We start from the raw sequence: 57,671 nt of genomic DNA, 5'->3' as shown, positions 1-57,671 counted from the left end.
TTGTGCCTGCAAAGGCTTATCAATGATATGAGTCACTCCGGGCCAAGCCGTTGACTCTTCTGCAATCATGCAGATCCCTGGGAAGCTTTGATACAAGCGTTGATTAAGGTTTTGTAAAAAGCGAATCGCGGCTAAGTTCTCGCGGCCACCGTACGCATTGGGTAGCCACTGCCCCGCTTCTCGGCTGTAATCTAAGTAAAGCATCGACGACACTGCATCAAGCCTTAAGCCATCAAAATGGAACTCCTTTAACCAGTAGCAAGCGTTGCTCAACAGGTAACTTTGCACCTCACCGCGTTCATAGTTATAAATGAGAGTGTCCCAATCAGGGTGTTCACCTTGGCGAGGATCATCATGCTCATAAAGACTCGTACCGTCGAACTGCTTCAAACCATGTGGATCTTTAGGAAAGTGAGCTGGAACCCAATCAAGTAATACCGCAATTCCAGCTTGATGGCAGGCATCAATAAAGGCTTTTAATCCGTTAGCATCGCCAAAACGGTAGGTAGGAGCATAAAGCCCTACAGGCTGATACCCCCAGGAACCATCAAATGGATATTCGCTTAACGGCATAAGCTGTAGATGGGTAAAGCCCATTTCTAGCACATAGGGAATAAGCTGCTTGATGAGCTCGGAATAATCTAAATAATCAGCACCATCTTCACCTTGTCGACGCCAAGAACCTAAGTGCACTTCGTAGGTTGACATAGCCGCCTGATGCCAAACTTTGTCACACCGCTGTTTGAGCCACAGCTTATCTTGCCAATCATATGGGGTTTGTTCAGCCACTATAGAGGCATTTCCAGGTGCACTCTGCATCGCTTTGGCGTAAGGGTCAGCTCGCTCGATACATTGTCCATTAGCGTCAACTATCTCAAACTTGTAATGATCACCAGCACTCACTTGGGGAATAAAAATCTCCCACAATCCACTAGCAAGGTGTTGGCGCATCACGTTCACTGCGCCGTCCCAGTGATTAAAGTCTCCAATGAGTGATACTCGCTGAGCATTCGGCGCCCAGACACAAAACAGCACACCTGTAACGCCTTGATTGACCCGCCAGTTAGCCCCTAAAAATTGATAACTTTGCTGTTGATGGCCTTCACCAAAAAGATAAAGGTCATCGGCTTCAAGAAGGCTCGAGAATTGATACGGATCGATAACTTCTTGTATATCTAACGGATACCTCACCCGCAATCTATAAAGAAATGGTTTTACCCTGCGGCCCATTTTCCCACTAAAAAGCCCTTGATCATTACGCTTGTCTAAACTGGCAACTTTGCGCGATGTTTTCATACAGATAACATCGACGCCCAAAGCTCCGCGCAAAAAGCAACGCACAACCAGCGACTTTCCGTCATCACCGCTGTGCATGCCTAAAAGCGCAAACACATCGACATATTGACCGTTAAGCAGGGCGACATCGATACCATGTTGAAACTCGAGAGCATTGTTAGTCATAGCGGTAATCCATTTGGTTGTAGTGACGAAGTTGCATGAGCTGGTGTTGAAGTCGTGCGATTGGGATGAGTACTGGTAGTGGTAGTGGTATTGGCTTTTGTGCAGGCGTGTGTTCTTGCATATGCATCGGTTTCCCGCTCACTCTGCACACCTTGCTGACGAGAAGTTTGTAACTGCAGTAGCAATCCTTGCACTTGTTTATCTGCTGCTAACTCGGTTAAAGATAGTGCTAATCGGCGCTGCCAATTAGGATATTGCAGCCAGGTACCGGGGATATTAATAGGTTGGTTATCACAGACCAAATCGAAAAGTTGCACGCTGAAAAGATGCGCGTTACCAGCAGCAGTGACCGCCAACCAAGCCTTAAGTAGTTCAGGGTAATGAATGCTATTTACATCGCTGCCGTCAAACTGACCTTGCGCCTGCAGTAATTTCAATAACTGCTGTTTATCGAACTCACGCTGTGATATCAGCGATTGCAGCAACTCATCATTATCAATAAGACCGATACTACGTCTGAGCTGCAGATCATCTGCTTGCCACCACGCTAATAACGGAGGAACATCGTGATTGGCTAACATCATTAAACTGTCTGCTGGATAGTTTGCTGGCAAGGTGAAACCATCACCCTCTTTGCTAAAGTAAAACAGATCGTTAGATAACACGCCCGCAGCCGCAAGTTTACTAACAATTTCAGGAGGAATTAGGCCTAAGTCTTCACCGATAATTAAACATTGAGCGCGCTGACTTTCAATACACACAATAGCCAACAACACATCAAGTGGATAATAAACATAGGCGCCGTTACCTAATTCTTTTGATCTTGGCCACCACCACAAACGCAGTAGCGACATAACATGGTCAATTCTCAGTGCACCGCATGATTGCATATTACTGCGCAATAACTGGATAAAATGCTGATAGCCGTCGTGCTTTAGCGCAATAGGGTCAAAGGGTGTTAAGCCCCAGTTTTGCCCTTGGGGAGCAAATGGATCTGGCGGCGCACCAATACTGGCATCTTGGCAAAAAGGGCTGTTATCTGCTCGAACTTCAACACTATTGGAAGCCACCCCAACCGCCATGTCGCGAACCAGTCCAATCGCCATCCCCAATCGTTTTGCTTGGGCTTGGCATTGGCTTAATTGCTGCTCAGCGACAAACTGCAGGTAAGCAAAAAAGCGACTATCTAGCCCAGAAAATTCACTCAAGCCGACGGTATCACTAAGCTGCTGCTCACAAAACTGCCGCAAACTATCGCCATTATCAGTAATAAACAGACTAAATTGCTGCCCTCTTGCACTATTAGTTTCAACATGAGCCACTATAAATTGCTGATAAAGCAGTTTAAAAATCCGGTATTTATGTAGACTTACCAGTTGATAATCGAGCCAATCGGCACGATTGACCTGCCGCTTTATTGCTTTAAATTTAATGGCTAGCTCAGATGATGTTGCACCTGCAGCATTAGGCTCCACATCGCAAAATAACTGTGAATACTCAGGCACCATTTCAAAGTTAATATAAAGCGGGTTAAGCCTGCGCCTATCAGATGGACTATAAGGGCTACATGCTTGAGGGTTGGCAATATCCAGAGCATGTAACGGATTGAGTTGAATAAAGCTGCCGCCCTCGTTAGCCACCAGCTCAATAAGCGCTGCTAAATCGGCAAAATCACCAATGCCCCATTGCGTCTCACTGCGAAGGCTAAATAGTTGAATACTGAGCCCCCATAAACGGCTATTGCTAGGTGAACGAGTATTGCCGCTTTGGTAACTCATTACGGGAGCGACTAACCACTGACCTTCAACAAACTCAGCTTGATCACGAATGCGCACCCGATGATAGCCCAGACCTATATCTGGCAAAACTGACATTTGTAATGAACCGCCGCAGTAGATATCAGACGCCAACAATGCTTGAGTGATCAACAGTCGATAGTGCAAATAGTCGCAATCATCGACATGGTAATGGCCTGTAACCTTGGCAATATGAGGGTTTGCAGCAAACTTAGCTGTATCGATACCTAACTGAAACGGCTCACCGCCCTCTAACTGCAGCTCAATCGTCAATCGAGAGTCACTGTCACTAGGGAGGAACACACTCAACTCGGGATTATCTATCCTTGTATGTTGAAACAAAGGCAACCGTTGAGTCCACGGCTCCGCATCAAGTTGGTAGATTTTTTCGTCTATCTGCTCCGCCGACATCACAGGTTCGCATCGCTCTTGTGCAGCGCTAGCCAGCATACAGCGCAAAATACCAATACGATCTTGCTCTGGGGTTACGATGTTATCGCCACTACAGCTGACAAACTCAGCACCAACGCCTTGCAAATACAGTAACTTTTTTAACCCCATGCTTCTCATCCTTGAATTTAGCAATGCACTCTCTAGATGGAGCAGTAACCATGCCAATAACAAGTAACAGCTTGAAGACAGTTTTATTTCATTAGGGTGACAGTTAGCAGTTGATGAAAATCAGCGGCTTAAATATAAATATGGATTCTCCCCTTGCCGTCATAAACTAACAAACAGCTTTAAACCACGCTCTAATTGCACAATAAACGCGCAAAGCCTGCATCAATAAGGCACTTAACCTAGCCGCAATAGCACCAGTATCTGCAACCTAAGCTCGCGGATGTCGTAAAATTACAGAATTAGCTACCCAGATCTAGTTTTGAAGTCATTTACACTAGATTTGAGGTTAATTTAGAGCCAGATCACACCTTTACCGCACAAGTGTTGGTACTTTAATTACCAGAAAAGATAACAAACTTTAACATTAAGCTTATAGGTGGATTTTATGGCTGCTAAATTTTTCATCCCTTCTGTCAATGTCTTAGGTAAAGATGCCGTTACTGAAGCGATTGGTGATATCAAAACTCTGGGCTTTAAAAATGCTCTAATTGTTACAGACAAGCCGTTAGTTGAAATTGGGTTAGTAGCTCAAGTGACTGACAAGCTTGCAAGCAACGATATTGCTTCAGTTGTGTTCGACGGGGTTCAACCAAACCCAACTACAGGTAATGTTGTTGCCGGTCTTGAATTGCTAAAAGAAAACAGCTGTGACTTTGTTATCTCTCTTGGCGGTGGCTCTCCCCATGATTGTGCTAAAGGCATTGCATTAGTTGCAACCAACGGCGGCAGCATTAAAGATTACGAAGGCCTAGATGTGTCTACTAAGCCACAGCTACCACTTGTTGCTATCAACACCACCGCCGGTACTGCGAGTGAAATGACTCGTTTCTGTATTATCACCGATGAAGAACGCCACATAAAAATGGCCATCGTTGACAAAAACACCACACCACTACTTTCAGTTAATGACCCTGAGCTCATGCTTCTTAAGCCTGCCGGCTTAACAGCTGCAACTGGTATGGATGCACTGACTCACGCAATTGAAGCTTATGTTTCAATCGCTGCGAACCCAATTACAGATGCCTGTGCAATCAAAGCGATAGAGCTCATCAAGGGTAACCTAGTTGAAGCGGTAGAAAACGGCCAGAGCATCGAAGCACGCGACCAAATGGCATATGCACAGTTCCTAGCAGGTATGGCATTTAATAATGCTAGCTTAGGGTATGTACATGCTATGGCGCATCAGTTAGGTGGATTCTACGACCTACCTCACGGTGTATGTAATGCACTGCTGCTACCACACGTACAAGCTTACAACGCACAAGTGGTACCAGAGCGCTTAAAAGATGTTGCTAAGGCAATGGGTGTAGAAGTGAGCGCAATGAGTGATGCCGAAGGTGCAAGCGCAGCACTAGAAGCAATTAAAGCACTTTCAGTCGCGGTGAAGATCCCAGAGAACCTCACTAAACTGGGTGTTAAAGCTGAAGATATTCCAACTCTTGCAGATAACGCACTTAAAGATGCTTGTGGATTTACTAACCCTAAACAAGCGACTCATGAAGAGATCTGCCAGATCTTTACTAACGCTTTGTAATCAGACAGCGATAAGGCCTGTTTAGTAAAAGGTGAACAGATAGCAAGCGTGTCATCGCTCCCTTGATGTAGCTTGCTATCTTTCATTGCTAAAGACTACTTTGTGCAATTAGAAGGCCCGAATAGCGACAGTTTTACCGAGGCATTTGATCCTAAGCGCATTAAAGCTTGAACAGATTGATACATTTGCGTGATAAATCTTCAAAAATATCAGTCATAAGCCCATAAACAGGCAGTTTCTGGTAGTAATACTGGATACAAATTACTGCAATTGCGATATAATTAAAGTGTTCGCTTTTTCCCTGCAAAAGTTAAAGCAAGCTTTAAAGCCCACTCTTCGGAGTGGGTTTTTCCTTTCTACTAGTCCCTCTGATTACGCCCTACCATTCAGCTTAAGCCGCGTCACTCAACAAAGTTTCGGCTTATTGATAAAGCTTTAACCATTACTTTAACTATTGCTTTAATACAGCAATTCAACTGCCTTTAGCTTTTGTAAGTTGCCGTGAATATATCCCCATAGGCTCAGCTAAATCACCCATGATTTAGAAGCTTACACAGCCTAACTAAGATGAATAGCTAGCAAGCACACTTTAGCCACTAACTCGTTTTTGGACAGGTGTTAGGTAGGCTGAGCAGCCGAAAGATCAGTATCGAGGTTAAGCGGAAATATAGCAGTTAAGCACCATTCAGCTGCATTTAGCTTTTGCAAGCCGCCGTGAATATATCCCTATAGGCTCTGCTAAATCATCCATGATTTTGAAGCTTGCACAGCTCAACTCAGATGAATAACTAGCAAGTCCACTTTAGTCGCTAACTCATTATCGGACAACAGCTTGTTAGAGTTAAAGCTTTTGGGATGATGAGGAGCTGTTTACTAAACAGGGGGAAGAGCACCATATAACGCCCAGCTCAACTGCGTAGCGAACTTGCGTTTTTTGTGTTTTTTTTGCACAAAAATAAACAGTTTGCGGAGTCAGATTGCAGCTGCTGATTAGGCATCAGAGCTCAGAGGAGCGGACCATGCTTCGCGCGCAGCGGCCTTAGCATCACTCTCAATAAGGTCACCATGGGACAGGATAATACGCTCAAAGTCCCACGCAAGCATCCGCTCTAATGAATGCTTTGCAGCCTTCTTGTCTTTCCACCCAATCTGATACTCGGGAGCAGGCCGAGGCTTGTTCCACATGTGAAATACCGCTTTCCACCAAAGTTTAATCCCGAGCCCCACTTCTTCAGTTTTATCCCCAATATTTTCAATTAAGTCCACAAGAAGTAATGTTTTACTTGGTTTGTGAAAGAACGCAACTTCCGACATAAAACGGGAACCACGCACTAACACCTGCTCCATATCCTTTTCCCAAGCAGTCGGTGATTTATCGCCCAGAATCCAGTCGAATTTCATCTGGGGCTGTTTAGTTTCTATGCCCGGACAAATATATGTCTCGGCTTTGGGGAATGCAGCTTGTGCAGAAGGCACATGTAAATAATGATATGAACCAGGGCCAACAATACTTCGTACAGTACCGAGAGCAGAAATGGCTTCGTAATTCTTCGGTAATGTTGCAAGGGGAATGCAACATCAAACTTCCATCTAACAAACGAACTATTGACATACGGGAGTTGAAATTGATTCCCGAGTAATAAACGGGATACTGGCAAAGCCATATCGAGTCAGGAACAAACTCTATAATATCGTTATTCATCTATTTGAGACCCCATTTATAATAGCAGCCTAACGCCCGCATAATGGACGAATTAAGCTTGGTTAAATTAGCGAAGAATGAGCGCCAGCCAAGCTTTAGGCGTTCATTCATTAATGCGCTTGTTATACATCAAGATTGCACTACTGCATCAACTTCTATTTCGATCAGCCACTCTGGGTTAATAAATTTACTAACTTCCATTACTGTATCGACAGGAAGAATATCTTTAAAATATTCACCTCTCACCTCAGCAACTTCTTTCCAGTGGTCAATATTAGTAAGAAGCATACGAGTTCGCACAACATCATTTAGTGTGGCACCAGCCTCTTTAAGCGCATTCTCAATAGTTTTGATACATTGCCTTGTTTGAAGTGCTGGGTCGTTAATACCTACAGTTTTTCCGTTATCATCAATAGGAGCTGTTCCCCCAACGGAGATAAAATTGCCAACTTTAACTGCACGAGAAAAACCCAGTTTAGAAGCATAGGGACTTGTACTCGGAACTAGAATACGACTCATAACGACTCCTTGATGTATAACGCCCACATTAAGGGGCTTTTTAATAGTTTGCTAAAATGTGAAGCGAAGCGGAACCGAGCAAGCTGCTAGCAGTCCCGTTACTGTAATGGCTTGTTATGTGTATTGAACACCCAAGTATCCATTTTCCTTTTTGGCCTTATTAAACTGCTCTATATTTAAAAACGGCCATAGTTCAACATTTCCATATATTTTCCATTTATCCAAGGTTCTTTGGCCAAAAATACCCAAAGAAATACATTTTAAGAACTCTTCTTTAAATGTTGCAGAAGGCCAAATGTATTCAATGTCAGTTTTAAGGAAAAGTACCCACCTAGCAACGATTGTCCGATCATCTCTAGACAGAACATCTTTACCTTTAAGTTTGTATTCTTTCATGTCGCTATAAAGACACCATGCCCCATGAGAAAATACTTGCCTGATGGCATCATCATTTGATTCTGGAATAGAATCTTCAAATTCATCGTTAGATATTTGTCCTGAACTTAAACTACGTATAAGCTCAGCAAGTCTATTTCGTGATGCTCGATCAATCATAAATACACCTAACGCCCGCATAAAATGCGGATAATGCTTGGCTAAAATTAGCGAAGAATGAGCGTTAGCCAAGCGTTGAACGTCACTCTTTATGCTCTTGTTATATGCCGCTACCTTTAAAAATGCTCACAAAAACCGTAAAACACCCAAGAATTACTGAGGTATACAAATGGTTTTCTAGATGATTCCGCATACTCTTCTATAACCAAGGTATAAACATTAGAAGTAGTTTCATTTTGCATAATACTTATCACTTTGTATGAGTTTTCTTTTGAACCATGGTCTATTACCTTTGGTGTAGATAGGTAATTATTTTTTATTGGTCCTGACATATCTCCAGTCTTACGATTGACGGTAAATAACTTACCTATAACCGATTTGTCACCAATTACCTCTAACTCACCATTTTCACTTGGGGCAGATGCATTCGTAATTGTGCATTTATAATCCTGCCCAGCAAGAGTATTAAAAGAGAACAAAATCAGAATTGAAAAAATATACTTCATAGTTTCCTAGGCATATGCCAAATGATATGGACTCCCCTTACCAATTGGCCACTATGTGCCATATTGAAAGTGCAAACATTCAATCAAGGAGAGTCCATATGTCCTTAATTAAAGCAATTGGCATCGATTTAGCCCAATTAGTTTTTAGTATTCATGCTGTTGACGAATACGGTAAAACTAAACTAAAGCAAACAGTTAAAAGAAACAAGCTGTTAGAGACAATCGCTAATATTCCACCCTCTATTATCGGTATGGATAATCGTAAAGAAGCTCCAATAGATAGTATCGACGTCCACGATTAAGTATAAAGCTCAACTCGTTAGTTGAGCTTTAAATAATCAAGGTTTAGGGGTCATGGTCCTGATTGTAATAGCCAATTGATAATCGCAACTGATAACTATACATTGGCTGACAATACATGATTGATTAATGGTTCGAACTTGAGCAAACAAAGCCTCTCTTATACCGAATCTGCAACCTATGATCAGGAAGCTGACATGGCAGCGCTCGCGACCGCTATGTCAGACCCTTCTCGAATGAAGATTTTATGTGCATTAATGAACGGCAAAGCTTGGACAGCGACTGAGTTAAGTGTAATTGCAGAGATTGCCGCATCAACAACCAGCTCTCACTTATCTCGCCTGCTAAAAGCAAATTTAGTGACATGTTTATCTCAGGGGCGGCACAAATATTTTCGTCTTTATAGCAACAGCATTGCTTTATTACTTGAGAATATGATGGGAGTGACTTTTCAAGTCAGTCAGCAGCCTCACTCTAAAGTACCTCAAGAACTATTAAAAGCACGAACCTGTTATGACCATTTAGCGGGTGAAATAGCGGTTAAATTGTATGACTCTCTAGTCACAAATGGTTGGATTAATAGTGATGGCAACGATGTTACAGCACTAGGGAAAGAAAAGTTCTTACAGTTAGGTATTGAGCTAGATATCAAAACTAATCGAAAAAAGTGTTGTCCGTGCTTGGATTGGAGTGAAAGGAAATTCCATGCTGGTGGTTACTTAGGCGCCTGCTTGCTCACCTTTTTTGAAAGTAATCATTGGATTGAAAGAGTGCATGGATACCGAGAAGTCACAATAACAAAAAAAGGTTACCAGCAACTTCATCGTCACTTTCTGATTAATCAATAACACTACCCCGTGAATCAGGGCCCTTCATCCAGTTAACGGCATTAGCGTATGTTTAGAGAATTAATATTCAAAACAACCCTAGATAGCTATAAGCGACTCAGGCGCAACAGCCTTTGTTCCCCTCAAGAGTAATAAAAAGGCCTACAATTTTGCAGGCCTTAATGTTAGCTAATTTGAAATGCCCTCTGTTAAGGCTAGCTTTCTACCTTAGCCTCACCTTTGAACTTCTCACGTAGGGTTTGCATCATCACGTAGAAAACCGGTACTAACAGTGTTCCTACTATTGTTGCAGCTAACATACCGCCAAATACCGAGTAACCCAGTGCTCGGCGACTACCTGCCCCCGCACCTGTGGCTACCACCAGCGGTAATACCCCGAGTAGGAATGAGAAGGCGGTCATTAATACCGCACGGAAACGTAATCTTGCAGCCGTCTCACCCGCATCAAGAATACTTTTGCCCTCTTCCCTTAATTGCTTAGCAAACTCTACAATCAAGATTGCATTCTTACAGGCGAGTCCTATCAATAGCACCAATCCAATCTGCGCGTATAGGTTTAGCTCTGCGCCCACCAGCCAGATATTGAGGAACGCCCCCAGTATCGCAATCGGAACCGCCAACATAACCGCAAACGGAATGGTCCAACTCTCGTATTGTGCCACCAAGAATAGGTAGGTAAATACCAATGCTAACGCGAAGATTAATGGCGCTAAGTTACCCGCTTTAATCTCTTGGTAAGTTTGCCCTGTCCACTCGTAACTGTAACCCGTTGGCAATGTTTGCGCTGCAGCACGTTCCATCGCCTTAATAGCGTCACCAGAGCTAAAACCTGGCGCAGGGAAGCCGTTAATCGTGGTAGAGCTAAACATGTTGTATGAGTTCATCACGTCAGGCCCGAGGATCGGTGTCACGGTCACCAAGGTACTCAGTGGTACCATCTCCCCCGTCGAGGAGCGCACGTAGAAACGGGCAATATCCATATCGGAGTTACGGAAATCAGCTTCAGCTTGCAAGATGACTCTGAAGACCTTACCAAAGCGGTTGAAGTCATTGACATACATCGAACCCAGCATGGTCTGCATAGTGGTGAAGATCTCGTTCAGTGGTATGCCCAGTGCCTTCGCTTTGTCACGGTCAACATCTACAAACATCTGCGGTACATCGGCGCGGAAATTACTAAAGGACATGGCAATTTCTGGCTGCTCATTGGCTTTCATAATGAGCGCGCGCATCACAGATGCTAACTCCTGCGGACTACGCCCCTGGGTGTCTTGTAATACAAATTCAAAGCCACCCACACTACCGACGCCAGGAATAGGCGGCAACGAGAATGCCATCGCTTTCACAGACGGATTAGCAGCGTATTTGGCCTGCAGCTTTGCCACAATCGCATGTTCTGCCATATCTGGCGTATCACGTTCAGACCAAGTCGACAGGGTCACAATCATTAAACCTCCGTTTGATGCAACTGAGCCTGTTAGGATACTAAAGCCACTGGCATGAATGACATTTTCAACGCCCGGTTCAGCTAAAGTTAGCTCAACCAAATCACGCATCACATCTTCCGTACGGTTTAATGACGCGCCATCAGGAAGTTGAATATCCACCATAAAGGCCTTTTTATCTTCCATAGGCACAAAACCCGATGGCAAGATTTTAGCTAAGCCTCCCGTTGCTGCTAGCAGGGCAATAAATACCACCAGCACTAGCGTTAACTTGCGAGTAAGCACATGGACTAACTTGGTGTATTTGCCAGTAAAGACATTAAAGTGCTTGTTGAATTTGGCATGAAAACCTTGAGTATGCTCTTTAGGTGGTCGCAATACTGAGGCGCATAATGCTGGGCTTAAGGTTAATGCATTAACCGATGAGATAAGCACTGAGATACAGATGGTCACAGAGAACTGCGCATACATCTGGCCAGTGATCCCAGGCATCACAGCTGTAGGGGCAAATACAGCAAGCAACACCAATGTGGTCGCAATAATCGGCCCGGTAACCTCTTGCATCGCTTTAGAGGTCGCTTCTTTAGGTGATAAACCCTCATCTTGCATTAGACGTGTAACGTTCTCGACCACCACAATGGCATCATCAACCACAATACCAATGGCTAAGATAAGTGCGAATAGCGAGACTGTATTGATGCTCATCCCTGACAGCAGCAAGAAGGCAAAGGTACCAATCAAAGAGACCGGAATCGCGATGCCGGGAATAAGGGTAGAGCGCACATCTTGCAGGAAGATAAACACTACAAAAATCACCAAGGCAACGGAGATAAACAGCGTTTGCACCACTTCTTTAATGGAGGTTTCAACAAATTCAGTGGTGTCGTAGAGCACTTCATATTCTAAATCTTTGGGGAAGTTTGCCGACAAGGCTTCCATCTGCGCACGAATACCTTTTGCCACGTCTAGCGCATTGGCATCAGGTGATTGATAGATAGAGATAATCGCCGAAGGCTTGTTATTGAGCTTACCTTGAGCGTCATAGGTTTGCGAGCCAAGCTCTACCCGTGCCACATCGCCAACAATGACTTTCGAACCATCGTCATTAGCTCTTACAACAACGTTTGCAAACTCTTTCGGGTTCTTCAAACGCCCTTTTGTTTGCAAGGTGTATTGAAATTGCTGATCAGGGTCAACCGGTGCGGCTCCGATTCGGCCTGCTGCCACTTGAATATTTTGCTCTTGTAGCGCGCCGATTACATCGGTTGCCGTAATCGAAAAGCTGGCCATTTTATCAGGATCAAGCCAGATCCGCATGGCGTAATCTAACGCACCAATAATCTGTACTTTTGACACACCGTTTTGGCGTGCTAACGCATCTTTAACGTTGAGTCCGGCGTAGTTGGTTATAAACAGTGAGTCAAAGGTTTCGTTAGGAGAAACGAGGTTGACCACCATCAATATATTTGGGCTTTGCTTTTCAACTTTTACGCCCTGCCTTTTTACCTCTTCAGGTAGCCTTGGCATTGCTTGTTGCACCCGGTTCTGCACTTTGACCTGCGCCATGTCAGGGTCTGTACCCACCTCAAAAGTCACGTTGAGCGAATAACTGCCGTCATTGGCGCTCTTTGACTCCATGTACAGCATGCCTTCAACGCCGTTCACTTCCGCTTCTAAAGGTTGGCCAATGGTGTCTTTTACAATATCGGCACTCGCACCTGAATAGCTGGTCGACACACTGACTTGTGGCGGCGCGATTTCAGGGAACTCAGCCACCGACAAGATAGGGATAGAGATAAGCCCAACCAAGGTCAGTACGGTAGAGATCACAAAGGCAAATTTAGGCCTATTGATGAAGAATTGACTAATCATAGCAATCCCCTACTTAGTTTGGTTAGCTTCTTGAAAAGGAACAATTTCTTGCTCCACAGCGTTCACTTCAATACCTGGTCTGATCTTTTGCAGGCCGTCGACCACAATGCGATCGCCTCCTGCTAGACCACTTAGTACTCGCCATTCAATGCCGAAACGCTCACCCAGTTCAACAATACGTTTTTCAACTTGATTTTTATCATTCAACACCATTACAAAGCGACCTTGCTGGTCCTCTTGTACCGATGCTTGTGGGATCAATAACGCTTGCTCTTTTACTGGCGACTCAATGATTAGTGTCACAAACATGCCCGGTAGCATAAAGTTATCGGCATTTTTAAAGGTTGCTCGAAGCGGCAAAGTACCGGTTGAAGGGTCAACTTTGTTGCTAATAAAATCAATATAACCAGTCTCCTTATGCATTGTGGCATTCGGCAGACGTAAATTGATCACGATATCTTGGATTTTAATATCCCGCGATAGCGCTTTAGAGAAATTTTGCTGAGCAGTAATTAACGATCTTTCAGCAACTTGAAAGTTAACCCACATAGGCTGTAACTGCACTAAATTGGCCATATCTGATTGTGGACTGATGATGTCACCAGTACTCACTTTAGAGTTACTAATTCGTCCTGAGATTGGCGCATAAATCTTGGTATAGCTAAGTTGTAACTCTGCTGCACTCACCGCTGCTTCAGCTTGCACAACCCCAGCTGCGGTAGTAAGTTTGCGTGAGGTTAACTCATCCATGTCTTTGGCACTAATCATGCCATCGGGTAAAAGGCGGCGGCCACGCTCCCAGTTCATCACGGCGACATCGCGAGAAGCAATCGCTTGCTTTAATACCGCTTTTTGCTGAGCAAGTTCAGCCACGTAAGTAGCGGGGTCGATTTCAAACAGTAAATCCCCTTGATTTACATCATCACCTTCAACAAAGGTACGCTTAAGTAACTGTCCCTGGATTTGCGATTTAATCATTACATCTTCCGATGCCCGTGTTCGACCAACAATCTCACTTTTTGATTGGATCTCTTGCAGATGAGCGGTACTCACAATCACACTCGGTAACATGGGAGCTTGAGGTGCAGGAGCGTCACCGCAACCAGTAGCAATCACACTAATACACACCATGGCGAGCAGTTTTAATTTAGAAACTGTAGAACAGGCCATTAAAGCCTCCTGAGGGGATTAATAAGAGATTATTTTTATCTTGAAATTATAAGCACATACTCATCATTATATAAACCTTTTTACATGTTTGTTTCATTATACTTACAATAACAACTGCAAGGCACTGTTATTGACTCCTGCTAGGGTTAAAGCCTGTTACAAAATCGTTGAGTTAAATTAACTGATGCTTTATTAGCCAAAGTAGCCCTATGTCGAGGTTGCTGAAGTAAAAGTGAGATCTAGGGCAAGTTTATTAGCGTCTATGTCATGGTAAAAAATACTCAGAGCAACTAAGTTTTAACTAGGCTTCCAAGTTAGCAGGCTTGTTAGTTTCAATCATTAGCCAATAGTGTTACAAATGAAATAGCTCTTTTCGTTATTTATATAACTGCATGACAAAGCAGCTGTTATTTGTGTAGATAACCAAAGTTAAAACTTAATTGTTAATGTTAGACACATACAGTACGCACAGGCCAACATAATGATGTTGACCATAATAAAAAACGGTGCCTGATACGGCATCAGTTACAGCGAACAGGTAGGTAATTTATGACAGCAATTTCTCACGTTTATAACTATACAGTCCGATGCCCTCATATAAAGGATCCATCTCACCCAACCAGCTGGCTAAACCATATTGAAATTAACCGTTCATGTGAAATCGCTCTAGACAGAATCACTAAATGGCATGGCCACTCAGGCACTCGACTGTTTGAACATGAGGGCTGTGTCGTACGAGAGGCTGAACAAGAGCAAGCTTATTTTTCAATGAAAAATGACCGCCTAAGAGATGATATTCATGTACTGGTAACCTTCAAAGTCTTTATGGACAACAAAACCAAAGACACCTCAGTACAAGAGATCATGGAACATGTCATTGATGATTATAAGTCGCGCTTGAGCAAACTTTAGTCATTAGCAGGCATGTTCTACTTTGGAGCATGCCGCTAACCACCTCTGATGCAAACTACTATCCAGTTCACACTTCTAAACATTCATTTAGCCTCAAGTTCACAGTTTTCTCCCTCAAAAATCAGCTGATTACGCCTATAAATCCCCATAATAGTTTAATAAAATCAATATTAATCAATAGAATAAAAACTTTAACACCACTTTTAGCCGCAATTCAGCTAGAGAAAGAGCAAATTGCTGATTTCATTACTCACTGCTACAATAACCTTATAAAATGCGTTGTTACTTTTTTATTTTAAGAATAATTTAAGATAAAAGTAAAATAACTAAAACAATAAGTTACAACCACCACCGATTCAAAAATCTATTTTTCTATTATCACTATATTTAATTAAGGATTGTACACTTATGCATGAAATGGCAAATATTGTCATCGTCGGTGGTGGCGCTGGTGGAATGGAGATTGCCACCAAACTGGGCCATAAACTCGGTCGTAAAGGTAAGGCCAGAGTAACACTGGTCGATTGTGCTGAAAGCCATGTTTGGAAGCCTTTATTGCATGAAGTAGCGACTGGCGCACTTGATATCGGCATTGACGCGATCAGCTATCGTGGTCATGCCGCTGCCCATGGTTACCACTTCCAACAAGGCGCAATGACAGATATCGATAGAGAAACTAAGCAGGTTATTCTGGCCCCCATTACTGATGATAGTGGTGAAGAGCTGCTGCCAGCACGACGTATTGATTACGATTACCTTGTCGTTGCCATTGGTAGTATTGCCAATGACTTTAATATTGATGGTGTACGTGACAACTGCGTCTTTTTAGACAGCACTGAACAAGCAATGGAGATCCGCACCATTTTGCTAAATAAGTTCATGCGCTATGCAAGTCATCATCAATTGGATGAAAAAATTAAAATTGCAGTCGTGGGCGCTGGCGCAACGGGCGTTGAAATGTCAGCAGAGATGCACCACGCCGTTGACCAACTGCGAGGCTTTGGTTACAAGATTGATAGCACTCTACTTGAGATCACCTTAATTGAAGCAGATAAACGTATTCTGCCAAAAGTAGAAAAAGCTGAGATATCAGAATCTGTCGCTAAAGAGTTATCCGCAATCGGGGTTAAGGTGATGACTGATACTCGGATTAATCAAGTGACCAGTGAAGGCTTACACACCTCTGAAGATGAATTCATTCCATCAGACATGGTAATTTGGTCTACTGGGGTAAAAGCACCTGACTTTTTAAAAGAGATTGGTGGACTAGAGAGTAACCATATCAATCAAGTGATGGTGCAGCAGAATATGCAGACCACTCGCGATCCAGCTATTTTTGCTATTGGTGATTGTGCAGCCTGTCCGCAGGAAGATGGTAGCTGGGTGCCGCCAAGAGGCCAATCCGCTAGACAAATGGCATTGATGACCGCAGACAACATCATGTTGTTGCTTAATGGTAAAACGGCATCAAATAACTATGTCTATAAAGACTTAGGCGCACTAGTAAACCTATCTAAATTCCACACTGTTGGAAACTTAATGTCATTTATTGGTGGTGGCGTGATGGTAGAGGGCAAGATTGCTCGCTTCGTTTACACCTCACTTTATAGAAGACACTTAATAGAGCTGCATGGGCCAGTGAAAGGGACACTTTTAATGTTTGCTAAAGGCATTAGCCGTATCATCCACCCGCACCTAAAGCTGCACTAATCCGCTGTGGCACACTAGATCCAATTGATAATTGCTGGCATAGTGCCAGCAATTATTTTTCAAGATGGTATTATACTAATCGTAGTAAATAACAGCTCACCTTAGCTTGTTATAACACTCGATAACGTCGTTAGAGATTTCACCTGTATAATAACTACTTATCGAAAATTACCGGCTTGTTCTCAAGCGTTTTTCCTGCGCTATCTCTGAACACTTACTTACTCAGATTGGTATTAAGCTATGAAACTATCAACGCTTGCAATGACGATTATTGCACTTAGCACACTAAGCGCATGTGCAGAACTCAAAGACGCTGGCCGTCAAATCGGTGCAACCACCAAAGAGGTCACTACCGACATTGGTCACGCAAGTCGTGATGCCACCCGCGCAATTGGTCATGCATCCCGCGATGCGGTTAATTCAGTAAAAAATGACCTTAGCGAAGACGATACGCTATAAGTCCCCCTAAGTTTAAGCTGCATGAACGCAGCCCCTGTGTGACGGCCCCCTTGCTCATTAACATGAACGAATACCATTTTTTCGATACGGACTTGGGAGCATGGGAGAGTTTATTACCCACTTTGCAAGATACTGTGATTACGCCTGAAGCGTAAATTAATACAGATAAAGCAAACTAGATAACATCCCCTGACTTACTGCCGTCATAAAATTCACCTCAGAAATCAACTTAGTCACAGGACTTTGGCTCTGCATTTGGCCACCGGCAAAAATAGCGCCCTCTTCATCAATCCAAATCAAAAGCTGACCACCAATTAGTGAAGGAGCAGGATTAATACCAAGTGCACTAAAAGTTTGACCATTCAGCGGGAATTCAAAACGCTTTAGGCAAGTAGTGGGATTTGAGCTAATCGTTATTCTCGGCTCTACCATCCTGCTTCGCACTCGATAATTGCTCCTGCATTATTCTACCTTCGACCATCCTTAGTCTCGTACCTGCTAAATCTGACCGCCAAGGAGGGCTGGAATGTCATATTTTGTACAGAACAAAATAGACCATTTAGTCGTATATCCAAATCCTATAACGAAGCATACAACGTTTTGCCCATTTTTTACCTCAGCTTTTGCAACGCAAAGCACCTACAAAGTAGTAACTAGCAGGCCAAACATTAACCTCCTTAATTTCAAAAGCTAAGCGGAAGAAGAGACGTCCCCATAAGTTGGTTTGCACACTGTTGATGCAGCAGTGCGGCAAGGTAGGTGAAAGGTATTAGCCAGCATCGGATTTAATCAGCAATAAAACTGACACAAAATCATCGCGATATCGTCATGCTTGTGCCCGACAATCACTGCGCCACAAACAAACCTCCTTTAAATAATACAAATTGACGGTGATGATAGTGATTAATATCAAAAAGATAGCGGCTATAGCCTCTTGCAGTCTGGTTACAATCGCAGCCAATGCAGCTGTACTGCCGAGCAATCAAACTGATAGCCAATGGTTTAAAGATAGCGCGAAGCTAGTTAGCGATAAAACTCAACAAACAACAGCTAAAAAAGCTAAAAACGTGATTTTATTTGTCGGTGACGGCATGGGTGTTTCAACCTTAACCGCTGCACGCATTTTTGAAGGGCAGCAACAAACAGGCAACCAAGGTGGCGAAGAAAACTTTTTAAGTTTTGAGCAGTTTCCAAAAACAGCATTGGTTAAAACCTACAACACTAACCAACAAACCCCAGACTCTGCTGGCACCATGACAGCGATTGTCACTGGCGTTAAATCTAAAGCGGGCGTGTTATCAGTATCCGACAATAGCCTGCGTGCGAACTGCCTATCGTCTAAAGGTAACGAGCTTATTACTTTAATTGATCTGGCTAATGCCAAAGGCCTATCAACAGGGGTTGTCAGCACTGCCCGGATCACCCATGCAACGCCTGCCGCTGCTTACGCGGCGTCTCCTGAGCGCAACTGGGAAGCAGATTCCAATCTTCCAGCTGAAGCTATCGCAAATGAGTGTAAAGACATCGCCTATCAGCTCGTTATGCGCGATGAAGCGGATGCTTTAAGTGTGGCACTGGGCGGTGGTCGTCGTAACTTCATTCCAAATGATGTCACCGATGGTGAAAACAAAAGTGGTCGCCGCTCTGATGGTGTCGATTTAACGGCTGCTTGGACTGAAAACTTAAGCAACTCAGCCTACGTTTGGGATAAAGCGGGTTTTGACGCCATTGACGTGAGCACTACTGATCACCTGTTGGGTTTATTTAACTCCTCTCATATGGAGTATGAGGCTGATAGAGCTGATGATACCGCTGGTGAACCCTCTCTGACAGAGATGACCAGTAAATCGATTGAGCTACTCAATAAGAACGAAGATGGCTATCTGCTTATCGTTGAGTCAGGTCGCATCGATCATGCACACCATTCAGGCAATGCTTACCGCGCCATGATGGACACGGTTGAGCTATCAAATGCGGTAAGAGCCGCAGTTGAAGCAACCGACCCTGATGAAACACTCATTATGGTTACCGCCGATCATAGCCATGTATTTACTATCGCAGGCTACCCAAAGCGCGGTAATCCAATACTTGGTTTGGTCCACAATGTTGGTGGCGACTTGGCTATCGCTCAAGATGGAAAGCCATACACCACAGTAGGTTACACCAACGGTCCTGGCGCCGTAGTTGGCACGCGTGATGATTTGAGCTCTATCGATACCCAAGATAAAGACTTCATGCAGCAATCACTGGTACCTATGAGCAGTGAAACCCATGCAGGTGAAGATATCACGCTTCATGCAACGGGCCCGGGCTCAGATCTTATCCAAGGTGTTATTGAGCAGAACGTTATCTTCCACATCATCAACCAAGCACAAACGCTAGGCGGTACTAAGTATTAATACCTAAAAGGTCATTAATCAATTTCTGTTGACGCATTAAGTATGTCAGCGATAGTACCCAACAATTGGAGTTAAAAATGAACAAGAAATTACTCGTACTTTCGATTGCAGCAATGCTTGGTTTAGCAGCTTGTGGCAGCGATGGTGATAACGGCGCTGATGGTAGCAACGGAAATGATGGCAGCAATGGTGGAAATGGTAGCAACGGCCAAGACTGGACCGCAGCTAACCAGTGGTTTATTGACGGACAAGCAAGAGTCGCAAAAGCCGATGGCTTAACCGTTGAAAACCAAGCTGGAGCAGCCAAGAATATTATTCTATTTGTAGGCGATGGTATGGGCGTATCAACCGTCACTGCAGCACGCATTTTAGAAGGGCAATTGAAAGGACAAACCGGTGAAGAAAACTCACTATCGTTTGAAACCTTGCCTTACTTAGGGCTAGCCAAGACCTATAATGTTGATGGTCAAACACCGGATTCGGCGGGCACTATGACTGCAATGGTTACAGGTGTAAAAACTGATGTAGGTGTGCTGTCGCAAGCGGAAGGCGTCAGCCGTGGCAACTGCGCTTCAACCGCCGGGCAAAACCTTGTCACCTCACTTGAACTTGCGGCAATGGCAGGGTTGTCAACTGGTGTAGTCTCTACAGCGCGCATCACTCATGCAACCCCTGCAGCAACTTATGCCCACGCTCCTGAGCGCAACTGGGAGAGCGATGCAGATCTGCCAGCTGAGGCAGTAACAAATGGCTGTAAGGACATCGCATCACAACTGCTCGACTTTGACTTTGGTAACGGGCTCAATGTGGTCATGGGTGGAGGTCGACGCGCGTTTATTCCGAACACAATGACAGATCCCGAAGGAAAATCAGGTAAACGCCTCGATAATCGAAACCTAACTGATGAATGGTTAGCAAAGTACAACAACGCGGCTTATGTGACCGACAGAGACAGCTTTCTAACACTTGATCCAAGCAGCACAGATCACGCCTTAGGGTTATTCAACTCCTCTCACATGGAATATGACTTTGATCGCACCACTACCGGCGTGACAGGTGAACCATCTCTTGCTGAAATGACCGCGAAATCAATTGATATTCTGCAAAAGAATGACAAAGGATTTGTGCTTATCATTGAAGCGGGTCGTATCGACCACGCCCACCATGCAGGTAATGCTGCCCGTGCTTTACATGACACTATCGCGCTGTCTGAAGCGGTACGCATTGCGATGGAAAAAACCTCAGAGAAAGATACGTTACTAATGGTCACCGCTGACCACAGCCACGTATTTACCATTGCAGGTTACCCTACCCGCGGCAACCCAATTCTAGGTCTGGTAAAAGGTAACGGTTCAGATGGTCTACCTGCCATCACGAATGCTACAGACTCTAACGGCTTGCCATACACAACTGTTGGCTACGCTAACGGCTTAGGCTATGCCAGCTTAGCAACTGGTGGCGATGAGCGATACGGCTACGCTGCTGCGCCAGGTCGCTTCGATCTGAATTACGTAGACACCCAACATGCAGGTTTCCATCAAGAGGCACTCGTGCCACTGGGCAGCGAAACTCATGCTGGTGAAGATGTTGGTATATTCGCCAGCGGTCCTGGTTCACACCTTGTTCAAGGCACGGTTGAGCAAAACCACATCTTCCACGTAATGAACCACGCTGCAAGCTTAGTAGAAAAAGCTGCAGCGATGCAGCCGTAACTAAGCGTTCTATAACAGAGGTGATGTTGACAGCCACTGAACTCAGTTAGTAGTCAGTGGCTATAACTAGCATTATCTAGCTTCGAGTATTAGAGGCCTTAGGCACAAGTAAAACACAAAAACCAAATCAAGATTCAGCCCTTTTAAGGAGTGAGCATGCAGTACCCATTAGGCTCTATAGCATTATCGACGCGCACTGTACTACTATTAGCTGGTGGCTTAATCAGTCAATTCTTCAGCTCAGCAGTTTATGCAACGCAATGCCAATCAACAGAAAGTACAATCGATGCCTCACATCTCAGTGCGCGCTATGTCGTCAGCAACAGTAATGGCGGTAACCGTGAAATTACCTTGCTGCGTAATAAACAGCAGCTTATCTATCAGCATAATCCGCAGAGCTTTGAATTATGGGATCGCCGTGGAGAGTATGTCCGTTATTTTCCTAATGAGCGTCGCTCAGTGAGTTACCGAAAAGGCGATCTCCTCTCGCTTAATATGCACTTCAATTTCGAGCAGCTGAACCACCTTATCTCTCCAGCAACGATTAAAGGCTTGCAGCAACGACCTATCAGCAAGACAAACCTGCTAGATACCTGTATCACGCAGCAATACAGTGGAGATCAATCAGGTCACAAGCTTGTTGTTAGCTGGATTGATAAATTAGCGCTACCGCACTCTTTTGTCGTTAGTAATGCTAACGGCAGCATGCAGTATCAACTAGTTGAGTTAACACCTTTTTCCAACGATGAGTTTAGCGCGCTGATCTCAGGCTACCAAGATATTGATTTCGCCGATGTCGGCGACAATGAGTCAGATCCCTTCATCGCTAAAATGATCCATCAGGGTTTTATCCAACATGGTAGTAGTGGTTTTTACGACAGCGAAGGCAATAAACTTTCAGGCGGAGAAAGTGGCCATAAGCATTAATCTTTCGGGAAGCTACGAGGTAATCGACAAACAAAAAGCCCCTCGCTATTAGGGGCTTTTAATTATTTGAGCTGCACGTTAAGCAACGGGCATTATCTATCGCTGTAAGATCACTTTAAGCTCACGAATAAAGCTATCGATATCAGTACGAGATATATCTGCATGAGTGACTAAACGTAACGTATTCCCGGCACTAATGAGTATCCCTTTTTGCTTAAGCTCTTTAGCGACAACATTAATATCTATCTCGCCAACAACAGTGGCAAATACCATATTGGTCTGCACTAAAGACATATCAACATCGAAACAGCTAATGGCTGACAATTGTGACGCTAAGTAGCTGGCGTTATCATGATCTTCTGCCAATCGTTCAACTTGATCGGTCAATGCTAACTGCGCAGCCGCGGCCAAAATTCCCGCTTGGCGCATCCCCCCACCTAATACTTTTCGCCAGCGACGGGCTTTTTTGATCAAGCGCTCATCGGCTAACAATATTGAGCCGACAGGTGCGCATAGCCCCTTTGATAAACAGATAGAAACAGAGTCGAAATATTGGGTGATTTCAGTAATGGGTAAGTTCTGTGCAACTGCAGCATTAGCCACGCGAGCGCCATCAAGATGGATTTTTAGCCCCTTCTCAAACGCCAAACTCTGTGCTTGGGCTAAATAGCCTTGTGGCACAACTTTACCGCCAATAGTGTTTTCCAAACTCAATAATCGAGTACGGGCAAAATGGATGTCATCTGGCTTAATTGCCGCTTCAATATCGGTGAGTAAAATACTGCCATCAGCTTGGTTAGTTAATGGCTGCGGTTGAATACTGCCTAATACAGCTGCGCCACCACCTTCAAACTTATAGTTGTGCGCTTGTTGGCCACACAGGTATTCGTCGCCGCGCTCACAATGACCCATTAAGGCAAGTAAATTGGCTTGCGTGCCTGATGAGGTAAATAATGCACCATCAAAACCGAACATTTCTGCCGCCATATCTTCAAGGTAATTTACGCTTGGATCATCACCATATACATCGTCTCCGACCTCTGCAACGCCAAAAGCCGCGCGCATTGCCGCGGTAGGTTTAGTGACGGTATCACTGCGAAAATCTATCATTACTGACCTCATTATCGATATTGTGTTTCGTACTCAATGGCCAATACTACTGTGCCTATGGCGCTAGCACCAGCACCAAATTAATAGATAGCTCAACAAATAAACAGCCCTTAACCTACACCCACTAAAAAACACCTTGCAAATGAATATAACCAACCATCATTAATATCACTCAACAAGTAAAACCAGGGTGAAACTTATCACACCTCTTATCATAGCTAGCCATACTGACAACCAACAACACAACAAGCATTAGTTTTTTTAATGGTAAAAATAAATTTAATCACTATCTTTATTGACAAAACGAGGGCAAAATTCGCTTCCTTTTAGTTAGCTAGTGCATTTTATGTTGGAAGTAAAAGTAATTAGTGCTTTGTGGCTCATCGGTATCTTAGCGGAAGCAATGACTGGTGCCCTAGCCGCAGGAAAAAAACAGATGGATCTATTTGGGGTGGTGATCATTGGTTGCGTTACTGCAATTGGCGGTGGCACCCTTCGCGATATGCTCTTGGGTAACTATCCAATTATATGGATTGAAAATGCCCACTATCTGCTCGCAATTGCGGCGGCATCCCTGCTGACCGTGATGATCGCACCTTTAATGCGTTATCTATCGCGATTATTTCTGGCGATCGATGCTGTTGGGCTGGCAGTATTTTCAATCGTTGGTGCGCAAAAAACCTTAATGCTAGGTTACAGCGCAGAAATCGCGATTGTCATGGGCGTTGTTACTGGTGTTTTTGGCGGCGTTATTCGCGACATATTATGTAATCAAGTACCACTTATTTTTAAGAAAGAGCTGTATGCATTGGTAGCACTACTCACGGCAACCCTCTATGTGCTAATGAAGTTCAATGGCGTCGTTGAGTGGTTAAGCCTTTCGACTGCAGTCTTGTTTGGTTTTTGTTTTAGAATGCTAGCGATCCGTTACCAATGGTCAATGCCAAAATTTGACTATCAATATCAGTCTGACAGCTCTCACTAGGGGCAGTTGATCTTTCACGGTTGTTTTTGCCGTAGTTTATTGGCTATTTTGACAAGGCGGAGGCTATGCCGTTTAGTTATTCTCCACAAATAGTCTACAACACAGTAAAAATAGCCAAGAAACGCTGCCCTTTGGGTTCGATTCAATGCTTCTATTACGCTGTTATGAGCTTTTCACTTAGCCAGCTAAGCTTTATCGCTCAAGCTTTGTACTAGAAGCATTATTCCTTACGGTAAAGAACCGAACAAAAACTAAGCTCGAAAGATCTACAGCCCCTAGTCAATCCGCCATAAAAAAGGCCAGCAACTGCCGGCCTTCCTTAACGTAAATCACGGTTAGCAGGCAGGTGTCTCTTTCACATACAGGTCCATCTGTGGGTATGGAATGCCAATTCCCGCTTCATCAAGTGCCACTTTAATTTGCTCAAGGATTTCAAAATGAGCAGGCCAGTAGTCACTACCTTTAACCCATGGGCGAACGACAAAGTTGACCGATGAATCAGCAAGCTCAGCAACAGCTACTGTATAAGCCGGATCTTTAAGCACATATTGGCTGTTATCTAATATAGAGGTCAGCACCTTCTTAGTTTCGGCAAGGTTAGCGTCATACGACACACCAATCACCAAATCTAAACGGCGAGTTTCCATTGCCGAATAGTTAACAATAGTGCCATCCATCATTGCCGAGTTTGGTGCAATGATAACTTTATTATCTGGGGTAAGCAGTTTGGTCGAGAAGATCGTAATTTCGCTTACTGTGCCTGCAATTCCTGCAGCCTCAACATAATCACCCACTCTGCAAGGACGGAACAATACCATCAACACGCCGGCAGCAAAGTTAGATAGCGAACCTTGTAGCGCTAAACCAACCGCTAAGCCTGCGGCACCAATAACAGCGACAAGAGATGCGGTTTGCACACCAATCTGCCCTAGCGTAGCAACGATGGTGAATACCAATACCAGCGACCAAGCAATATTGCTAACAAACGATGTTACTGTTTCATCAACTTTGCGTTTTTTAAGCAATTTGGTGGTGAGTTTTTTTGCAACACCAGCTAAGAACTTACCAATCACAAAAATGATTATCGCGAATAATATTTTCATGCCATAGGTGACTATCAGCTCTGGTGCTTGATCCATCAGACCTTGCAAGTTATCCATGTATATACTCCCTTAACTTTTAATTTATGTTTTAAAAAACAACGTAAAATTCAACTCTTCTATTTAATGCCCGGCCACTACCTGTACGGTTATTTGCAATAGGAGCTTGGCTTCCAACACCCTTTATGTCAAAACGTTCAGGTTCGAAATTAAACTCAGTAATTAAAGCTTGCTTAACACTTTTTGCCCGCAATAATGACAATCTATGATTAAAGGCTTCACCTCCAATAGAGTCAGTGTAACCAACAAGTAATAACCGAGCAGGAACCTGAGTTAACCATGCGGATATACGCTCAAGCACAGCTCTTTGACTCGATAATATTTCAGATTTTGCAAACTCAAATTTAACAATATTAGATGACAATTGCGTGCAACTGGCCGGGTAAAAAACTCCGGTTATGGTTCTCAGACAAAGGGTTGTAGTTCGCGCCTTGTAAGCACAGCCACTAGCATTTACTCTTTGATCTACTTGCGACTGTACACAGGCATCTTTTTTATCAGGGACTCCATCAGCATCACTATCATGCCAATCACGAGCATATGCACTCCCCGCCGCCAAGATATAAACTCCAAGAACCAATATTAACCATCGCATATCGATAACCCATCGCTATAGTCAAACAACTCTCAGCGCCAAGACATGTTTGCTATGTTAACTAACAAAATACAAAAAGGCAGTTAAATAATTAACTTAACCATTACAATAATAGTCATATTTGGAGGTTTGTCCCAATACAACGCGCTATTCGACTCGATTTGATCGCAGAAGCAAACAGCCAAAAAACACAGTAAGTCAATTTTGAAGGGGACCCTATCGAGCAAGAGAATGTTGTAACAAAAGCGACTGGCTGTTGATTATGAAATTAACAGCCAAATTTGATGGAATAATACCAATTGCATTAAGTATTTGACCATTTCAGAGCCCCTCAGCCTTTTCAATTCAAAGCGCATTGGTAAAGAAATGGTTATTCCCTTTTAAGCCAATGCAAAGCAGAAGTGGAAAGACTGAAGGGCTCACGTAGTGCGGGTTTCAAAACGCTGTATGCTTCGCTATGGGATTTGGATATAGAATAACTATTAGCTCAAATCCCACTACTTGCCTACAACGTTTTGAATTCCCGCTGAATGGTCAAACTTTTAATGCAATTGGTATAAGGCGGTCACGCTGCAGAAATGAGATTGGAACAAAAAATCAACGCTATTTTTTTTGCTGCTTAAATTTAGTGATAAGGCGATCTAATTGATTAGCAAAGGCTTGTCTTTCACTTTGACTCATCGCAGCAGGCCCTCCTGTTTGCACACCGCTCGCGCGCATGGTATCCATAAAATCACGCATATTTAAAATCGACTTAATATTTTGCTCAGTGTAAAGCTCACCTCGCGGGTTTAGCGCTAATCCGCCCTTCTCGATCACTTCAGCCGCCAGCGGTATATCTGCTGTAATGACCAAATCTCCAGCTGTGAGTCGCTTAACAATCTCATCATCAGCGACATCGAAACCTGATGAAACAGTCACCATTTTTATAAACCGTGAAGGCGGGATCCTCACGCTATGATTGGCGATCAATATAGTTTCAATCTCTGCTCTGTCAGCTGCTCGAAATAGTGTTTCTTTAGTTACACCTGGACAGGCATCAGCATCAACCCAAACTTTCATAACATTCCTTTATATATCTAGCCACAACGGACAAAAGTACAGTATCAATAAGGGAAAACCCGGATCTCTAGGCTGCACCAAATACTGAGTATTATAGCGCTAAACGACCCACTACCAATAGTGTCTTTCTCAATCAAGTGAGCCAATAGTGCATGTCATCATGTCACTATTTTGCTATGTTAATCAGTAATTAAATCACTTTGAGAACTGAATCATGTTTTCACCAGCAAGTTTTGATTTCCTAAATGAACTGTCAGTTAACAATGATCGTGAATGGTTTAAAGCAAACCAAACACGGTATGAACAGCAAGTACGCACGCCAGCATTGCAGTTTATTAAAGCGATGCAGCCATCGGTATTAGCGCTTTCGCCTAGGTTGACCGCTGTGCCTAAAAAGGTTGGCGGCAGTATGATGCGCCCCCAACGCGACAGCCGCTTCAGCAAGGACAAAACACCTTATAAAACTAATGTCGGCATTCAATTTCGTCATTTTCAAGGCAAGGATGTGCATGCCCCAGGTCTTTATTTACATATAGCCAACGACGGCTGCTTTCTTGGTGCCGGGATTTGGCATCCAGAATCAAAGGCATTAAACGCGATACGCAGCTGTATTGACGAAAATCCCAATGGCTATAAAAAGGCCTTGAAAGCTCTAACTCAGGCTGGGTTTAATATGGAAGGCAGTCAGCTTATAAGGCCGCCAAAAGGCTACGACAAAAGCCATCCAATGTTAGAAGAGCTTAAGCGCAAGGATTTTATTGCTATCAAAGCTATCTCAATCGAGCAAGTCTGCGCCGCAGACTTTGGCGACTTTTGTTCCACTGAATTTGAGCATTGTCAGCAGCTAATGCGTTACCTTTGTTTTGCACTGGATTTAGATTACTAACCGCCAAAGCCAGTATGAAAATGGGCTAACGAAAATTTAAACACAATAATGGACTTAACCATGTTTAAAGAAAAAAACAGTCGACGTAAAACAGCTTTAAAATGGATCTTTCCGCCGCTTTTAGCCATCGCCTTTTTAAGCGGCTGCTCCAACCCAAACACACCTGCTGGAGAGGAGGGATACGTTTATGAGAAACCAAGAGTGTTCGGTGAAGGTGGATACAGAGGATCGCTGACTGGCCCATCGAATTACGGCGTTTCCTTATGGCGTAATCAGGTGATTAATATTGATATGCGCCCAAATACTTACACTGAAAACTTCAAAATCCTAGCCAATGATGATTTGAATATCATACCAATTGCATTAAGTATTTGACCAATTCAGAGCCCCTCAGTCTTTTCAATTCAAAGCGCTTTGGTAAAGAAATGGTCATTCCCTTTTAAGACAATGCAAAGCAGAAGTGGAAAGACTGAGGTGCTCACGAAGTGCGGGTTTCAAAACGTTGTATGCTTCATTATAGGATTTGGATATAGAATAACTATTAGCTCAAATCCCACTATTTGCCTACAGCGTTTTGAATTCCCGCTGAATGGTCAAACTTTTAATGCAATTGGTATTAGCTTTGATTTTCATGCGGTAATCGGGATCCGTGCAAATACAGTAAAAGATGTAGTCGAAGACTTTGGCGCTGAAAACTGGTACCCAAGGTTCGTTCGAGAAACCTTTAGAACTTACGTTCGTGACGAGGTCCAAAAGTACGATAGTCGAGCCTTAAAAGAGAATCGCTCACGCATTGCAGATTCCGTTGCAAATAAACTAACCGCTTACCTTGAGCCAACCCCTTTTGAGATAACCAACATCGTAGTCGGTAACATCAACTATCCAGCGATTGTCGCAACTGCAGTAGAAAAGAAGCTGGCAGCGCAACAATTACTGTCAGAAAAAGCGACACAGAAAGAGATCGCTCAAAAGGATGCTGAGATTAGAATTGAAGAGGCCAAAGGCATTGCTGAGGCGCAGAAAATTATCAATACCACTTTGACAGCTAACTATCTACAGCATGAGGCTATTAACGCTCAAAGGCATATGGCTGACTCACCTAACCATACCACCGTATACATTCCTGTCGGGACCAATGGTATTCCGCTCATTAAGCAAAGCAACTAGTGGAATAACAAAGTTAATGACACTAAGTGTTGATCTTGTATATTTAAATCGATAAACAAATAGGCGCCCTATGTTGATAGAGGCGCTTAAGCTTAGACTCTGCTACAATTGCGCCACTTTTTCTTTGAGCCCTTTGAGGCTTCTGCGTCAGGCACATCTACATGGTCGAATCATCCACATCTTCAGCGAATGTATTTCAAGCACAGAGTAGTGCTCAGAAACGCGCATTGAGTTATAGCAATACAATTCATCAGCTATTTAATAGTGTTTTTGAGCAAGAAATGCCTGCTGATCGGATTGTTGGCGAATACTTTCGAGCTAATAAAAAACATGGTTCTAAAGATCGACGTGTAATTAGAGAGAGCTTATTTGCGCTATTTCGCTGGTGGGGTTGGCTTAAAAAAGTGCATACCAGTACCGAGCAAGATGAAAGTTGGTTTGCCGCGCTTGCCATGGTTGCTGAGTTAGAGCAACACAACTGGGATCAATTCAGTGAAGCTTGGCGAGAGTTTGCTAACCAATCTAACCAGTACAGTATTGTTAGTAGCACAAAAACCATGCCGACAGTGGTGGATAAATGCCAATATGTGCAACAATCATTTACTGACATTGAATTTAACCCGCGGGATCTGCTGCCAATATGGTTTTGGGACATTACCGATATTAATGCTATCGATGAACTAGCACTGATTGAAGCGATGAGCTCACGCCCTCCAATTTGGGGACGCGCACAGAAATGCACCGCTCAGCAACTGTGTGCACAACTACAAAGCGAGAGCATCGACGCTTCAACCAGTGAGTTTTTTAGTGATACGGTGAATCTCGGGCATAAAAGTATTAATCTTAATGGAATAAAAGCTTATCTAAATGGGCAGCTTGAGATCCAAGATCTAGGCTCGCAAGTGATTGGACAGATCTGTGCACCGCTGTCAGATGATAATTGGTGGGACACCTGTAGTGGTGCAGGCGGTAAATCGCTACAGCTACGTTCACTCATGCTTACTCAAGACGATAAAGGCTTAGGCTCTATAACGGCTTCAGATATTCGAAGAAAGCCATTAGCAGAGCTAGCAAAGCGAGCAAAGCGTGCGGGCTTTAAAGGCATATCAACCTCACCTTGGAAAGATGAATCTCTACCAGTTGCAGCTGAAAGCTTTGATGGTGTACTTGTTGATGCGCCTTGCAGTTGCACTGGAACTTGGCGACGCAACCCTGATATGCGCTGGCTTGATGATGTATCCGTGGTTAACGATAAACAAGCATTACAGCTCGACATTCTCAGCCGTAGCGCAAAAGCTGTCAAACTCGATGGTCAATTGGTGTATGCCACTTGCTCGCTCTCACCAGTCGAAAACGAACAGGTCGTTAAGCAGTTTCTTTGCCTGCACCCGCACTTTACGCTCCAGCAGCTGAGTCATCCCTTTACCGGACGAGCTGCAACAATGCTAACTGTTTGGCCACAAGATGCTGATACAGACGGTATGTTTGTTGCCAAAATGCGCCGAGTAAGCTAACGCATGGCTCAATAATAGCAATCAGCATAGGAAGTTGATCTACTCAGAGTGTTTTTTGCGAACTAATTCAAGGCGGATAAGTGACATAATGGTTATTCCCTTATGAATTTATTCGTTGCCGAAGTAGGCAGCCAAAACCACTCCTTACGGGCGACTTTTAGCGGTTCTGATACTGGGTTAACGAGTGAATAACGATGCCCTTCACTCATTAACTTTCCTCAAAATCGTTAAGCTCTCGCAGAGCGATCTAATCTTTATACTGATTGGTATAAGTCACACTAATACCAATTGCATTAAAAGTTTGACCATTCAGCGGGAATTCAAAACGCTGTAGGAAAGTAGCGGAATTTGAGCTAATAGTCATTCTCGGCTCTGGCATCCTGCTTCGCTCTCGATAATTGCTCCTGCATTATTCTACCTTCGACCATCCTTGGTCTCGTACCTCCTAAATCTGACCGCCAAGGAGGGCCGGAATGTCTTATACCAATTGCATTAAAAGTTTGACCATTCAGCGGGAATTCAAAACGCTGTAGGCAAGTAGTGGGATTTGAGCTAATAGTTATTCTCGGCTCTGGCATCCTGCTTCGCTCTACCTCCTAAATCCATTTAGTCGTATATCCAAATCCCATAGCGAATCATACAGCGTTTTGAAACCCGCACTACGTGAGTTCCTCAGTCTTTCCACTTCTGCTTTGCATTGGCTTAAAAGGGAACAACCATTTCTTTACCAATGCGCTTTGAATTGAAAAGACTGAGGGGCTCTGAACTGGTCAAATACTTAATGCAATTGGTATTATTTTGTATGGAACAAAATAGACCATTTAGTCGTATATCCAAATCCCATAGCGAAGCATACAGCGTTTGCCAATTTGTTTAACCTCAGCCGCACTACGTGAGCCCCTCAGTCTTTCCACTTCTGCTTTGCATTGGCTTAAAAGGGAATAACCATTTCTTTACCGGTGCGCTTTGAATTGAAAAGACTGAGGGGTTCTGAACTGGCCAAATACTTAATGCAATTGGTATAACAAAGCCGTGCAAAAAGCACGGCTTTTTATATCCCCATCCAATAGCGCTACGTTTTGTCATTGCAGTGTCATATTCACTTTTTAATATCTAGGCTAATTAGTGCATAAATAATAGTAAACATTAGGGTTAAGTCGATGAGAAACACCTATGAGTTTGACCAGCAAGCGGAGTGGCACAATGACTTCGATGATAGCTTTAACGATGACAGTAAAAGCAAACGCTTAAAGCAGCGTAAAAAAGAGCAACGTAGTAATAATAAACGATCGCCAATAGAAGCCTTTTCTGAAGAGCACTTCATTAGCGAAAGTAGGCGCCGTTAACAACCCCATTTTGAGGCTGAACCTAGTCAGCCTCAAGTTGATCTTACATATCCATATCAAGGGTGCTGCTTAGGCGCTTCGCATATAACTGGCGCCGCTTGATACTCTTGTTGGCATACAGGTTCTGATCTGCATTACGTAACCATTCATGATTATTAACCACTTCGGTATTCAAGCAGCGGCCAACATGTAAGCTCGCATCATTAAAGCCTTCAGCATTAAAGTGCGATTCCATCCTGGCTGTGGCCTGCTCAACCTCAGCAAAATCCTCTTTATCAATGAACAACACAAAATCATTCACACCAACCCTATAAATATACTCTTGGCGGCGGCTTTTAATCTGACTTTCCAACTGTTTAGCCACAAAGCAGATCAACTTATCGCCCTCGCCCAGCCCTAATCTTTTATTCACCAATGACAAGCCTTCAATGGTGATAAGGACTAAATAACACTCAGTATTAGCTGATGGACCTATTGATTGTTCCTGTCTCATAAACTCATCGAAGGCAAATCGATTTGCTGTTTTTGTAAGTTCATCAATACGAGCCTCTTTCCAAGCGATGTCTAGCGTTTCAATATAGCGCTCTTTTTCATCAGACAACATGCGGATTTTGTGAGCCAATGCCAGTGATAACAGCAACGCGTCAGCCGTGCCACCAATAAGAGTCGCTAACTCAGCATTATCAAAAAAGTCTGGGGTGATCCCCATATTCCCGGGCAAAATAAGTACCGCGGGCAGCAATAAACAGGTAAACGCGAATATGAAATATCGAGCAGGGTAAAAGCCTTTTAACAGACAAACATTGCCACAGGTTATCGCCAAAGCGATCCATAACATGATCAGTATCGAAGCAATAATAGCCGTGTATGAGATTAAATAAATACTCGTTGGTAAGGCAATGATACAGGCCCACATTAAGTATTTGCTCAACTTCCATAGCCTTGGGGAGTGCTCTGGCAATTGCAAAAAGTGTTTATAAAAAAGAATGTTAAAAATCGGCAAACCAATAAAAAATAGATGGTGTAACTGCAAAGCGTGCAAATCAAAAAGATGAGCCGGGATATGAAAGGTTAATGCCCAACCAGTGAAATAAGTTAAAACATAAAAACCGTAATATAAAAATGCTTTATCTCTAATTGATGCATAGATAAGTAAGTTATAAAAAGCGATTGAAGCTAATGCCCCTAAACAGAGTACGATGAACATCGCACTTAAATCAGACTTGAGTCGATGCTGTTGGTAAGGCTCGAGTTGCAGTTTAGGTTGTGATGAATAGTAGCGGCTACTAACTCGAGTCACCAGCCAATAATTAGTCTCCCTTTTTAATTCAACATTACGTGCATAATCAAATAGAAACTCATAAGGAGCATAATACCCGCTGTGAAAATATTGCTTGGAGCCATCTTCACCAATAATCCAATAGTCCACAGACTCAATAATGGCATTTTTGACATTGACGCTCCACTTCCCTTCGTTACCGACAATAACAAAGGCACTGGCCATCCAGTAATCACCGCCTGCCAATGAGACCTTACTCTGCAACGAGTGCGACTTAATCCAAGGCATTATCGCCATAAAATCTTGTGGGTTGCTACCTCCTTCTACCGCTTCAAATAGGTATTTTTGATCGAAAACGGCACTAGCATGCGCACTTTCATTGCCGCCCATAATGGACAGCATAAGCAAAATGAATGTTATTATTTTTATGTGCATGGAAGAACAATCCGTTTTTAAAGGCCGCACTATATTGAAACTAGCGTGACAAAAGTCACGTATATGACAATAATTTGACTTAAGTTTACATGAAACGAACATTTATCAAAATGTAAAAAGCACTTTGTTGTTGAAGCCAACGATTAAATATTGAAGATGTTTAGCTGTGGGAGGAGAGGCTGATCTTAGCAGTGGGTCATTTAGGTAAAACAGAATTAAACTCAAACAGGAATATAACAACCAATAGCCATCACCGGGCTATTGGCTGCATAACTTAGACTATACTAGAAAGTCGCTCTGCCACCTAAATAGAAGCCTGAGTCAAATGTAGTATTGGCTGCATCATCATATTGGAAACGAATATTTCTATAACCGACAAAAAGCGCTAATGAAGGATTTAGTTGGTATTGAACCTTGCCATCAACCTGCCAAGAACCATCAACATCACCAAACGACAATACTGAAGGCGAGTAGTAACCTGAGCCGTGCACAGAAACGTTTGAACCTAAGTGCAAAGCGTAGCGCCCGCCTATGCCGACTACATTACCATTTTGACTATTCTTAGACCAAAGCTGAGAAAACTTCGCCCCAATCTCAATATGATGCGCTCCAGCATCATGAGCTATATGCATAGCACCAGATAGCATCTGACCGCCATTATCAGAGTAGATATACTCTACAGATGCATTAACATCTTTATTTAAATCGACCTGTATATCAGTTAGCAAGGTGTCATCATTAAGCCCCAAGGTAAAATCGGTTGCTTGAGCTGAAACACTCGCCAAACTCATTGCTGCTGCACTTACTAAAAGTCTTATTTTCATTGTTAACCTGACACACGTTTTAATTTTGTCAGGAGCATACACAAAACTAATCTCAATTTTTATCTAAACCACTGAACCGAGTTCGCATTTTAATAAAGCTCAACCTAAAACCCATCAATAGACAACATATTCAACATTAACAAAACACTAGTCTCAATTGGAATTCAAACATGATCTCTCCACTTAAATAATTAAAGCGTTGATTTAAATTAGGAACAATCTGCTGCACTCCATTTTGTTAAATTTGCCATAACTGTTCAGCAGATCTTTATCTCAAACTCCCCTATAGTACCGCTGGGGTATTGGTCGACAAAGCCAGTGTTCATCAAGGATTACGGCTTTGGTTTCCCCCTATTTGGCATAAGCAAAAGTACTTATAACTACTATAATGATTATCCTGAGTGATATGATTTGGAGCAATGATGAAAAATATAAAACTCACATCTTTGAGTATCGCGATAGCAACCAGCATCGTGTTATCTGGCTGTGGTTCTGATTCAGATTCCAGTCCAGAACAAGAGTTCGGCAAATTCTCCCTTGGGGTGTCAGATAATCCTGCTGATGCAAATATTGTTAATGTCGCCTTTAAGCAAGTGGTATTAAAAAACAGTGAAGGCTCTGTCTCATTCGACGTTTCAGTTGGAGAGGACGGGCTACAACACGTGGACCTACTAAGCGTGCAAGGGCAAAATGTCGAAACACTTGTCAGTGGCTAATCTGTTGCTGTCGGCGAATACCAAATGTGTATCTATATGCAAAACAACGAAATATCAGATACAGATAGCTCTTATGTACTTTCTGGCGCCTCTAAAGATGATAGCGGAGAATATGTTGGTGGCGTTGTTGAAGGGTTAGTGACAAACAGTAATGGTTCTTGTGGTGGCGAAGGCGCTGATGAAGACAATACTGGACGTTTATTTTTCAACAAGGCATTTACTATCGCCGCTGGTAATAACGCTTTCGTCGCTGAATTTAACCTATCTAAAGGCCTTCAAGCTCCTCACGGGAATAAGGAGTACTGGACGCTAAAGCCAACTTCAGTGCAATTGGTCAATAACGCTGAGGTGGGTGCAATCGCAGGACAAATAAGTCCTGAAACCATGGCAACTTGCGAAACCAATGCCGGTGGCTCAGAGTTTTCTCCAGCTGTTTATCTCTATCCAAGCGATACGGTACTTGATGACATGGCAGATTTTAGAAGCGGTGCAAATGTACTCACTCAGGTTGCTCCTATTACTTCAGCTAGAGTAAACCCAATTGAAGACGCAGAAGGCAATAACTTAGGTTATGGCTATGAATTTGGTTTTGTGGTTGCTGACACATATAGCCTAGGTTACACCTGTCTAGCGCAAAATGACGACCCGGAGATAGCTAATATTCGTGAGCCAGAAGATGACACGCTTCCTTTCTTTATAGACTCTGCTGAGCAAGATGTTACGGTCATTATTGATGAAACAACCACCCGTCATTTTCCGGAATCATTTGTACCGAGCGACTCATAGAGCAAGCAAGACTTTGTAGCCCAGTTACATTGGTTGCTTAACAAAGAGGTACTCACTCATAAGTGAGTACCTCTTTTAATTTAGTTTAATTTACCTAAAGAAATTATCAATCTGCGGCAATCTGCATCAATGTAAGTTGCGCGCAACAATATTGCCCACAAACCCTTTTGCTAGTATGATTTATCAAAAAGGAGCGCACTATGCCATCATCAATTTACGATTTTTCAGTTGCAAATATTCAAGGTCAATCTACCCCTTTAAAAGACTACCAAGGAAAAGTAATCCTTATTGTCAATACAGCGAGTGAGTGTGGCTTTACTCCGCAATATAAAGAGCTTGAAGCTCTCTATAAAAAATACCAATCTCGAGGCTTTGTCGTACTTGGGTTTCCTTGCAACCAGTTTGGTGCTCAAGAAAAAGGCGATAGTGCAGCCATCAGCTCATTTTGCGAACTCAACTTTGGGGTTACTTTTCCACTTTTTGAAAAAATAGAGGTAAACGGCGCAGCAACAACGCCGCTTTACCAATATTTAAAAACAGAAGCAAAAGGTTTGCTAGGCTCAGAAAGGATTAAGTGGAACTTCACCAAGTTTCTAGTTAACAAGCAGGGAAAAGTAGAGAAACGCTTTGCGCCGACAACGAAACCTATGGCTATAGAGAAAAATATCTTAGAATTATTGTAATTTTTATAGATGTAAAACAATAAATTAGAAATTCAATTAAAAAAAACACAATTAATTAGTCTATTTTTTGAACTTTAACTAATTTTGCCTCTCTAACTTTTTGAGCATTGAATATTTACTTCATGTTCATCATTCTCCCTGGGACTTCTAGCGCGGTCCCCTTGATCTCTAAGTAGGTCAGTCAGGCAACCCATTGGGTTGCCCTTTTTTTTCCCTCAATGACCCTCATAAAGCTGAAGCAAGTAGAAAAAATACTCTTTCAGGGAACTAAAACAAATTACAGCACTCTGACTATATGAACCGATTCTGGTTAAGTGAATTTCATCAATTGGCTTAACACTTTTACTCTTTGCTCATCACTGAGAGTTGATAGTTTCATTGTTCATCATCATTCCCTTGGGCACTCCTGTTGAGGTTTGCCATTGGAGTTAACCGTTACGCTAGCGCACTAACCGTGTTAACTCTTGAAAACTTATGTTTATGGCAACCTATTTCGGTTGCCATTTTTTTACCTGCCATTCATCAAAATACGGCTTGGAACGCACTTTACGCTAATAGTTAAACTCAAAACCCTAACTCGCAGCTAAACGACTTTAAGTGAGCTAAAAATCAAACCAAATGAAATAAAAACGAAAAAGTGAAGAATAATTGGAACTAAAACTAAACTTGGCACTCTGATTATATGAACCGATTCTGGTTAAGTGAATTTCATCAATTGGCTTAACGATTTTGCTCTTTGCTCATCACTGAGAGTTGATAGTTTCATTGTTCATCATCATTCCCTTGGGCACTCCTGTTGAGGTTTGCCATTGGAGTTAACCGTTACGCTAGCGCACTAACTGTGTTAACTCTTGAAAACTTATGTTTATGGCAACCTATTTAGGTTGCCATTTTTTTTACCTGCCATTCATCAAAATACGGCTTGGAACGCACTTTACGCTAATAGTTAAACTCAAAACCCTAACTCGCAGCTAAACGACTTTAAGCGAGCTAAAATCAAACCAAATGAAATAAAAACGAAAAAGTGAAGAATAATTGGAACTAAAACTAAACTTGGCACTCTGACTATATGAACCGATTCTGGTTAAGTGAATTTCATCAATTGGCTTAACACTTTTACTCTTTGCTCATCACTGAGAGTTGATAGTTTCATTGTTCATCATCATTCCCTTGGGCACTCCTGTTGAGGTTTGCCATTGGAGTTAACCGTTACGCTAGCGCACTAACCGTGTTAACTCTTGAAAACTTATGTTTATGGCAACCTATTTAGGTTGCCATTTTTTTTGGCTACGAATCACCGATAAATAGCCTAAAACAAAACTAGTTTTAATAGCGAAAACTCAATACGTTAGCACGTAGTTAACTATCAAGATGTTTGTGGTAGAAATTCTAAATAAAATAAAAACTAAAAAAATGGGGAATAAATGGAACTAAAGCTAAATTTGGCACTCTGATTATATGAACCGATTCTGGTTAAGTGAATTTCATCAATTGGCTTAACACTTTTACTCTTTGCTCATCACTGAGAGTTGATAGTTTCATTGTTCATCATCATTCCCTTAGGCACTCCTGTTGAGGTTTGCTAATAGAGTTAACCGTTACGCTAGCGCACTAACCGTTAATTCTTGAAAACTTATGTTTATGGCAACCTATTTAGGTTGCCATTTTTTTTACCTGTTAAAGTACAGCGCTAAGTTGAGCATCTAACATCACCACTATCGATGGGTGGTAACCTTCTCGTGCCAAGGCATAGATTTTTTTAATCTCACTATTAAAACCAGCTTTAAGTAGTTCAGCATAAAGCGGCCTAACAAACTTACCTCGTCCAATTTTCACTAAATAATCAGACACAGCAGGCAAGACTGCTGCATAGTTATTACGAATTGCCACCCGATACCAATCACAGGCTATTTCAGCATTACTTGACTGAGTTAATGCAAATGCTCCATCAAGCGACTCAAGCTGATCATGAGTCAATACTTCTGGCAAATTGGACAAGAAGTACTGCCAATGATGCACTAACCAGCCTGTGGTATTCAGGTCGGCAGCAGCCTTTCCGGCTTCAAGCGCTAACAGGGCTTCAGTGACCTTGTCCAAGCTATTTGAAGTTGGCGCGTTAAACCACTGGGGCATGCCTTCACCATAGATCCACCCCATAAGCTCAGCTTCGCCAATCAACTCACTATGCTCAACAAGCAATGTCTTTTTAGCATACTCAACAAAAGTCTCTGTTGTTATTGCTTCAAAAGCAAAAGCTTGTACATACTCATAGAGGAACTTATCAAAAGCAACTCGCCCTAAACGCTTTTCAAGATCATGAACAAACATCGACGCCTTGTCATAAGTAAAACGATTAAAGGCCTCATTAGGATCTTGAGTTTGCATGTTTGCAGGCAAAGTCTGCGCCGCGAGATCCGTCGATTCAATCGCGTCTTTTAAACGACCATATTCCAGTACCACCTCAAGCTCAGCTAACTCTTTACCGAACACCTTTTCGACAATACGATTGGTAAAATAGGTAGTAAATCCTTCGTTTAGCCATAGATCGCGCCAAGTCGCATTACTGACAAGGTTACCGGTCCAAGAATGCGCTAATTCATGGGCAACAGTCGAAACTAAGCTTTTATCACCTGCTATTAGCGTTGGCGTCATAAAGGCTAATCTTGGGTTTTCCATTCCGCCAAACGGGAAGCTCGGTGGCAATACAATCATGTCATAACGCCCCCAAGGGTATGGCCCCAGCAACGACTCTGCGACCTCAACCATGCTTTCAGTATCCTCAAACTCCGCAACGGCGGAGTCAACCACTTCAGGCTCAGCGTATACACCAGTCCGCGCCCCTAAGCGTCCAAATGCGAGGTCGCCAACAGCAATAGCAAGTAGGTGAGTCGGCATTGCTTTTTCCATGGTGAAGCTAAAGCGGCCATCAAGCGCTGCAGTGGCATCATTCATGGCGCTCATCACCGCTCGCATCCCTTTAGGTGCATTAATCACTGCATCAAAAGTAACTCTCGCTTTTGGGGTATCTTGCAGCGGGATCCAGCTACGCGCATTAATAGGTTGAGATTGGCTGAACAAAAATGGCAGCTTCTTGCCACTGGTTTGTGCCGGTGTTAACCATTGCAAGCCTTGCGCTTCAGGCGAAGTTGCATAGTGTATTTTTACGCTGCTAACGGTAGAGTCTAACTTGATACATAAGCGCTGACCTAAGATTTCATCTTCTTTATCAATCGCATACTCTAAGGCTTGTTCTGCAGCTGTCGTCACGTTAAAAATCGTGATATCACGGAGATCTAACAGTAACTCACGAGTATTATCATCTAAATAGGTAAGGTTAAGCTCTACCAATCCAGTCAATTGTTTTGATTCAAAATCAACATCTAGCATCAATGATAAATGTTTAACACACACTTGCTCTGTATTGGCGAATGAATGGTAGTCACGGCTGTTATCCCATTGCTCTAACACGGCATATCCTTTTTAGTGATTGAATCTATTTGAGTATTCTAACCAAAATCTAATTCTGGAGTGAAATTGACTTGATTAACTTTAAATGGAACACTTGAGGATATTGTATGCAAATATAAAAATTAGAGAAACCCTCCATGAAAAATAAATACAGTGCTCTATCATTGCTTATTAGCCCTCTTTTGCTTGTGTCGCAATATACTGCTGCGCAAACAGTGCAACCATTAGAAAAGGTTCTCAGCCAGACTCATGCCTGCAGCGATACGATTATTATCCGCTCTCAAGCGTTGACACCACAACAGATTGAATCAGCTTGTCAGTTACTGCAAAAGCAGGAAGCTAAATTCCACAAACTATTCGGAACTTTGAATAAACCTGTAGCCCATGACAACAATCACAGTATGCGGGCAAACGTCTATCACTCGCGTGAAGATTATAAAGCGAATGTGACAGCGCACTTTAACGTGCCCAGCGACAATGGCGGCATGTATCTAGAAGGGCTTCCATGGGAAAAAGATAACCAAGCCGAATTTGTTGCCTACGAGAAAAAGGGCCAAGTGTGGAACCTAGCTCACGAGTATGTCCATTATCTTGATGGTCGCTTTAATCTTTATGGTGATTTTTGTGCGTCACTGCATGACTCACATAGCGCACCCGAATACTGTCCTAAGCCAGCCCCCTTGTACCCTCATACCGTTTGGTGGAGCGAAGGTGTTGCAGAATATATCTCTCTTGCTGACAATAATCCAAATGCGCTAAAGGTTATAGGCGATAATAACCTGCAATTGAGCGAGTTGTTCAATACCAGCTATGAGCAAAATGGTGGCGGTGATAGAGTCTACCGCTGGGGCTATTTAGCCGTCCGCTTTATGCTTGAACAACATAAAGATAAAATCGATGAGATGCTTGTCTTTACTCGAAAAGGAGATTTCCCAAGGGTACCAGGCATTAGTGAGCCAATGGGGAACCTCAATGGATGCAGAGTTTCAAACTTGGTTAACTGAGCTTGCCAAAACAAACTAATCGTAAAGCAGAATCAAAAAAGGCCTCAATCGAGGCCTTTTTATAAATGAGTTAGCGTTTAAAGGCGGATACCGGCTTTAGCTAAGTCTTTTGCAATAACACTGCGAGGAAGTGCTACATAACCGTCTTTCTCTACGATTTGCTGTCCTTGCTGAGACAGTACGTAGCGGATGAACTCACGATCCATTGGCGCAAGATCTTTGTTCGGATGCTTGTTCACATAAACATACAGGTAACGTGAAAGTGGGTACTTACCACTTGCTGCGTTTTCTGCTGATGCCGCGATGTAATTAGTGCCTTTCTTAGATACTGCAACTGCTTTAACGCCCGCAGTTTTATAACCGATGCCAGAGTAACCAATCGCATTTAGTGATTGAGATACAGACTGAACCACTGAAGCAGAACCTGGCTGCTCATTAACATTGGCTTTGAAATCACCTTTACAAAGTGCTTTCTTTTTGAAGTAACCGTAAGTACCCGATACAGAGTTACGTCCATATAGCTGCACATCACGGCCATTCCAGCTACCCGTTAGGCCAACATCGCCCCAACGTTTAATATTTTCGCCGCCACACTTATTTGTAGATGAGAAGATACCGTCGATCTGCTCCATGCTCATGCCTTTGATAGGGTTATCTTTGTGCACGAATACGGCGAGTGCATCAATCGCAACACGGATAGCCGTTGGCTGGTAACCATAATGTTTCTCAAAAGCTTCAACTTCATTTGGTTTCATCTTGCGGCTCATAGGGCCAAACTGTGAAGTACCTTCGGTCAATGCTGGTGGCGCTGTAGATGAACCAGCGGCTTGAATTTGAATATTTACGTTAGGGTATAGTTGTTTAAAATCTTCAGCCCAAAGTGTCATCATGTTAGCCAAAGTATCTGAACCAACAGAAGATAAGTTACCAGACACACCACTTGTTTTTTCATAAGTTGGTAAAGACTGATCGATTGCCGCCATTGATGCTGCAGAAAATACAGTTGCTGCAGTTAAGCTTACTGCGCCAACAAGTTGTTTCAATTTCATTCTTTGCTCCAGTGTTTAAATATCTTGGTTTCTTAAAACGCTGTCAGTATTAACTTCTATGATGACAAGTCTATTACTACAAAGTGACACTTCGATGACAGAGCGGCTTTATTTGAAAAATTTATGTCGCTTAAATGAAAAAACAGGCTAAGCGCCTGTTTTTATGTCATCTATTCTTAGCCAAAATATCACTCAGTAACCTTTTCCGTCTCTGGCTGCGAATATTCAATTAGATTAGGTGGAATAACAAAGCTAAATGTACTTCCTTTACCTAACTGACTAGACACCATAAGCTCACTTTGGTGATGATTGAGTGCATGCTTAGTTATCGCGAGCCCAAGCCCCGTGCCGCCACTTTGTCTCGAACGAGCACTATCAACGCGATAGAAGCGTTCGGTTAAGCGGCTGATGTGTTGCGGTGCTATACCTTCACCACTATCACTGACACTAAACTCACCACCGGAGGCAATTTTACGCCAGCTAATATCGATGTTGCCACCTGGTTCAGTATATCGAATCGCGTTAGAGATAAGGTTTGTGCAAGCACTTCTAAGCTGAACCTCATTACCGTACATATCAAGCCCTGGTTCGCAGTACAAAGTCACATCATACTGCTTTTGAGCGAGAGCCAATGCTTCATCACGTAAGATATCCATCATCTGCGACATATTCACTTTGACCTCAAGGTCTACATCACCCGAGTCCTCGATTCTTGACAACGCCAATAACTGCTCAACCATAGAGCGCATGCGTGAGGTTTGCTGCTGCATTTGATCGAGCGCTCTGACATTAGGCGAACCAGGCTCCTCCATCGACTGCATCATCTCCAAGTATCCTTGCAGCACAGTTAATGGGGTCTTTAGTTCATGAGATACATTGGCAACAAACTCTTTGCGCATCCCTTCTAACTGACGCACACGAGTAATATCCCGTGCAATTAGCAGCAACTGACCTGAGCCGTAGCCCATAATGCGGATCTCAAGCAAGCGTCCTTCCGATAAGGGCGCGGCAAGCTCCAACGGCTCTTGATACTCGGCTAACTTTAGGTAATTTGAAAAATCAGGATGACGAATTAGGTTATCAATCCGCTGGCCATTATCTTGCGGCCAAACGAAACCTAAAAGCAGCTGCGCTAACTTGTTACACCAGAGAATATTATGCTCTGAATCAAGCACCACTGCTGCGTCGGGTAATGCTTCAGCACCTTGCCTGAAACGCCCTAATAGAAATGCTAATTGAGACACACGCTTACGATTCTTGCCTTGCAAGCGATAGATACCATTAAACACCCCTTCCCAACTGCCGCTGCCATTTGGCGGCGTTAAGCGACGGTCATGCCACAACCAGAAATTCAGCCGAGATAATTGACGGTAATGCCACAGCAATAAACCGATACAACCGAGTAAAAGTATCCAAAAGACTTCACCAATCAGTAAGCCTACTACCAGACAAAGTAATAGATAGATCACCAATCGAGAAATTAGACGATACCCAGAATATGAATCAAACATAGACCGACCATATGGAAGAACTGAGCACAAGATAGCGTAAAAGCCACCTTGTGCCTATGAGATGTTTAACTAAAGTCTCGTCGAGAAACGATAGCCTGCGCCACGAACGGTTTGGATCAGGCGATCATGCCCAGAAAGGGTAACCGCCTTACGTAAGCGTCTGATATGTACGTCAACCGTTCTATCTTCAACATAAACATTAGTCCCCCACACGTTGTCGAGAAGTTGCTCTCGGCTATAGACTCGTTCAGGGTGCGTCATAAAGAAGTGTAATAAACGAAACTCAGTCGGTCCCATATCTAGCACTTGCTCACCAACGGTGACGCGATGGCTGACAGGATCTAACTGCAGGCCCTGAACATCAATAGGGTCTTCAAGGCAGGTAGGAGCAGCACGACGCATAACCGCCTTAATACGTGCAACCAACTCTTTAGGGGAAAACGGTTTAGTAATAAAGTCATCGGCGCCAACTTCAAGCCCTCTGACTTTATCTTCCTCTTCGCCGCGAGCAGTTAGCATAATAATTGGGATGTGGCGTGTGAACTCATCTTGGCGTAATCGCTTAGCTAATTGAATGCCACTTCCGCCAGGGAACATCCAATCGAGTAGCACTAGATCAGGATAAGGCTCGGTTAACATATCAAGTGCTGAGTCGTAGTCTTCAGCCGCGGTGGTGGTAAAACCATGTTGCTCTAGCACGAAAGTTAGCATCTCGCGGATCGCTAACTCATCTTCAACTATCAATATCCTTGCTGTCATAATCGATCTTCTGTCAGTGAATTTCTACGAGTCTATTATTGGTCAGTTTTATTACATTAATATTAAACGAAGTACCATTTTGACATAATAAACAGAATTATTGTCATAAAGCAGGATTAGTTGCTCTCACTTTACACGTAAAAAGGAGGCCTTAGCCTCCTTTTTTATAACCTTACTGTGATTTAGAACTTGTGCTCTAGACCCACACCAAAGTATTTGTCGTCGTTTTCAACATTCTCAAATGAACGGTTGGTATAGAAAGCGAATAGCTTAGTTGGCTTACCTAGTTTGTAATCACCGCCTACAGACCAAGAATCACCTTTATCTTCCATATCTTGATACTGAGCTTTTAATACCACTGCATCAATAGTGTATGCCGCACTGAATAGGTAACCCGTTTTGCTTTCGCCACCTACCGTTGGTGTACCATCTTTTTCATAAGTCTCTTCCTGCTGCTGGTACATACCACCTAGCTTAAGACCTGCAATTTTACCTTGAACCGTTGCACGTACAACTTCATAACCTTTTACATCAGCATCATAGGCAACCGCTGCATAAATAGGTGACTTTTTAAGCTTAGCATCACCATACATAGCCGCAACGCTGAACCCATCTTGTGCATATTGAGAGCTTGCGCCTTCCGCTGCGTATGTGACACCCACTTTAAAGCCACTGAAAGATGGAGTGATATACGTTGCCGTTTGCTCTATACGGTTTTCACCTTTAAATAGATTTTTCAAATCACCAGAGAGGTCATTGAACTGGTCAACTTTACCTTGTGAAACTTTAAGCATAGTATCGTTGCGACCAACAGAGAATGCACCAAAGTTGCCACGTAGGCCGACAAACTGATTACGTGCTTTAAAGTTTTCTTTAGCATCATCACCAGTATCAACTTCATATTCAACTGTGTAAAAAGCTTCAAGCGAGCTGCTCAATTCGAAAGCGCCTTTAACACCAAAACGAGAAGCATTAGATTGAATCGTTGTTGTTGCTTCATCATTTACATCATTAGACTGCGCAGTAACATTAAGCTTACCGTAAACTGTTAATGGGTCTGCAGCGTGAGCAGAGGCAAGAGTTGCAGTAGCTAGAGCAGAGGCCAGTAGAGTTTTACAAAAAACGTTCATCATTTAATCCTTTCGACGTTTATTCGTCTTGGTTATTGGTTTGGACGAGCGCCATAATGAAGGTCGTTTGTTGCATTTTTATTTCAGCAATAACTAAACTGAGCGCTAATTGTTAAAGATTGACAACCAAAAACTTAGAAAGCCCTTGGAAACGGGGCTTTCAAGCATACCTTTTGAAATATGACAGTTTGGTTAAATGTGACAATCACATCCAGTACCAGCACACCTAAGCGGTTTACCCGAACCTGACAATGGCTTACACTGCGGCTTTAATTTTGACTGAGCACTTAATCTATGTGGTTTAAAAATCTAACTGTCTACCGCTTTAACAAGCCCTTCTCTGTTGACACTGAATCAATGGAAAAATCACTGGAAGACTTCACCTTCTCTCCATGCTCAAGCCAAGATATCAGCAAGTTTGGCTTCTCAAACGCATTTGGAAAGCATGGCGACACTTTGGTCCATACCGCAGCAGACAGGCATCTAATCTGCGCAACCAAAGAGGAAAAAATCCTCCCTGCTCAAGTCATAAAAGAAGCATTAGAGGAAAAAGTTGCACTACTTGAATCTGAAGATGGCCGCAAGCTGGCTAAAAAAGAGAAAGACGCACTAAAAGATGAGATAACGACCACTCTTCTACCAAGAGCATTTTCTCGTCGCAGTCAAATTCGCGCATTGATTTTACCTGAGATCCAGATGATCTTGGTCGATAGCTCAAGTGCTGCTAAATCTGAAGAGCTAATGGCGCTACTGCGTAAAGCCATTGGGACTTTACCTATCATTCCGATGAGCTTTAAAACGCCAATTGAAACGCAGTTAACGGAATGGTTAAAAGAGAGCAAAACACCCGCGCCTTTCGAGATGCAAGATGAAGCTGAGTTGAAAAGCGATTCAGATGAAGGTGGAATTGTTCGCTTTAAACAGCAAGATTTGAGTGAAAATGAAGTATTAGCGCACATTGAAGTCGGTAAGCAGGTTCATAAACTAGCATTACATTTTGGTCAATCAGTGGCCTTCTTGCTTCAGTCTGATGCTGCGATTAAGCGCCTTAAGTTCTCTGAAGAGTTCAGAGCGGGTAATGACGATTTAGGTAATGAAGATCCAATGGCGCGTTTAGATGCAGATTTTGCCTTAATGGGAAGCGAGCTAATTGCCTTGGTAAATGCCGTCGTAGAAGCGCTTGGTGGACTAGAAGACAGCATTTAATTACTGCTTCTTATTTGCTAAAAGATAAAGGCGCCAATGGCGCCTTTATCTTTTATGTTAATTTTCTTTAGGCCACTTGCAGCTCAGCGCTTTTTTGCACTGATTGCAGCGCTTCCGCCAGTTTAGTTACAGCGGTACTGATCGCGGTCGGCATTGAGTCAAACTCAACACCAAGTAATAAGTTTTTCACTTCAAGACCAAGCTCTGTATCACCTTCAATACTGAGTTTACGCTGAAAGAATAGCGTATCGGGATCTTCTTTTGCGGCAGCGACTAAAAGTAACGCCTTTGAGTCACTCTTAAACGTCACTTCTGCATTTTGTAATGAACGGACTAACCAACTGCCGTTGTAACTAACCTCAAAGGTTAAAGCTAAATCTTCAACTTCGATAGCAACCCAACGATCTTGTAAGAATTCCAGTTCATCATCCTTTGCTTGCTCAGCAAGCATCAAGGTGAGTATCCGTTTTAATAGATCAGCCTTTAAAGAGAACGGGATAAGTGCTAACGGCTGTGATAGCGCCTTAGGGCCGATATTCAGAATTTTTTTAGCCAAACTATTGGGAAGTAAACCTTGCATTTAAAAATGCTCCAGCATTGATACAAAGAAAGTGATCTTACCTAGCTTTTATGATCACAAACCTGTTTTACATCAAAAATTTGATCTTCATTCCCTTTTAAACTCCTGATTCCTTATCATTGGAGCCAAATATATGGAACTGCTGTGCCCCGCGGGTAACCTCGCATCATTAAAAATTGCGCTAAATGCTGGCGCCGATGCGGTCTATCTAGGACTCAAAGATGATACCAATGCCCGTTCTTTTGCAGGTTTAAACTTTACTCCCAAAAAACTGCAACAGGCTGTTGAGTACACCAAAAAATGCGGCAAGAAAGTATTTTTAACCATTAATACCTTTCCAAAACCAGGTGAAGAAACTCGCTGGTATCAAGCCATTGATTTAGCAGCGGCTACCGGTGTTGATGCGCTCATTATGGCGGATATATCACTGCTCGATTATGCCCATAGCCGCTATCCACATTTGCCGTTGCATTTATCGGTACAAGCCAGTGCCACTAACCTTGGTGCGCTAACACTTTATAAAGAAGCGTTTAATATCGAACGGGCGGTATTACCACGGGTATTATCGATGAAACAGGTCAGAGACCTGTCAAAAGTCACCCCTGTAGACTTAGAAGTTTTCGCATTCGGCAGTTTATGTATTATGGCTGAAGGTCGCTGTCATTTATCTTCATACGTCACCGGCCAATCTCCTAATACTGGTGGCTCCTGCTCACCGGCAAAACATGTACGCTGGCAAGAGGATGGCAGCAATAGGCTTACTTGGTTAAACGATGTGCTTATTGATAAGTCTGGTGTTGATGAGCAGATGGGTTACCCAGTCGTCTGTAAAGGTCGTTACACCACAGATGAAAACAGTAGTGCTAGCCATATTCTTGAGGCGCCGACCAGTTTAAACACTTTAAGTTTATTGCCTGAACTGGCCAAAGCAAATGTAGTGTCTCTAAAAATAGAAGGCCGTCAACGCAGTCCTGCTTATGTCGAGCAAGTGACAAGAGTATGGCGCGCTGCAATCGATAGCTACCAGTCAGCGCCAGAGAAATACCAAACCCAGCAAGAGTGGAATGAAGCTTTAAACAAAGTCTCCGAAGGACAAACAACCACACTCGGCGCCTATGAGCGAACTTGGCAGTAACCGCTCTGCATATTTTAAAGGAAAGATAATGAAAACATCCCTCGGGCCAATACAGTATTGCTGGTCAAAAGAAAAAGTTAACCAGTTCTATCAGCAGGTGGCTGACAGCAATATTCCCGTCATCTATCTTGGTGAAACGGTTTGCAGTAGACGCAGACAAGTCAAATTTAGCGACTATTTAGCGCTAGCACACATGCTGCGAGAGTCTGGTAAGGAAGTTATTCTATCTACGCTCGCATTATTAGAAGCGCCATCAGAATACACTGAGCTAAAAAAGCAGGTTAACAATGGTGAATTCATTATCGAGGCCAATGATATCGGTGCAGTGCAAGCAGCCAAAGAGATTGGTTTACCCTTTGTCTGTGGCCCCACTATCAACAACTACAATTTGGCGACGCTTAAAAAACTGCACCAATGGGGCATGCAACGTTTTGTGATGCCTATCGAGTTGTCTAAAACTTGGTTAACTAGTGTTATCGAAGCTGAAATAGCCATTAGCGGTTCTGCTCTCCCTTTTGAAATAGAGGTATTTGCTCACGGGTATTTACCACTCGCTCATTCAGCTCGCTGTTTTACGGCCAAACAACAAGGACTCCCTAAAGATAACTGTCAAACGGTATGTCTTACACATTCCAAAGGGTTACTCGCTCAAACCCAAGAGCAACAACCTTTATTAAGGGTAAACGGTATTCAAACTCAGTCTGCCAGTCAAATTGATCTTTCAGCTGATATTGCCCAGATGCAACAGATGGGAATCAACTACTTTAGAGTATCACCAAGTAGTCTAAAGAGCATCGATGTCGCTGAGAGTATTCTGACTAAACCGCAACTGCCAGAGCCTCTCACATGCAATGGCTATTGGCATCAAACTTCAGGGTTAGCACAGGTTAACTAAGACTTGAATGTAGGCCTTAGATTTAACATGACGTTGGTGGTCCAAGCCACAAAACAGCTGATCCCTACCCACTCAAACACCGCAGGCCACCAAATATCAGGGCGATGCATCTCAACTAGCATCTCCTGATAAAATGCTCTGTCACCTTCTGTCAGCTCTAATCCTAGCAAAGGTACAATTAGAAATGCCGCCATGCTGAAGAATGAGCAGGATGCCAAAATGCTGGTAGTCCGTGAGAACAATCGTCCTTTACCAACTAACAAATACAGCCCATATAAGACTGAACTCACACAACCGAAAATGAAGAAGTATTGCACAGCTGTTGTATGCAAGTGATAAACATTGATTGGGAACAGGCCTATTGCTGCAAGACTAAAAAAAGTCAGCGCTAAACAGGCAAAAAACGGATAAGACCAAGGAGAGTCTGCAATTTGCAAAGAAAACAAACAAAACAGCACCACACTCAAACTACCAAAAAATAGGCCGCCATTAATGATCACTGCAAAATAGGAATGGCCATAATTACCCAACTCACTGAGCGTATGGTTTAAAAAGCTAAAACCTTCACCGTCATACTGCTCAAATGTCAGCACTGACATCACCAACCCTAGCAATAATCCGAAGACTCCTAGCATACCAAAGCGAAATGCGAGTGTAGAAACCTTATTCTTTATCCGAGCTACCATATATTCCTATTTTTATAATTTCTAATGGCATCATCAAATATATATCGATTCAGCCCTAGTTAAAGAGGTCTAGCTCAGGTTTTTAACAAGCTTTACAACCCTACCAAATGTAGCATATATGTTATTTTTATCGCTTGAAGCCCATATTTTCAAGTTTAATATCCAAAACAATGAAGTTAGCTCTGTATAAAAAGAGAATAAACCCAGAAAGTTACAACAAAAAAGCGTAATGTACTTTCAACTAATGTTTCGTTAAAAAAATTAGATAAACCTGATTAAAAGTAGGTGTATTAATGTTATATTTCAGCCAAGTGGTTATATCCATTAGTACATTAACGACATAATCTTCGTAATGCCATTTGCAGTCACATGGAATAATAATGACAAGAAAAAATGCAAACACAGCCAAACGGGAAGTTAGGCTCACCACCTCAGACCAATTAGTATCAAGCACCGACAAGCGTGGTGTAATCACCTACGCCAACCCACGCTTTATTGAAATATCAGGCTATTCAGAGCAAGAGCTTCTCGGCCACAACCATAACCTAGTACGCCACTCAGATATGCCCAAAGCAGCTTTTAAAGAGATGTGGGAGAAACTAGAGGCTGGTCAATCATGGCGTGGTATTGTTAAAAACCGCTGTAAAAATGGCAACTTCTATTGGGTTGACGCTTTTGTTTCCCCTCTGTTTGAGCAAGGGAAACTTGTCGGGTATCAATCCGTGCGTGTTGCCCCGAAAGCCGAGCACATCAACCAAGCACAAAAAATTTATCAACGACTCAATAATGGCAAGACCGTTAATGACCCCATTAGCCTAACCAATAAGCGTATATTATCAGCGGTGTGCGCCAGCCTAGGACTAGCCGCAGCCGGATATATTTGGGGGTGGGGCGTGATCTTAGCCGGTATGATACTAATGGGTATTAACCTCGCGATATTCTATGATGAAGCTTTTCGTGTCCCCGCCCGTTTAATGCAATTGAAGCAGCAACACGATTCTGTTAGCCGCTTTATTTATTGTGGCCGTGATACCTCTTCACTGCTTGATTTCCAATTGATGATGAAAGATGCCAAGTTACAAGGTGTCCTAGGCCGCTCGCAAGATAACGCCGAACACATTGATGACATATCAAATCAGTTAGTCACCGCAGCAACTCAAGCACATGTGGGGCTTGATATTGAAAGTCAGCAGATAGAGCAAATCGCTAGCGCGACAGAGGAAATGGCAGCGACTATTACCGAAGTCGCCAGTAATATTCAGTCTACCTCAGATAGCATTCAGGACACTTACATTCTTTGCGATGACAGTCGAGAGAAGATGCAAAAGAGTGCCTGCAGCATCAATGAGCTCACAGAGTCTGTATCTGAAGCCGCAGCGAATGCGTTATTACTCAACAAAGAAGCTGAACGCGTTGCAAGCGCCATGACAGAAATCGACGCTATCGCCGAACAAACGAACCTACTCGCCCTAAATGCTGCAATAGAAGCAGCTAGAGCCGGTGAACAAGGACGAGGTTTTGCCGTGGTTGCAGATGAGGTTCGTGCGCTGTCGAGTCGTACTCAACAGTCTACGGAAAGCATCTCAAAAAGCGTCGACAAGATGTTTTCAATGCTAACGCAATGGTCGAAGCAGATGGATGAAAGCAAATCTCAAGCATTGCTATGCACCGATGATGCACATAATTCAGCTCAAAAAGTGGACACTATCTATGAGGCAGTCAGAAATATTCATGATTTAGCGCAACAAAATGCGGTTGCCGCAGAGCAACAAACGCTGGTTGTCGGCGAAATAAACCAAAATGTCAGCCATATTAGCCAGGCATCTGTAGAAAATTTGGCCGCTATCGATGTGGTTGAATCGGCAGTTAAAGAGCTAAAAATTAACGCTGAAAAAGCAAAATCTTTGAGAAAAACATTTAGTTAGTTTGCAGTATTTTGTAACAGTTGTCGTTACGAGCATTAGTAGCGACAACTAAAAAACCACAATAAACACACCAAAACCACACACCCTACAAACAAACTTAAAACATTGTTTTAAATAGAATTAAACAAAAAATAATTTTGTTTTTTTACTACTTATTCCTATACAATATATTTAGTCATTTAGAGTTAATAACTATTCGTACAGCTTGATATATTTTCTATATCAGTAGAATCGTTTTACATAGATGTTTTAAGGCGGTAACCTCGCCTGTTAGCAGTTGAATGAATATTCAATACATTTTTTGCTTAAGTACAAAACTCAGTTTTTAGGCTGCAAAGCAGAACTCGATATTTAGGGTAGAAAAAAGTGTCAGAAAAACAAACCCACAACATTAAAACAATACTCACGTTTATTGTGCCATCACTGATCGGTCTGCTGTTATTCATGACCCCTATCAGCTATCAAGATGCGATCACTATTCCTATTGCGATCATCTCTAAAGCTTTACAGAGCTTCCTCGGTGATGCGCTTGTCGGAATCGTGACAGGTATTGTTATCTTTACAGCTATAACCTCCGCACTGGTCAAAGCAATCAAACCTAAGTTTGTCATCCAAAACGGCTTCTTGAATTCACTGTTTAATGTCACACCAGTTTGGTTAGTCATCCGTCTCCTTGGTGCTATATTTATCAGCCTTACCTTCTTCGGTGTTGGCCCTGAAGCGATTCGCTCAGGCGATACTGGTGCTTTAGTGTTGAACGACCTATTGCCTGTATTATTTTCAGTGTTTTTATTTGCTGGAATGCTACTACCACTTTTACTTAATTTTGGTTTACTAGAACTACTAGGAACCTTATTAACTAAGATTATGCGTCCTATCTTTAACTTGCCGGGACGCAGTGCAATTGACTGTATGGCATCTTGGTTAGGCGATGGTAGTGTTGGGATCTTAATGACCAGCAAGCAATACGAAGCTCGTTTTTACACTCAACGTGAAGCGGCTGTTATTGGTACAACTTTCTCAGCGGTTTCTATTACTTTCTCATTGGTGGTTATTTCACAGGTTCAGTTAGAACATCTATTTGTTCCCTTCTATTTAACAGTGTGTTTTGCCGGTTTTGTCGCTGCGATAATCGTACCTAAGCTACCACCACTGTCTTGGAAAAAAGATCTCTACATTGATGAAACGCCACGTCATAAAGATGATGAAGTGATTCCAGCAGGCCACGGAGTGCTCTCTTGGGGACTCGATCAAGCATTAACAAAAGCCTCGCGTGCAGGCGGCATCAAACATACTTTAACTGACGGAGTTAAAAACGTTGTTGATATGATTTTTGGTGTGATTCCAGTCGTCATGGGGATCGGTACTATCGCCTTAATGATTGCCGAATTTACACCGGTATTTAACTACCTAGGTATGCCGTTTATTCCGCTACTAGAGTTACTACAAGTACCTGAAGCGGCTGAAGCCTCTAAAACAATAGTCGTCGGCTTTGCGGATATGTTTATTCCCGCGATTCTTGCCAGCTCAATTGAATCTGACATGACTCGCTTTATAATTGCAGCCCTGTCGGTCACACAGCTAATCTACATGAGTGAAGTTGGTGCGCTACTAATGGGCAGTAAGATCCCTGTTAACTTCCTTGAGCTTGCAGTTGTGTTTATCTTAAGAACTTTGGTTACTTTGCCTGTAATCGCTGGTATTGCACACCTTATCTTCTAATAAGATTATCGCGACAACATCAAGAAGAGCGCTTAGGCGCTCTTTTTTTATGGCCGTCATTAACCTGCCATAAAATGTTCATCTTACAGTCAACTATCACTTTTACTCTATCGGCATCCCCCAGCGTTTACTGGCAGGACAATGAAAGAGAAACAGCAAGGATTAGCAAACGGTCAACAGCAACTTTTAAGCAATGCGCTTTCAAGCAATATTGATAGCATATCGCCAATCAACAGCACTGAGAAAAATAGTGCAGAGAGACACTATAATGCTATCTGGTTGTCAGATGTTCACCTCGGCAGCAAAGACTGTAAGGCTGAGTATCTGCTACAACTTCTAAATTCACTGCACACCGAAAAGCTATTTCTCGTTGGTGACATCATCGATATTTGGGCACTTAAGCGCAAATTCCTCTGGCCACAAAGCCACAACCTAGTCTTACAAAAACTACTCAAATTGGCTCGTGAAGGTACCAGTATTGTTTATATTCCCGGTAATCATGATGAGGCATTAAAACCTTATGAAGGATTCCACCTTTGGGATTTGAGCATTAGTCGAGAGCACATTCACATCACCGCCTCTAACCGCAAAGTATTGATGGTCCATGGCGATCAGTTTGATTCTGAGGTGTGTATTGGCCGCGCCTATGCCAAATTAGGTGACCACCTGTATGATCTACTGTTATTTCTAAATCGACAACTGCATAGAGTCCGCAACCACTTAGGCTACCCTTATTGGTCACTAGCAAGTTACGTGAAACTTAGAGTCAGCAAAGCCCAACAAGCCATCAAAAATTACCGTGGCGCCGTCATACGCTATGCAAAGTCCAAAGGGGCTGATGTGGTCGTCTGTGGCCATATCCACCAGCCCGAACTCAGCCTCACCAACAATATTATTTATGCCAATGATGGAGACTGGGTAGAAAACTGTACTTTTGTCGCAGAATCCCAATCCGGAGATATTCAACTTTTAAAGTGGCAGGAATCGACAGCAAGCGCCCAGCTGATTAGCGCTTTTCAATTTAGTCAACAGTACGATTCTCCAAAAACTAAGCGTGTTGCGTAACCATTTCGCAGCCATATAAGGGTCTGATTATGATTTTTACCGTCGATAATGTTGTTGAAAAAAACTTACCATTGCTCGATAAGAACCCATGGTTAGCAACCCCGACCAAAGCAATGCTTCGTTATCTGCTAAAAGAGAAAGAGTGCAATGAGATTGCAAATCAGTTTTCATTTTTAAAAGGTGTCGATTTTGTTGAGCAAGTGCTGAATAGTTTCAATTTTAGTTACAGTGTTCCAAATAATGAAGTTGAGAATATTCCTATTGAAGGTCGGGTCGTTATTTATGCTAACCACCCAATTGGTTCGCTCGATGCTTTAGCCATGATAAAACTTATCAGCAAAGTGAGACCCGATATAAAAGTGGTCGCCAATGAACTCTTGATGGCGTTAGAGCCGTTACACTCAATACTGTTGCCCGTGCGCAATATGACAGACGGCACCCCCAAACAACATTTAGCGAATATTCACAAACACCTGCGCGATGAAGGTGCAGTGCTAATTTTCCCTAGCGGAGAGGTTTCACGCCTGCGTCCCACTGGTGTTATCGATCTTCATTGGCACAGTGGCTTTTTGAAAATAGCTAAAGCCTGTAATGCGCCGTTATTACCTATGCATGCCGACGCTAAAAACTCGGCCGCTTTTTACGGTGCTTCAATGCTTTATAAACCATTAGCCAGTTTGATGCTGGTCAAAGAGATGTTTAAGCAAGCTAAAAAAACCATGCCAGTTCGTATTGGAGAGTTGATCCCAAAGGAGGTGGTAAACAGTTCTGATTTCCCTCTTAAAACAAAAGTTAAGCTGCTTAAGAACCATCTATATCGCATTGGTAAAAATCGCAGTCCGCTATTCACCACTCAAAGTGCAATCGCCCACCCTGAGTCACGAAGTGAGTTACAAACAGCGCTGCTACAGTGTGAACTCCTTGGAGAAACCAGCGACAAAAAGAAAATCTTTTTATATCAGCACCGGTCAAGTAATCCGATTATGCGTGAGATTGGTCGGCTTAGAGAGATAGCTTTTCGTGCAGTAGGCGAAGGCACGGGAAAGCGCAGAGACACTGATAAGTACGATCCCTACTATCAACACTTAGTTTTGTGGGATCCGGTCGACTTAGAAATCGTCGGCTCATACCGCTTCGCTGGCGCTAAAGAGGTACATCAAAAACAGGGCTGCGACGCACTCTACAGTCAGTCTCTATTCGAATATCACCCTGCCTTTGCGCCCTACTTTGAACAAGGCCTTGAGCTTGGCCGCAGTTTTGTACAACCCAAATATTGGGGCAAACGTAGTTTAGATTACCTTTGGGTTGGGATAGGTGCATTTCTAGTTAAAAACCCACAATACCGTTACTTGTTTGGTCCAGTATCTTTAAGTGATAATCTACCGGAACCAGCTAAAGAACGGTTAATCCACTTCTACAAAACTCATTTTTTCCATGAGCAACCACTTGCGCGCTCATTTAGTCCCTATCAATTTAATGAAGACAAACTGCATCAGCTCAATCATCAATACACTCAGTTGGATTATGCTCAAGGCTTTAAACAGCTAAAACAAACCATGGCCAGTATGGGCGCTGCTGTACCGGCGCTTTATAAGCAATATGGTGAACTATGTAATGACCAAGGTGTTAGTTTTCTTGATTTCGGCATAGATGCTGAATTTGGTGATTGTATCGATGGTTTAGTCTTGGTTGATACTCATAAGCTAAAAGACAAGAAACGTAGCCGCTATTTTGACTGCCACCGTTCAGAAATAGACCCAATAAAAAAGCCCTAACAATTCATAAATAAATGGCGCCAACCGCATGGTTGGCGCCAAGTTCAACTCAGCTTTATCTTGTCAGTAGATTTAGCTTTAAATCGCCCAGCCGCCCATATAAAAGACGACCAGACCGATAGTAATCGCTAACACACCTAGCTTTAATTTACGCCACTCACCGCTACAGATTCTGCCTACAACTAACGTAACAAAACCAAGCATAATGCCGGTCACGATATTACAACTTAAGATAATGAATACCGCACAAGTTAGACCAGCCATTGCATCGACTTTATCGTCAAAATCAAGCTTGGTGACGTTACTTAGCATGAGCAGGCCAACATACATCAATGCAGGCGCAGTCGCGTAAGCGGGAACTAAATAGCTCAGAGGTGCTAAGAACATCATCAGTAAAAACAGTACACCGACAATCGTTGCAGTCAGCCCCGTCTTTCCCCCAGCGGCAGTGCCCGCCGCCGACTCTATATAGACTGCCGCTGGAGCGCCACCGACAGCACCAGCAAAAATACTACTCACAGAGTCAGATGTCAGTGCTTTACCACCACCCACAATATTGTCTTTTTCATCCAGCAATTCAGCTTGCCCTGCAACCGCGCGAATGGTACCGGTTGCATCAAAAATCGCGGTCATTACTAACGCCAGAACAATCGGTAATACCACAGGGTTGAGCGCGCCCATCACATCAAGCTGACCGATGAGTGAGGTTTCAGACATTAAGTCAGGCAATGCAAACAAACCTTGATATGTCACGCTCGGGTCAAA

Annotated in this window: 45 protein-coding genes and 4 pseudogenes (2 of these 49 running past the window's edge); 26 read left to right on the top strand and 23 right to left on the bottom strand. The window is 43.0% G+C overall.

Annotated elements, in window-relative coordinates; translation table 11 throughout:
- On the bottom strand, positions 1–1,461 hold the 5' portion of the coding sequence (glgB, locus tag SWP_RS05805) for a 1,4-alpha-glucan branching protein GlgB (RefSeq protein WP_020911480.1). Its footprint begins 789 nt before the window's first position; only the first 1,461 of its 2,250 coding nucleotides appear in the window; its start codon is at positions 1,459–1,461; the stop codon falls past the left edge of the window.
- Entirely contained in the window at positions 1,458–3,818 is a 2,361-nt protein-coding gene (gene malQ / locus SWP_RS05800; protein WP_020911478.1) for a 4-alpha-glucanotransferase, read from the bottom strand. Before malQ ends, glgB begins: the two co-directional genes overlap by 4 nt.
- A 445-nt stretch (positions 3,819–4,263) precedes the next feature.
- Here malQ and yiaY point away from each other — a divergent pair, with 445 nt between their 5' ends.
- A complete protein-coding gene (gene yiaY, locus SWP_RS05795; protein ID WP_020911477.1) occupies positions 4,264–5,412 on the top strand; it encodes an L-threonine dehydrogenase in 1,149 nt (382 codons plus the stop codon).
- Between the two features lie 990 nt (positions 5,413–6,402).
- Here yiaY and SWP_RS23370 read toward each other — a convergent pair.
- The 4 genes from SWP_RS23370 to SWP_RS05770 all read right to left on the bottom strand — a co-directional run bounded on the left by SWP_RS23370 (position 6,403) and on the right by SWP_RS05770 (position 8,694).
- A complete protein-coding gene (locus tag SWP_RS23370) occupies positions 6,403–6,948 on the bottom strand; it encodes a DUF4336 domain-containing protein (protein ID WP_228371142.1) in 546 nt (181 codons plus the stop codon).
- A gap of 295 nt (positions 6,949–7,243) precedes the next feature.
- Positions 7,244–7,633: a RidA family protein gene (locus SWP_RS05780; protein WP_020911473.1), complete on the bottom strand. Its 390-nt coding sequence runs from the start codon at positions 7,631–7,633 to the stop codon at positions 7,244–7,246.
- Positions 7,634–7,747: 114 nt separating this feature from the next.
- Positions 7,748–8,188, bottom strand: coding sequence for a hypothetical protein (locus SWP_RS05775; protein ID WP_020911472.1), 441 nt, complete (start codon positions 8,186–8,188; stop codon positions 7,748–7,750).
- A 116-nt stretch (positions 8,189–8,304) separates the two neighbouring features.
- Positions 8,305–8,694 (bottom strand): hypothetical protein, encoded by a 390-nt coding sequence (locus SWP_RS05770; protein ID WP_020911471.1) that lies wholly within the window; start codon positions 8,692–8,694, stop codon positions 8,305–8,307.
- Between the two features lie 98 nt (positions 8,695–8,792).
- Between SWP_RS05770 and SWP_RS05765 the strand changes: the two are divergent.
- Together SWP_RS05765 and SWP_RS05760 are read left to right on the top strand one after the other, a co-directional pair.
- Positions 8,793–8,951, top strand: a pseudogene (locus SWP_RS05765) (IS110 family transposase); the annotation flags it as partial.
- A 183-nt stretch (positions 8,952–9,134) separates the two neighbouring features.
- Positions 9,135–9,842, top strand: coding sequence for an ArsR/SmtB family transcription factor (locus SWP_RS05760; RefSeq protein ID WP_044555705.1), 708 nt, complete (start codon positions 9,135–9,137; stop codon positions 9,840–9,842).
- 194 nt (positions 9,843–10,036) lie between these two features.
- Here the strand turns inward: SWP_RS05760 and SWP_RS05755 are convergent, their stop codons facing one another.
- Together SWP_RS05755 and SWP_RS05750 are read right to left on the bottom strand one after the other, a co-directional pair.
- Positions 10,037–13,159: an efflux RND transporter permease subunit gene (locus SWP_RS05755; RefSeq protein ID WP_020911468.1), complete on the bottom strand. Its 3,123-nt coding sequence runs from the start codon at positions 13,157–13,159 to the stop codon at positions 10,037–10,039.
- Between the two features lie 9 nt (positions 13,160–13,168).
- Complete coding sequence (locus tag SWP_RS05750; RefSeq protein ID WP_020911467.1) at positions 13,169–14,329, bottom strand: efflux RND transporter periplasmic adaptor subunit; 1,161 nt, start codon at positions 14,327–14,329, stop codon at positions 13,169–13,171.
- A gap of 549 nt (positions 14,330–14,878) precedes the next feature.
- On the opposite strand from SWP_RS05750, the gene SWP_RS05745 reads away from it, so the two are divergent.
- The 3 genes from SWP_RS05745 (at position 14,879) to SWP_RS05735 (ending at position 17,410) form a co-directional block, all read left to right on the top strand.
- Entirely contained in the window at positions 14,879–15,241 is a 363-nt protein-coding gene (locus SWP_RS05745) for a hypothetical protein (protein ID WP_020911466.1), read from the top strand.
- A 408-nt stretch (positions 15,242–15,649) separates the two neighbouring features.
- Positions 15,650–16,951 (top strand): NAD(P)/FAD-dependent oxidoreductase, encoded by a 1,302-nt coding sequence (locus tag SWP_RS05740; protein WP_020911465.1) that lies wholly within the window; start codon positions 15,650–15,652, stop codon positions 16,949–16,951.
- Between the two features lie 240 nt (positions 16,952–17,191).
- Positions 17,192–17,410 carry a hypothetical protein gene (locus tag SWP_RS05735; RefSeq protein WP_020911464.1) on the top strand — a complete coding sequence of 73 codons (219 nt, stop codon included), beginning with the start codon at positions 17,192–17,194 and terminating at the stop codon, positions 17,408–17,410.
- 156 nt (positions 17,411–17,566) lie between these two features.
- Here SWP_RS05735 and SWP_RS05730 read toward each other — a convergent pair whose 3' ends face one another.
- Positions 17,567–17,854, bottom strand: coding sequence for a hypothetical protein (locus tag SWP_RS05730; RefSeq protein WP_228371119.1), 288 nt, complete (start codon positions 17,852–17,854; stop codon positions 17,567–17,569).
- Between the two features lie 449 nt (positions 17,855–18,303).
- Between SWP_RS05730 and SWP_RS05725 the strand changes: the two genes are divergently transcribed.
- The 3 genes from SWP_RS05725 to SWP_RS05715 all read left to right on the top strand — a co-directional run bounded on the left by SWP_RS05725 (position 18,304) and on the right by SWP_RS05715 (position 22,448).
- Positions 18,304–19,809, top strand: a complete 1,506-nt coding sequence (locus SWP_RS05725; RefSeq protein WP_044555704.1) for an alkaline phosphatase — start codon at positions 18,304–18,306, stop codon at positions 19,807–19,809.
- A 77-nt stretch (positions 19,810–19,886) separates the two neighbouring features.
- Entirely contained in the window at positions 19,887–21,521 is a 1,635-nt protein-coding gene (locus SWP_RS05720) for an alkaline phosphatase family protein (RefSeq protein WP_020911461.1), read from the top strand.
- Positions 21,522–21,677: 156 nt separating this feature from the next.
- On the top strand, positions 21,678–22,448 hold the full coding sequence (locus SWP_RS05715) for a hypothetical protein (RefSeq protein ID WP_020911460.1): 771 nt from the start codon (positions 21,678–21,680) through the stop codon (positions 22,446–22,448).
- A gap of 96 nt (positions 22,449–22,544) precedes the next feature.
- On the opposite strand, the gene ltaE is transcribed toward SWP_RS05715, so the two are convergent.
- Positions 22,545–23,558, bottom strand: a complete 1,014-nt coding sequence (gene ltaE / locus SWP_RS05710) for a low-specificity L-threonine aldolase (protein ID WP_020911459.1) — start codon at positions 23,556–23,558, stop codon at positions 22,545–22,547.
- A 346-nt stretch (positions 23,559–23,904) separates the two neighbouring features.
- Here ltaE and SWP_RS05705 point away from each other — a divergent pair, with 346 nt between their 5' ends.
- Together SWP_RS05705 and SWP_RS24115 are read left to right on the top strand one after the other, a co-directional pair.
- On the top strand, positions 23,905–24,543 hold the full coding sequence (locus SWP_RS05705) for a trimeric intracellular cation channel family protein (protein WP_020911458.1): 639 nt from the start codon (positions 23,905–23,907) through the stop codon (positions 24,541–24,543).
- Positions 24,544–24,608: 65 nt separating this feature from the next.
- Positions 24,609–24,758 (top strand): hypothetical protein, encoded by a 150-nt coding sequence (locus tag SWP_RS24115; protein WP_020911457.1) that lies wholly within the window; start codon positions 24,609–24,611, stop codon positions 24,756–24,758.
- A gap of 120 nt (positions 24,759–24,878) precedes the next feature.
- On the opposite strand, the gene SWP_RS05700 is transcribed toward SWP_RS24115, so the two are convergent.
- The 3 genes from SWP_RS05700 to SWP_RS05690 all read right to left on the bottom strand — a co-directional run bounded on the left by SWP_RS05700 (position 24,879) and on the right by SWP_RS05690 (position 27,360).
- The gene (locus SWP_RS05700; protein WP_020911456.1) at positions 24,879–25,703 is read right to left on the bottom strand and encodes a mechanosensitive ion channel family protein; all 825 of its coding nucleotides are present in this window, start codon (positions 25,701–25,703) and stop codon (positions 24,879–24,881) included.
- A gap of 31 nt (positions 25,704–25,734) precedes the next feature.
- On the bottom strand, positions 25,735–26,298 hold the full coding sequence (locus SWP_RS05695; RefSeq protein ID WP_020911455.1) for an OmpA family protein: 564 nt from the start codon (positions 26,296–26,298) through the stop codon (positions 25,735–25,737).
- A 603-nt stretch (positions 26,299–26,901) separates the two neighbouring features.
- Complete coding sequence (locus SWP_RS05690; protein ID WP_020911454.1) at positions 26,902–27,360, bottom strand: YaiI/YqxD family protein; 459 nt, start codon at positions 27,358–27,360, stop codon at positions 26,902–26,904.
- Between the two features lie 214 nt (positions 27,361–27,574).
- On the opposite strand from SWP_RS05690, the gene SWP_RS05685 reads away from it, so the two are divergent.
- The 5 genes and pseudogenes from SWP_RS05685 (at position 27,575) to SWP_RS05660 (ending at position 32,273) form a co-directional block, all read left to right on the top strand.
- Positions 27,575–28,246: a DUF2461 domain-containing protein gene (locus tag SWP_RS05685; RefSeq protein WP_020911453.1), complete on the top strand. Its 672-nt coding sequence runs from the start codon at positions 27,575–27,577 to the stop codon at positions 28,244–28,246.
- Positions 28,247–28,351: 105 nt separating this feature from the next.
- Positions 28,352–28,594, top strand: a pseudogene (locus tag SWP_RS05680) (hypothetical protein); the annotation flags it as partial.
- Between the two features lie 126 nt (positions 28,595–28,720).
- Positions 28,721–29,413 carry an SPFH domain-containing protein gene (locus tag SWP_RS05675; protein WP_228371118.1) on the top strand — a complete coding sequence of 231 codons (693 nt, stop codon included), beginning with the start codon at positions 28,721–28,723 and terminating at the stop codon, positions 29,411–29,413.
- A gap of 161 nt (positions 29,414–29,574) precedes the next feature.
- Entirely contained in the window at positions 29,575–30,927 is a 1,353-nt protein-coding gene (locus SWP_RS05670; RefSeq protein WP_020911449.1) for an RsmB/NOP family class I SAM-dependent RNA methyltransferase, read from the top strand.
- A 1,160-nt stretch (positions 30,928–32,087) separates the two neighbouring features.
- On the top strand, positions 32,088–32,273 hold the full coding sequence (locus SWP_RS05660; protein ID WP_020911447.1) for a hypothetical protein: 186 nt from the start codon (positions 32,088–32,090) through the stop codon (positions 32,271–32,273).
- A gap of 43 nt (positions 32,274–32,316) precedes the next feature.
- On the opposite strand, the gene SWP_RS05655 is transcribed toward SWP_RS05660, so the two are convergent.
- On the bottom strand, positions 32,317–33,987 hold the full coding sequence (locus SWP_RS05655; protein ID WP_044555701.1) for a 7TM diverse intracellular signaling domain-containing protein: 1,671 nt from the start codon (positions 33,985–33,987) through the stop codon (positions 32,317–32,319).
- Between the two features lie 284 nt (positions 33,988–34,271).
- On the bottom strand, positions 34,272–34,811 hold the full coding sequence (locus SWP_RS05650; protein WP_044555700.1) for a YfaZ family outer membrane protein: 540 nt from the start codon (positions 34,809–34,811) through the stop codon (positions 34,272–34,274).
- Between the two features lie 431 nt (positions 34,812–35,242).
- Between SWP_RS05650 and SWP_RS05645 the strand changes: the two are divergent.
- A pseudogene (locus tag SWP_RS05645) lies at positions 35,243–36,313 on the top strand (DUF4382 domain-containing protein).
- A 200-nt stretch (positions 36,314–36,513) separates the two neighbouring features.
- Positions 36,514–36,996 (top strand): glutathione peroxidase, encoded by a 483-nt coding sequence (locus SWP_RS05640; RefSeq protein WP_020911442.1) that lies wholly within the window; start codon positions 36,514–36,516, stop codon positions 36,994–36,996.
- Between the two features lie 1,677 nt (positions 36,997–38,673).
- On the opposite strand, the gene SWP_RS05635 is transcribed toward SWP_RS05640, so the two are convergent.
- Positions 38,674–40,464 (bottom strand): M1 family metallopeptidase, encoded by a 1,791-nt coding sequence (locus SWP_RS05635; RefSeq protein ID WP_020911440.1) that lies wholly within the window; start codon positions 40,462–40,464, stop codon positions 38,674–38,676.
- Between the two features lie 137 nt (positions 40,465–40,601).
- Between SWP_RS05635 and SWP_RS05630 the strand changes: the two are divergent.
- A pseudogene (locus tag SWP_RS05630) lies at positions 40,602–41,487 on the top strand (collagenase).
- Between the two features lie 58 nt (positions 41,488–41,545).
- Here the strand turns inward: SWP_RS05630 and SWP_RS05625 are convergent.
- The 4 genes from SWP_RS05625 to SWP_RS05610 all read right to left on the bottom strand — a co-directional run bounded on the left by SWP_RS05625 (position 41,546) and on the right by SWP_RS05610 (position 45,920).
- Positions 41,546–42,517 (bottom strand): PstS family phosphate ABC transporter substrate-binding protein, encoded by a 972-nt coding sequence (locus tag SWP_RS05625; protein ID WP_020911438.1) that lies wholly within the window; start codon positions 42,515–42,517, stop codon positions 41,546–41,548.
- A 188-nt stretch (positions 42,518–42,705) separates the two neighbouring features.
- Positions 42,706–44,028 (bottom strand): phosphate regulon sensor histidine kinase PhoR, encoded by a 1,323-nt coding sequence (gene phoR / locus SWP_RS05620; protein WP_020911437.1) that lies wholly within the window; start codon positions 44,026–44,028, stop codon positions 42,706–42,708.
- 69 nt (positions 44,029–44,097) lie between these two features.
- Entirely contained in the window at positions 44,098–44,787 is a 690-nt protein-coding gene (phoB, locus tag SWP_RS05615) for a phosphate regulon transcriptional regulator PhoB (RefSeq protein ID WP_020911436.1), read from the bottom strand.
- Between the two features lie 182 nt (positions 44,788–44,969).
- Positions 44,970–45,920 carry a porin gene (locus SWP_RS05610; RefSeq protein WP_044555699.1) on the bottom strand — a complete coding sequence of 317 codons (951 nt, stop codon included), beginning with the start codon at positions 45,918–45,920 and terminating at the stop codon, positions 44,970–44,972.
- 291 nt (positions 45,921–46,211) lie between these two features.
- Between SWP_RS05610 and rdgC the strand changes: the two genes are divergently transcribed.
- Complete coding sequence (gene rdgC, locus SWP_RS05605) at positions 46,212–47,123, top strand: recombination-associated protein RdgC (protein ID WP_020911434.1); 912 nt, start codon at positions 46,212–46,214, stop codon at positions 47,121–47,123.
- A gap of 67 nt (positions 47,124–47,190) precedes the next feature.
- Here rdgC and ubiT read toward each other — a convergent pair whose 3' ends face one another.
- Positions 47,191–47,703 (bottom strand): ubiquinone anaerobic biosynthesis accessory factor UbiT, encoded by a 513-nt coding sequence (gene ubiT, locus SWP_RS05600; protein WP_020911433.1) that lies wholly within the window; start codon positions 47,701–47,703, stop codon positions 47,191–47,193.
- A 133-nt stretch (positions 47,704–47,836) separates the two neighbouring features.
- On the opposite strand from ubiT, the gene ubiU reads away from it, so the two are divergent.
- Positions 47,837–48,838: a ubiquinone anaerobic biosynthesis protein UbiU gene (ubiU, locus tag SWP_RS05595; protein ID WP_020911432.1), complete on the top strand. Its 1,002-nt coding sequence runs from the start codon at positions 47,837–47,839 to the stop codon at positions 48,836–48,838.
- A gap of 28 nt (positions 48,839–48,866) precedes the next feature.
- On the top strand, positions 48,867–49,733 hold the full coding sequence (locus SWP_RS05590) for a U32 family peptidase (protein ID WP_020911431.1): 867 nt from the start codon (positions 48,867–48,869) through the stop codon (positions 49,731–49,733).
- Here SWP_RS05590 and SWP_RS05585 read toward each other — a convergent pair.
- A complete protein-coding gene (locus SWP_RS05585; RefSeq protein WP_044555698.1) occupies positions 49,730–50,419 on the bottom strand; it encodes a DUF998 domain-containing protein in 690 nt (229 codons plus the stop codon). The genes SWP_RS05590 and SWP_RS05585 overlap by 4 nt on opposite strands.
- A 380-nt stretch (positions 50,420–50,799) precedes the next feature.
- Here SWP_RS05585 and SWP_RS05580 point away from each other — a divergent pair, with 380 nt between their 5' ends.
- The 4 genes from SWP_RS05580 to olsF all read left to right on the top strand — a co-directional run bounded on the left by SWP_RS05580 (position 50,800) and on the right by olsF (position 56,906).
- On the top strand, positions 50,800–52,344 hold the full coding sequence (locus SWP_RS05580) for a methyl-accepting chemotaxis protein (RefSeq protein WP_044555697.1): 1,545 nt from the start codon (positions 50,800–50,802) through the stop codon (positions 52,342–52,344).
- Between the two features lie 366 nt (positions 52,345–52,710).
- Entirely contained in the window at positions 52,711–54,066 is a 1,356-nt protein-coding gene (locus SWP_RS05575; protein ID WP_020911428.1) for a YjiH family protein, read from the top strand.
- Positions 54,067–54,207: 141 nt separating this feature from the next.
- Positions 54,208–55,131, top strand: coding sequence for a UDP-2,3-diacylglucosamine diphosphatase (locus tag SWP_RS05570; RefSeq protein WP_020911427.1), 924 nt, complete (start codon positions 54,208–54,210; stop codon positions 55,129–55,131).
- Positions 55,132–55,160: 29 nt separating this feature from the next.
- Complete coding sequence (gene olsF, locus SWP_RS05565) at positions 55,161–56,906, top strand: bifunctional ornithine lipid synthase OlsF (RefSeq protein WP_020911426.1); 1,746 nt, start codon at positions 55,161–55,163, stop codon at positions 56,904–56,906.
- 78 nt (positions 56,907–56,984) lie between these two features.
- On the opposite strand, the gene SWP_RS05560 is transcribed toward olsF, so the two are convergent.
- Positions 56,985–57,671 carry the 3' portion of an NCS2 family permease gene (locus tag SWP_RS05560; RefSeq protein WP_020911425.1) on the bottom strand. 672 nt of this gene lie beyond the right edge of the window, so only the last 687 of its 1,359 coding nucleotides appear in the window; the start codon falls outside the window, past its right edge; it ends in the stop codon at positions 56,985–56,987.

Origin of the sequence: Shewanella piezotolerans WP3 (assembly GCF_000014885.1) — a bacterium.
In the GTDB taxonomy this organism is placed as follows: Bacteria; Pseudomonadota; Gammaproteobacteria; order Enterobacterales; family Shewanellaceae; genus Shewanella; species Shewanella piezotolerans.
This window is presented reverse-complemented; position numbering and strand designations above follow the sequence as displayed.

What these genes read in the sequence shown, in the direction of transcription:
- malQ (WP_020911478.1), bottom strand. Translation starts at nt 3,818, where the DNA reads ATGGGGTTAAAAAAGTTACTGTATTTGCAAGGCGTTGGTGCTGAGTTT.
- yiaY (WP_020911477.1), top strand. Translation starts at nt 4,264, where the DNA reads ATGGCTGCTAAATTTTTCATCCCTTCTGTCAATGTCTTAGGTAAAGAT.
- SWP_RS05780 (WP_020911473.1), bottom strand. Translation starts at nt 7,633, where the DNA reads ATGAGTCGTATTCTAGTTCCGAGTACAAGTCCCTATGCTTCTAAACTG.
- SWP_RS05775 (WP_020911472.1), bottom strand. Translation starts at nt 8,188, where the DNA reads ATGATTGATCGAGCATCACGAAATAGACTTGCTGAGCTTATACGTAGT.
- SWP_RS05770 (WP_020911471.1), bottom strand. Translation starts at nt 8,694, where the DNA reads ATGAAGTATATTTTTTCAATTCTGATTTTGTTCTCTTTTAATACTCTT.
- SWP_RS05755 (WP_020911468.1), bottom strand. Translation starts at nt 13,159, where the DNA reads ATGATTAGTCAATTCTTCATCAATAGGCCTAAATTTGCCTTTGTGATC.
- SWP_RS05750 (WP_020911467.1), bottom strand. Translation starts at nt 14,329, where the DNA reads ATGGCCTGTTCTACAGTTTCTAAATTAAAACTGCTCGCCATGGTGTGT.
- SWP_RS05745 (WP_020911466.1), top strand. Translation starts at nt 14,879, where the DNA reads ATGACAGCAATTTCTCACGTTTATAACTATACAGTCCGATGCCCTCAT.
- SWP_RS05740 (WP_020911465.1), top strand. Translation starts at nt 15,650, where the DNA reads ATGCATGAAATGGCAAATATTGTCATCGTCGGTGGTGGCGCTGGTGGA.
- SWP_RS05735 (WP_020911464.1), top strand. Translation starts at nt 17,192, where the DNA reads ATGAAACTATCAACGCTTGCAATGACGATTATTGCACTTAGCACACTA.
- SWP_RS05725 (WP_044555704.1), top strand. Translation starts at nt 18,304, where the DNA reads ATGATAGTGATTAATATCAAAAAGATAGCGGCTATAGCCTCTTGCAGT.
- SWP_RS05720 (WP_020911461.1), top strand. Translation starts at nt 19,887, where the DNA reads ATGAACAAGAAATTACTCGTACTTTCGATTGCAGCAATGCTTGGTTTA.
- SWP_RS05715 (WP_020911460.1), top strand. Translation starts at nt 21,678, where the DNA reads ATGCAGTACCCATTAGGCTCTATAGCATTATCGACGCGCACTGTACTA.
- ltaE (WP_020911459.1), bottom strand. Translation starts at nt 23,558, where the DNA reads ATGATAGATTTTCGCAGTGATACCGTCACTAAACCTACCGCGGCAATG.
- SWP_RS05705 (WP_020911458.1), top strand. Translation starts at nt 23,905, where the DNA reads ATGTTGGAAGTAAAAGTAATTAGTGCTTTGTGGCTCATCGGTATCTTA.
- SWP_RS24115 (WP_020911457.1), top strand. Translation starts at nt 24,609, where the DNA reads ATGCCGTTTAGTTATTCTCCACAAATAGTCTACAACACAGTAAAAATA.
- SWP_RS05700 (WP_020911456.1), bottom strand. Translation starts at nt 25,703, where the DNA reads ATGGATAACTTGCAAGGTCTGATGGATCAAGCACCAGAGCTGATAGTC.
- SWP_RS05695 (WP_020911455.1), bottom strand. Translation starts at nt 26,298, where the DNA reads ATGCGATGGTTAATATTGGTTCTTGGAGTTTATATCTTGGCGGCGGGG.
- SWP_RS05690 (WP_020911454.1), bottom strand. Translation starts at nt 27,360, where the DNA reads ATGAAAGTTTGGGTTGATGCTGATGCCTGTCCAGGTGTAACTAAAGAA.
- SWP_RS05685 (WP_020911453.1), top strand. Translation starts at nt 27,575, where the DNA reads ATGTTTTCACCAGCAAGTTTTGATTTCCTAAATGAACTGTCAGTTAAC.
- SWP_RS05670 (WP_020911449.1), top strand. Translation starts at nt 29,575, where the DNA reads ATGGTCGAATCATCCACATCTTCAGCGAATGTATTTCAAGCACAGAGT.
- SWP_RS05660 (WP_020911447.1), top strand. Translation starts at nt 32,088, where the DNA reads ATGAGAAACACCTATGAGTTTGACCAGCAAGCGGAGTGGCACAATGAC.
- SWP_RS05655 (WP_044555701.1), bottom strand. Translation starts at nt 33,987, where the DNA reads ATGCACATAAAAATAATAACATTCATTTTGCTTATGCTGTCCATTATG.
- SWP_RS05650 (WP_044555700.1), bottom strand. Translation starts at nt 34,811, where the DNA reads ATGAAAATAAGACTTTTAGTAAGTGCAGCAGCAATGAGTTTGGCGAGT.
- SWP_RS05640 (WP_020911442.1), top strand. Translation starts at nt 36,514, where the DNA reads ATGCCATCATCAATTTACGATTTTTCAGTTGCAAATATTCAAGGTCAA.
- SWP_RS05625 (WP_020911438.1), bottom strand. Translation starts at nt 42,517, where the DNA reads ATGAAATTGAAACAACTTGTTGGCGCAGTAAGCTTAACTGCAGCAACT.
- phoR (WP_020911437.1), bottom strand. Translation starts at nt 44,028, where the DNA reads ATGTTTGATTCATATTCTGGGTATCGTCTAATTTCTCGATTGGTGATC.
- phoB (WP_020911436.1), bottom strand. Translation starts at nt 44,787, where the DNA reads ATGACAGCAAGGATATTGATAGTTGAAGATGAGTTAGCGATCCGCGAG.
- SWP_RS05610 (WP_044555699.1), bottom strand. Translation starts at nt 45,920, where the DNA reads ATGATGAACGTTTTTTGTAAAACTCTACTGGCCTCTGCTCTAGCTACT.
- rdgC (WP_020911434.1), top strand. Translation starts at nt 46,212, where the DNA reads ATGTGGTTTAAAAATCTAACTGTCTACCGCTTTAACAAGCCCTTCTCT.
- ubiT (WP_020911433.1), bottom strand. Translation starts at nt 47,703, where the DNA reads ATGCAAGGTTTACTTCCCAATAGTTTGGCTAAAAAAATTCTGAATATC.
- ubiU (WP_020911432.1), top strand. Translation starts at nt 47,837, where the DNA reads ATGGAACTGCTGTGCCCCGCGGGTAACCTCGCATCATTAAAAATTGCG.
- SWP_RS05590 (WP_020911431.1), top strand. Translation starts at nt 48,867, where the DNA reads ATGAAAACATCCCTCGGGCCAATACAGTATTGCTGGTCAAAAGAAAAA.
- SWP_RS05585 (WP_044555698.1), bottom strand. Translation starts at nt 50,419, where the DNA reads ATGGTAGCTCGGATAAAGAATAAGGTTTCTACACTCGCATTTCGCTTT.
- SWP_RS05580 (WP_044555697.1), top strand. Translation starts at nt 50,800, where the DNA reads ATGACAAGAAAAAATGCAAACACAGCCAAACGGGAAGTTAGGCTCACC.
- SWP_RS05570 (WP_020911427.1), top strand. Translation starts at nt 54,208, where the DNA reads ATGAAAGAGAAACAGCAAGGATTAGCAAACGGTCAACAGCAACTTTTA.
- olsF (WP_020911426.1), top strand. Translation starts at nt 55,161, where the DNA reads ATGATTTTTACCGTCGATAATGTTGTTGAAAAAAACTTACCATTGCTC.